We start from the raw sequence: 57,553 nt of genomic DNA, 5'->3' as shown, positions 1-57,553 counted from the left end.
GGGAAGTCGATCGTGTCGCCGAACCCGGGCGTCTGGAACAGGTCACGGGTGTAGGCCCAGAGCACCGGCAGCTCGGTCAGCTTCTGCCGGTTGCACTTGAAGTGGCCGTGGTAGACGGCGTCGAACCGGACGAGCGTGGTGAACAGCCTCACGTCGGCTTCGGTGATCGTGTCGCCGACCAGGTAGCGCTGGTCCGCGAGCCGCTCGGACAGCCAGTCCAGGCGCGAGAACAGCTTGGTGTACGAGTGCTCGTACGCCTCCTGGGACCGGGCGAACCCGCACTGGTACACCGCGTTGTTGACGTCGGTGAAGACCTTCTGCGCGACGTCGTCGATCTCGTCGCGCAGCTTGTCGGGGTACAGCTCGGGTGCGCCGTCGCGGTGGTACGCGGTCCACTCGGTGGACATGTCCAGCGTCATCTGCGCGAAGTCGTTGGTGACGACCTGGCCGCTCGGGACGTCGACGAACGCCGGCACCGTGATGCCGCGCGGGTACTCCGGGTCGCGCTTGAAGAACGCCTCCTGCAGCCGCTCGATGCCGAGCACCGGGTCCCGGCCGTCCGGGTCGAGGTCGAAGCTCCAGCTCCGCTCGTCGTGCACCGGCCCGGCGATGCCCATCGACAGCACCGGCTCCAGGCCCAGCAGGCGACGCACGATCACCGCGCGGTTGGCCCACGGGCAGGCGCGGGCGACGACCAGCCGGTAGCGGCCGGGCTCGACCGGCCAGCCGTCGCGGCCGTCGGCGGTGATGCGGTCGGGGAGGTAGTTCAGGTCGCGCTTGTACTCGCCCTTGTCGCTCATCGAGTCCTCAGCAGTCGTCGGTCGGGGGAGCGGTGTCCATCGCCGCGGCCAGCCGGGCCAGTACGGGCCCGGCCGTGCGGATGTCTTCGCTGCTCAGGTGATCGAACACCGAAGCACGCACGCGGCCGAGGTGACCCGGGTAGGCCGTCTCCAGTTTGGCCAGTCCGGCCGCGGTCAGCACGGCGTTGGACGCGCGGCCGTCCTCGGCGCACTTGCGCTTTTCGACGAGCCCGCGGCGGGTGAGGTCGTCGACCACCCGGCTGATCCGGCTGAGCGACAACGCGGTCGTCGCCGCCAGCGCCGAGATGCGAAGCAGGTGGTCCGGGGCCTCGGACAGCGCGACGAGCACGCCGTAGTCGCTGACGGTGAGCCCGGTCTCGGGGAGGAACTGGTCGTCGAGCGCGCGCGGCAGCACCGTCGTGATGCGGATCAGCGAGCGCCAGAAGGCGGCTTCCTCCTCGTCGAGCACGGCCAAGTCATCACCCATACCGGGAGTATATCGAATGCTTGCTTGCGCAACCAGCCAAATCGAGTACTCTCTTGTTGAGCCCTCAACCACTGGGGGGCGCCACCACGAGGAGAGAAGAAGAGCATGACCAGCGCGACCACCTACCCCCAGCTGACCGGTGAGTACACCCTGGACGCCGCCCACTCGCGGATCGGGTTCGTCGCCCGGCACGCCATGGTGACCAAGGTCCGCGGGAGCTTCAACGAGTTCACCGGCACCGCGACGATCGACGGGGATGCCCCGGAGAAGTCCTCGGTCCAGGTGACGATCCAGGCCCACAGCATCGACACCCGCAACGCCGACCGTGACGGTCACCTGAAGAGCAACGACTTCCTGTCGATGGACGAGTACCCGCAGATCACCTTCACCTCGACCGAGGTCAAGCAGACCGGCGACACCTCCTTCGACGTGACCGGCGACCTGACGATCAAGGACGTCACCCGTTCGGTGACCATCCCGTTCGAGTTCGAGGGCTCCGCCAAGGACCCGTTCGGCAACGACCGGATCGGCTTCGAAGGCTCGACCACGGTCAGCCGCAAGGACTACGGCATCACCTGGAACGCCGCCCTCGAGACCGGCGGTGTCCTGGTGAGCGACAAGGTCACCCTCGAGTTCGAGATCTCCGCGATCAAGAACGCCTGACTCCGGGAGCGGGAGCCGGGGTCAGCTCCGGTTCCCGCTCGCCCGCAGGTTTTCGATCCCGACGTCGAGCGCCGCTTCCAGGTGGTCGATGCCGCCGGTCGACAGCATCACCACCACGCCGCCCTGCAGTCCCGCCAGCAGGGCGGCCGCCGCGCGTCCGGAGTTCAGGCGCGGGCTCACCTCGCCCGCGTCCTGCATCCGGCGGATGCCCGCTTCGAGCTCGTTCTGCCAGGCACGCAGCAGCTCGCTCACCACGGCCTGCGCCCCCGGCGTCGCGCGGCCGAGCTGGGAGATCAGCACGTTGAGCGGGCAGAGCTGACCCCGCTCGCGGTAGTGCGAGACCACCGTGTCGCGCCAGCGCTTCCACGCCGCCCACGACGCCAGCTCGCCGAGCTGCGGCTGCTGGGCCGTCATCACCTGGGCCGCCTCGAACTGCGCCACCGCCAGCAGGAGCTCCTCCTTGCCGTCGGGGAAGTAGTGGAAGAGCTGGCTCTTGCTGGTGCCGGTCCGCGCCCGGACGTCGTCGAGCGTCGTGACGGCGACGCCGCGCTCCCGGATCTCCGCCGCGGCGCCTTCGATGATCCGCTGCCGCGTCGCGGCGCCCTTCGGGGTCAGCTTTGGACTCACAGGTCCAGTTTAATCAGGTGTCGCGAAACGGTGCGAGACGGGACAATCCCGGCATGTCCACCGTTACGCCGTTCGCGGTCCTGGCGCTGATCGGCGCCGTCTCCGGCGCGGTCACGGCGTGGCTGGTCCTCCGCCGGAGCCCGCCCGTGCAGGTGCTCACCCCGGCGGCGCCGCCGGAGCTGATGGAACCCGAGGTCACGGCTCAGCTGCTCGCCGACGAGCACACCGCCCGGCTGGCCGCGCTGGACCGCCTCGCCGAGCTGGCCGACACCGATCCCGCGCGACGGCAGGACTGCGTCGACGAGATCGTCGAGCAGTTCCGCTACCGGTGGCACGACCAGCCGGCGTGGCAGGCGGAGCTCTGGCGGCTCCTGCTCCCGCACCTGCGGCGGGACTCGCCACGCTTCTGGCCCGGGATGTACCTGCGTGCCGGACACGTCGTGCTCCACGACCTGGACCTGCGCGGCTGCGAGGTCCTCGACGTCGCGTTCCGCAGCGTGCGCTTCGTCGGCGACGCCCACTTCGAAGGGGTGGTCTTCACCGGTCTCGCGTGCTTCGAAGAGGCGTGTTTCGCGCGCCACGCCTGCTTCGGTGGAGCGCGGTTCGGCGTGGGCGCGGACTTCGAGAACGCGACCTTCACCGGGAGCGCGGATTTCGCGCAGGCGACCGCGGGTCGCGCGATGTGGTTCGACGAAGCCCGGTTCTCGGCCCGCACCGACTTCTCGGAGGTCGTGTTCGCCGACGACGTCTCGTTCGCGGGCGCCGGTTTCGCGGGCCGCACCACGTTCCGCGGCGCGCGCTTCGCGACCGACGCCTTCTTCGGCGGTGCCCGGTTCGGCGGGCACGCCGACTTCACGGGAGCGACGGCCGAGCGGTTCCGGTTCCCCCGGGCGCGCGCCCGCGCGGACGTCCACGCGGTCCGGCACTGGCCGCCGGGCTGGACGGCCGGGCCGCCCCAGCCGCTCAAGCCGGGACACTGGGCCGAGCTGCGGACCGGCGTGGCCTCCGATGGCCAGCCCAGTGGTCTTGAATGAGTCATTCAGGTCTTCGGAGGTCCTGAATGACTCATTCAAGACCTTTCGGCGGGCGGGCGGATCGGCACCTGGGCGCCGTCCCGCAGGAACACCGGGATGCGGTCCGCCGGTGCGGCCGCCTCGATCGTGACCCCGCCTTCGTGGCGCGAGCCGGTCACCGCGTCCGTCCACTCGGCCCCCGCAGGGAGGTACACAGCCCGGGAGGTGGCCCCCGGCGAGAGCACCGGCGCGACGAGGACGTCCGGGCCGAGCAGGAACTGGTCGGAGACGTCCCAGGAAGGAGCGTCCGCGGGGAAGTCGACGAACAGCGGCCGCATCGGGGGGATGCCCTGCTCGTGCGCCACCCGCATCTGGGTCATCAGGTACGGCCGCAGCCGTTCCCGCAGCCGCAGCGACTCGGTGATCGCGGCGTACGCCGGATCGCCGAAGGACCAGACTTCGTTGGGCCCGCCGGTCATCTCCGGGCCGAACGGCGGCCGCGGGTCGCGGAATCCGTGCAGGCGGAACAGCGGGCAGAACACCCCGTACTGGAACCAGCGGACCATCAGCTCGCGGTACTCGGGTGACGACGGGTCGCCGCCGTGGAAGCCACCGATGTCCGTCGTCCACCAGGGGATCCCGGCCAGGGCCACGTTCAGCCCCGCCCGGACCTGCACCCGCAGCGACGCCCACGTCGCCGGGACGTCACCCGACCACAGCGCCGCCCCGAACCGCTGGCTGCCCGCCCACGCCGAGCGGGACAGGAGCACGACCTCGTCGCCGCCCTCGCGGCGGATGCCGTCGTGGAACGCCTGCGCGTTCGCCTGCGGGTAGAGGTTGAACACCTCCGCGCCCGGGCCGGCGTGGAAGCCGAGGTTGTGCGGGTGGCCCGGCTGGATCTCGGGCTCGTCGCCGTCCAGCCACCACGCGCGCACGCCCAGGTCGTAGTAGTTCTCCTTGACCTTCGACCAGACGAACCGCCGCGCCGCCGGGTTGGTCGCGTCGTAGAACGCCACCGGCATCTCGGTGCCGAACCCCTTGTCCTTCCACGGCGCGTGCGCCGGGACCCCGCTCTCGGCGGCGACCAGCAGCCCCTGTTCGTGCAGCTCCCGGTAGTTCGACGACAGCGGGCTCACCGACGGCCACACCGACACCATCAGCTTGACGCCCAGCTCGTCGAGCTCCCGCACCAGCCCCGCCGGCTCGGGCCACTCGGCCGGGTCGAACTTCCAGTCGCCGAGGTGCGTCCAGTGGAAAAAGTCCGCCACGATCACCGACAGCGGCAACCCGCGCGCGTGGTACTCGCGCGCCACGGACAGGAGCTCCTCCTGGGTGCGGTAGCGCAGCTTCGACTGCCAGAAGCCGGCCGCCCACTCCGGCAGCATCGGCGCGTACCCGGTCGCGTCGGCGTAGTGGCCGAGGATCTCCCGGGGGCCGTCGCCGGTGGTGACCCAGTAGTCGAGCTGGCGGGCGTCGTCGGCGACCCAGCGGGTGCCGTTGGCGGCCAGCTCCACCCGGCCGACCGCCGGGCTGTTCCACAGGAACCCGTAGCCGCGGCTGGACAGCAGGAACGGCACCGTCACCTCGGCGTTGCGCTGCACCAGGTCCAGCACGAGGCCCTTCTGGTCGAGCCGGCCGTGCGTGTGCTGCCCGAGTCCGTAGATCCGCTCGTCGTCGTAGGCGGTGAACCGCTGCTCGAGGCGGCCGTACCCGTTGCGTGAGGGCATGAACAGCCGCGCGCCGGGCCACCAGAAGTGCGCACGCTGCTCGGAAAGCAGCTCCTCCCCGGTGCCGGTCCGGACGAACCGCAGCTGCGCGTCGATCCCGGTGTCGGTGTCGGCGATCTCGACGATCGCGGTCAGCTGGCCGTTGACGACCTTGCCGAACCGCCCGTCCGTTTCCGCGGTGGCGGCCGACGGCTTCGCGGGCAGCAGCGCCCCCGGGACGTCGTCGAGGATGCGGTGCCGGCCCGCGCGCACGCGCAGGCTGCCGTCGCCCCACGGTTCGACGCGCAGGACCTCGTGCCGCACGGTGACTTCGAGCGAGCGGCCGTCTTCGGACGTGATCACGCGGTCTCCTTAGTCTTTGACGGCGCCGCTGGTCAGCCCGGCGACGACGTACCGCTGGGCGACGACGAGCAGGACGGCCGCGGGGACCGCGGCGAGGACGGCGGTGGCCATGATCCCGTTCCAGTCGGCGGACTGGTTGCCGACGAACCGGTAGATGCCCACCGTGATGGGCTCGAACGACTGCCCGGTGGTGAGGGTGACGGCGAAGAGGAAGTCGGCCCAGGCGAACAGGAACGAGAACAGCCCGGCCGTGACGAGCGCGTTGCGGCTGACCGGGAGGATGATCGAGCGGAACGTCCGCCAGTAGCCGGCGCCGTCCACTCTCGACGCTTCGGTGAGTTCTTTCGGCACCGAAATCATGAACGCCCGCAGCAGGAGCACGGCGAACGGGATGGTCGCGGTCGAGTCCGCCAGCACCAGCCCGAGGTAGTTGTCGATCAGGCCGAGGTTGCTGAACACCGTGTAGAGCGCGTTGGCCATCACGATGCCCGGGATCATCTGCACGATGAGCAGCACGAACACCAGGACCGGCCCGCCGCGGACCTTCAGCTGGGCCAGCGCGTACGACGCGGGCGCGGCGATCGCGAGCGACACGAGCACCGTGCCGAGCGCGACGACGACGCTGGAAAGCAGGTGCGGCCCTTGGGAGGACAACGCCTTGCGATAACCGTCCAGGGTGCCGTCGACGGGGAAGAATGCCGGGTCCGGGCGCAGCAGCGCGCCGCTGGGCTGCAGGGAGGCGTTGACCATCCAGTACAGCGGGAACAGCAGGATCGCGACGATCAGGACGCCGAACACCGTCCGGGCCTTCACGCCGCCGCCTCGGCCAAGGTCGCCTTCGCCGAGCGCAGGTACAGCAAGCCGAACACCGTCGCCACCAGGATGAGGACGTTCCCGACCGCGGCGCCCTGCCCGAACGCGAAGTCCTGGAAGGACAGCCGGTAGGACCACGTCGTGAGCGTCTGCGTCGCGTTGGCCGGCCCGCCGCCGGTGACGACCATGATCACGTCGAACACCTTGATCGTGTAGACCAGCCCGAGCATGAGCACGATCCCGGTGACCGGCCGCAGCAGCGGCCAGGTGACGTGCCGGAACCGCTGCCACGCGCCCGCGCCGTCGAGCGACGCGGCCTCGTAGAGGGACGCGGGGATCGCGCGCAGGCCGCCGTGCAGGATCACCAGGTTGAACGGGATGCCGATCCAGATGTTCGTGAGGATCACCGCGGGCAGCGCCCAGCCGGTGCTGCTCAGCCAGGGCACCGCGTCGAGGCCGACGAACCGCAGGGCGGCGTTCAGCACGCCGTGGTCCTGGTCGAACATCCACCGCCAGACCGCCCCGCTGACCACCAGCGGCAGCAGCCAGGGCAGCAGGAGCAGCGACCGCAGCAGCGCGCTGCCGAGGAAGCGGCCGCTGAAGAAGACCGCGAGCGCGAGGCCGATGCCGAACTGGAAGACGAGCGACCCGGCGGTGAACAGCACCGTGTTGACGACCGCCGTGGAGAAGAGCGGGTTGCCGAACACGGCGGCGTAATTGGCGAAGCCGACAAAGGGCGCTTCGCCGGTGTAGAACGACTTCACTGTGTAGTCCTGGGCGCTCATCACGACGTTCGCGGCGAGTGGGTAGCCGAAGAACACGACGAGGTAGGCCAGGGCCGGCAGCAGGAACATCCACGCGGCGAACCGGTTGTCCCGCCGGGGTTTCCGGCCGGCGCGGGGTGGTGCCGCGACGGCCGGAGCCACCAAGGTCACGAACCGCTCGCTTGTTGTGCGGCCTTCAGCGCCTGGTCGGCCGGCTGCTTCCCGGTCAGCGCCGCCTGGATCGCGTCGGCCAGCGCCTGGGAAACCTTCGGGTACTTCTCGCCGAGCTCGGCGGTGCGGGAGCGGGCGGAACCGACCTCGTCGACGAACGCCTGCATCGCCGGTTGCTGCGCGCCGAACTTGGTCGCGGCGGCCGTCTTCGACGGGATGTAGGCGTGCGCCTTGCTCCACTCGAGCATCGTCGGCTCCGAGAGGATGCAGGAGAGCACCTTCCCGGCCGCCTGCTGCGTGGGCCCGCTGGTGACCGGCACGGTGCCGACCTCGCCGCCGAGCGCGACCACCGGCTTCGCGCCCACCTGCGGCACCGGGATCGGCACCACGCCGTAGTGCAGGGACTTCTGCTCGTCGAGCCGGGCCAGGTTCCACGAGCCGTTGACCATCATCGCCGCGTTGCCCGCGACGAACTGGTCGGCGACATCGTTCTGGTTCCAGGTCACCACGGACTTCGACGCCGAGCCGGAGTTCACGAGGTCCGTGACGAATTGAAGCGCTTTCACGGACTGCGCGGAGTCCAGCTGGGACAGTTCGGCGCCGTTGCTCCAGAAGAACGGGAGGAACTGCCAGGTGCCCTCTTCGGACGGGATCGCGGAGAACGCGAGGCCGTACTTGCCGTCCTTGGTGAGCTTCGTCGCGGCGGCCTTCAGCTCGTCCCAGGTCTTGGGCGGTGCCACGCCGGCCGCGGTGAGAAGGTCCTTGTTGTAGATGAGCGCGAGGCCGTTGACGCCAGGGGCGACGCCGTACAGCTTGTCCTGGTAGGTCCCGGCCTTGACGATGCTCGGGTAGTAGCCGTCGGTGGTGATGCCGTAGCCGTCCAGCGGGGTCAGCGCGCCGGTCGCGGCGACCTGCTGCAGCGTCGGGTTGTCGGTGAAGAGCAGGTCCGGCAGCGTCTTCGAGCTCGCGCCCTGCAGGACCTTCGGCAGCATCTGGGCGGTCGGCACGGTCTGGCGCTGGATCTTGATCCCGGTCTGCGCGGCGCAGGCGTCGAGGATCTTCTGCCACGCCGCGGTTCCCTGCTCGTCGGCGTAGTAGTCGAGCTCGGTGATCGACGTGGCGGCCGGGGCGTTCGCATCGCCCGAGGCCTGCGGAGCGGGGCTGGGGCTGCACGCGGTGAGCAGCGCGGCGCTCGCGGCCAGGATCAGGGCGCGACGGGGTAGGGACATGGTGATCCTCCTTCGACGCTGGAGCAGAACCGGTTCAGGTGCGGGGCGCGGCGGTGCTGTCGCGCCGGGTGAGGCGGGGTCCGAGGAGCCGGACCTCGGGGGTGGTGTGGCCGGCGAGCCGGCGCATGGTCATCTCGACGGCCTGGGCCCCGACCTCCTCGGCCGGGATGGCGACGGTGGTCAGCCGGACCGGGTGCTGCTCGGCCATGCTGTCCGGGCAGACGGCGACGACGGAGATGTCCTCGGGCACCCGCAGGCCGCGGTGGCGCAGGTCCGAAAGCAGCCCGGGGAGCACGGCCTCGTTGTGCACGACCAGGCCGGTCAGGTCCGGATCGGCGGTGAGCAGGTCGTCGAGGCAGGCGCTCACCGCTTCGTAGGAGTGGGCGCACGGCCGGTTCGTCGCCCGGATGTCGTGGCTCTTCGCGGCGTCGTCGAACCCGCGCAGGAACCGCGTCGCGTAGCTCGTGCCGCGCCGGTAGACGGCGGGGGAGGGGCCGATCAGCGCGACCGAGCGGTGGCCGAGGTCGGCCAGGTGCGCGACGCACGCCGAACCGGCGGCGGTGAAGTCCAGGTCCACGCAGCTCAGCCCGGCCGGGTGGTCGGGCACGCCGATGAGCACCACCGGCAGGTCGAGCGCGATGAGCATCGGCACCCGCGGATCGGCGGCTTCGACGTCCATCACCATCAGCGCGTCGGCGATCGCCGACGACGCCACCCGCTGCAGCGCGGCGGGGCCTTCGTCCTTGGTGAGCAGCAGCAGATCGTGGTCGTGCGCGCGGGCCGCGGTGACCGCCGAGGCGACGAACTCCATCACCACCGCGACGTTGAGGTCCGTGCGCAGCGGCACGACCAGGGCGAGCACGTTCGTCTTGCTGCTGGCGAGCGCCCGGGCCCCGGCGTGCGGGTGGTAGCCGAGCTTGCGGATACTTTCCTCGACCAGCCGCCGGGTCTTCGGCGAGATCGAGCGCTTGCCGCTGATCACGTACGACACCGTGCTGGGTGCCACGCCCGCCGCCGTCGCGACGTCGTTGATCGTGACCACGGGCGGCCTCCTGGGGACGTGACGGGGTGCGCCGCTGTCGAAGCGCATCGACAATGGCACGAAGGTAGGGGACACCCGCGCGAAACACAAGCAGGATTTGCCGTCGGAAGATATTCGATTCGCATTCGACGATCACCACTCGCGTCGAAACTGTCGAACGCGCCTGATAGGAGAACTTTGCCCAGCTCAGAGGTCAGTTTTCGGAGCCGGCCGGAGTTCCTGGGTGCGCTCCCAGAAAGTCTTGACCTCGTGCTCACACGACTGTAATAGTCGTCACCATCCTCACCTTCGACGCGAATGTTCCGCGCCGCACTGTCGAAACGATTCGACGAATCCGGGAGGCCGTTCGTGCGCCAGTCCCCGCTCCGCCGTGCCCTTGTCCCGGTGGTCGCCGCCACCCTGCTGCTGGCCCCCGCGCCGGCCCTCGCAGCACCCCCGATGCCGTTCCGCGACCCGGCGCTGCCGCTCGCGACGAGGATCGACGACCTGCTGTCCCGGCTGACGGCCGACGAGAAGATCTCGCTGCTGCACCAGTACGAGCCGGCCATCCCACGCCTGGGCATCGGCGTCTTCAAGACCGGCACCGAGGCACTCCACGGCGTCGCCTGGTCGACCGACTACGACAACAACGGCGCCGTCGTCAAAGCCGACGGCACGGTGTTCCCGCAGGCCATCGGCCTGGCGTCGACGTGGGACCCGGCACTGGTCAAGCAGGTCGGCACGGCCGTCGGGCAGGAGGCGCGCGGCTTCAACGCGCGCAACCCGACGCTGTGGGGCCTCAACCTGTGGGCGCCGGTGGTCAACCTGCTGCGCGACCCGCGGTGGGGCCGCAACGAAGAGGGCTACTCCGAGGACCCGTACCTCACCGGTGAGCTCGCGACGGCGTACGGCCGCGGCATCCAGGGCGACGACCCGCGCTACCTGCAGGCCGCGCCGACGTTGAAGCACTACCTCGCCTACAACAACGAGGTCAGCCGCGACACCAGCAACTCCTCCGTGCCGCCGAAGATCCTGCACGACTACGACGAACAGGCGTTCAAGATCCCGCTGCAGGCAGGCGCGGCCAACGGCGTCATGCCGTCGTACAACCTGGTCAACGGGCGGCCGAACACGGTGAGCCCCGACCTCGGCGGCCTGCTGCGGAAGTGGGCGCCCCAGGACATCGCCGTCGTCAGCGACGCCGGCGCCCCGTCCAACCTCGTCAACTCGGAGAAGTACTACGCCACCAAGGCGGAAGCGGACGCGGCGGCCATCAAGGCCGGGCTCGACAGCTTCACCGACAACGACACCAACGGCTCGATCACCGTCGAGGCCGTCAAGGAAGCGCTGACGCGCGGGCTGCTGACCATGGCCGACGTCGAAAAGGCCGACCGGCACCTGCTGTCGCTGCGCTTCCGGCTCGGCGAGTTCGACCCGCCGGGCCGCAACCCGTACGCGAAGATCACCCCGGCCGTGATCGACTCGCCGGAGCACCGCGCCCTCGCGCGCAAGGTGGCCGACGAGCAGGTCGTCCTGCTGCGCAACAACGCGAACGCGCTTCCGCTCGACGCGACGAAGAAGAAGGTGGCCGTCGTCGGTCCGCTGTCCGACACGCTGTACGAAGACTGGTACAGCGGCGCGATGCAGTACCGTGTCACGCCGAAGCAGGGCATCGCGGAACGGCTCGGGACCGCGGTGTCCTCGTCCGAAGGCGTCGACCGGATCGCGCTCAAGGACCTCGCCACCGGTCGCTACCTGACCGCGCCTTCCTCGCCGGGCAAGGTGACCGCGGGTGGGACCGTCGCGGGCACGGCGGAGTCCTTCGACGTCTTCGACTGGGGCGCGGACAAGAACACCCTGCGCGCGGCGGCGAACGGCAAGTACCTGAGCTACTCCGGCGGCGCGCTGGTCAACGACGTCGACCAGCCGACCGGGTGGTTCGTCCAGCAGCAGCTCAAGCTCGACCCGCAGCCCGACGGCAGCTACGTGCTCGAGTACGCGGGCAACGAGGTCACCGAGCCGTGGTTCGGCCCGAACCGCTACGCCGTCGTCGGTGCCGACGGAGTCCTCACGATCTCCGCGCCCGACGCGGCGCACGCGACGAAGTTCGGCCGTGAGGTGCTCACGAGCGGCGTCTCCTCGGCGGTCGACGCGGCGCGAGGTGCCGACACCGCGGTGGTCGTGGTCGGCAGCATGCCGTTCATCAACGGCCGCGAGGCGAACGACCGGACGAGCACTTCGCTGGCTCCGGCGCAGCGGGCGTTGATCGAAGCGGTTTCGAAAGTCAATCCGCACACCGTCGTGGTGGTGGAGAACAGCTACCCGACGACCGGCTGGGACACGCTGTCCGTGCCGGGGATCGTGTGGACGAGCCACGCCGGGCAGGAGACCGGGCACGCGGTCGCCGATGTCCTGTTCGGCGACCACGACCCGACCGGGCGGCTTACGCAGACCTGGTACGCGTCCGACGCCGGGCTGCCGAGCATTCTCGACTACGACATCGAGAAGACCGGGATGACGTACCAGTACTACCGCGGGAAGCCGTTGTACCCGTTCGGTTACGGGCTCGGCTACACGAATTTCCGGTACGGCGCGGTGCATGCTTCGCGGGTCGGCGGTTCCGTGCAGGTCAGTGTGGACGTGACGAACACGGGTGCTCGCTCCGGGACGGACGTCGTCCAGCTGTACTCGAAGGAGTCCGATGTGCAGCGGTTGCGGGACTTCTCCCGGGTGACGCTCGCACCGCACGAAACGCGCTCCGTGCGGTTCTCCGTGCCGGTGGCGGACTTGGCGTCGTGGAACGCCTCGCTGGGACGGTCTGTGGTGGCTGCCGGGATGCACGACTTCTCGGTGGGCCGCAACGCCGCCGACCTCTCGGCGGCGCAGCCGGTGTTCGTGCCGGGGGAGCGGATCCCGCCGCGCGACCTGAGCCGGACCACGCAGGCGCAGAACTTCGACGACTACGCCGGGACGACGCTGACGGACACGTCGAAGACGTCGGGCACCTCGGTCGCTGCTGTGGCCGGGAGCTGGCTGGCGTATCGCGACGTCGCCCTTTCCGGCGCGGCCCGGTTCACGGCGTCGGTGTCCACAGTGGAGTCAGCACGCGTCACGGTCCGGTTGGACTCGCCGACCGGCCGGGTCCTGGGCACGGCTTCGGTGTCGTCGACCGGCGACCGATACGCGTACACGACGGTGACGGCGGCCCTGGCGAAGGCGACCGGCCGCCACGACGTGTACCTGACCTTCGACGGGCCGGTGAACCTGGCGACGTTCTCCCTGCGCTGAGCGGTTTGCCGCGGCTGGTCGTGAGTGAGAAACAGTGTTAGAACACTGTTTCTCACTCACGACCGCGGTCAGGGTTTCCGGCCCACCCCGGCGTACGGCAGCGTGTTGATCGCCGGGTCGTCGGACATGTCGCCGACCCCCTCCGGCTTCCACATCGCGCAGCCGACCACGCCCGGCTCGACCATCTCGAAGCCGTCGAAGAAGGCGAGCACCTCGTCGTGCGTGCGGGGGACCGGCTGGTTCTGCTGGTCCTGGTTGCTCTTGTACACCTCGACCGCCTCGTCAAGCCGCTCGGACTCGGAGTCCGCCGCGACGTGCGTGACCGCCAGCATGCTGCCCGGGGCCAGGCGGTCGCGGTAGCGAGCCAGGATGCCGGCCGGGTCCCACGAGTCCGGCACGAAGTGCAGCAGCAGCAACATGAACACGCCGACCGGCTGGTCCAGGTCCAGCAGCTTTCCCGCGCCGTCGAAGATGTCGTTGACGTCGCGCAGGTCGGCCTGCAGCACCAGGCAGTTTTCGTTGTCCTGCAACAGCAGCTCGCTGTGCGCCACCGCCACCGATTCGCGGTCGACGTACACCACGCGGCACGACGGGTCGGCCTGCTGGACGATCTCGTGCAGGTTCCCCACGGTCGGGATGCCGGCGCCGATGTCGAGGAACTGCCGGACGCCGGAGTCGACCATGAACTTCGCCGCGCGGCGCAGGAACGCGCGGTTGAGGCGGGCGGCGTCGCGCACGCCCGGCATGATCTGGAGGATCTGCTCGCCGAGCGCCCGGTCGGCGGCGAAGTTGTGGTCGCCGTCGAGCCAGAAGTCGTACACCCGCGCCGGGTTCGGCACCGTGGTGTCGATCTCCGGCGGTACCCAGCTCAGCTCCCCGGTCACGGGACCTCCCACCCTCGCGGACTCCTGGAGTGGCGGAGTGTAGCCCTCTCACCCGTTCGTGTGGACCGACACTCGACGCGCCCGCCGCCCCGCTAGGGTGTTTCGGTGGCGAGGAGACGAGACATGACGGACGCACGTCCCGTTCCCGGCCGCTGGCCCGTGCTCGGGCACACGGTGTCCCTCCTGCGCGACCCGCTGAAGCTCTTCACTTCCCTTCCGTCGCACGGAGATGTCGTCGAACTCCGCCTCGGCCCGCTGCCGGTGCACGTGGTCACGACCCCGGAACTGTCCTGGCAGGTGCTCGCCACCGACGCCGACAAGTTCGACAAGGGCCTCGTCTTCGACAAGATGCGCCCGCTCTTCGGCGACGGTCTGGCCACCTCGAACGGCGAGCTCAACCGCCGCCAGCGCCGCCTCGTCATGCCCGCCTTCGGTCGCACGCGGATCGCGGGCTACGCCGAGACCACGATGACGAAACTGGCCGACGAGCTGGCGAGCTCGTGGCAGCCCGGCGAAGTCGTCGAGTTCGACCGGCGGATACAGGACCTCGTGCTGACCATCGCGGGACAGACGCTCTTCTCCACCGCGCTCGGCGACGATGCACTGGCGGAAATCCAGCGCTCGATCCCGGTCATGCTGAAATACGTACTGATCCGAGCATTTTCTCCGAAATTCGTGGAAAAGCTGCCCATCCCGCCGAACCGGAAGTTCGACGCCGCGGCCGCGCGGCTGCGGGAAGTCATCGGCGAAACCGTGGTCGCCGCCCGGGAACAGGGAGCCGACCACGGCGACCTGCTGTCGATGCTGCTGCTGGCCCGCGACGAGGACACCGGCGAGGGCATGTCCGACCGGCAGGTGCACGACGAGGTCATCACGATCCTCACCACCGGCGCCGAGACCACCGCGGTCGCGCTGGCCTGGTTCTTCCACGAGCTCGGACAGCACCCGGACGTCGAAAAACGGTTCCACGCGGAGGTCGACGACGTCCTCGGCGGCCGGCCCGCGCGGTTCGAGGACCTGCCGGACCTGGTGTACACGCACCAGATCGTCAACGAGATCGTCCGCCGCACCCCGCCGCTGATCCTCATGCGCCGCGCTCGCGAGGACGTCGAGCTGGGCGGCATCACCATCCGGGCGGGCACCGAGGTCGCGGTCAGCCAGCACACCCTGCACCGGGACCCGCGCTGGTTCCCCGATCCCGAACGCTTCGACCCGGACCGCTGGACGCCCGGCCACACCGCGGAACTGCCGAAGGGCGCGTACATCCCGTTCGGCGCCGGCGCGCGGTTGTGCCCGGGGCACGTCTTCGCACCGACGGAGATCGGCATCATCGCCGCCACGATCGGTGCGCGCTGGCGGCTGGTTCCCGTGCCGGGCAAGAAGGTCCGCGCGCAGCTCAAGGCCACCATGCAGCCGAACCGGCTGCCGATGACCGTGGTCCCGCGCGGGACCTGACGGTACCCGTTCGGCTACCGGGTGTAGTGTTCCCGAGTTCGTTCACCTGTCCGAGTCCGGAGGGCTGTGTCCGATGAAAGGCATGACCGCGTGAAGCTGCCCGTCAAGGTGACGTCAGCCTTGTTCGCCTGCGGTGTCCTGCTCGCCTCGTTGACCGCCGCGATGCCCGCCGAGGCCGCCGCGATCTCCTGCACCGACACGGATCTGCCGGTCAGCGGCCCGGGTCTGCCGCCGCTGGTGCCGGGCGCGCCCGGCACCATGCACGGCCGGCTGTGCCTGCCCGCCGGCGAGGCGCCGGACACCGTCCAGCTGCTCGTGCACGGCGGGACGTACAACAGCGCGTACTGGGACCTGCCGTACCAGCCCGAGCGCTACTCCTACCAGCGCGACATGGCCGCGCACGGCTACGCGACCTTCGCCGCGGACCAGCTCGGCGCCGGGCGCAGCAGCCGCCCGCTGAGCCTGCCGCTGTCGGTCTGGGCGGCGGCCGAGTCGACGCACGAGGTGGTCGGCCACCTGCGGGCCGGGCACGTCGGCGGCGTGCGGTTCGCGAAGGTCGTCATCGTCGGGCACTCGGTCGGGTCCGGGGTCGTCGCCGTGGAGGCGTCGACCTACCACGACGTCGACGGTGTGGTCCTCACCGGCATCACGCACCTGCCCGCGCTGCCGGTGCTGGCGCTCGGCGCGGCGCTCGGTCTGCAGCCCGCGCTGCTCGACGGGCAGCTCGGCCGGCTGGGCAGTGACCCGCTCTACTTCACCACGCGACCGGGCGCGCGGACCGGGTTGTTCTACGCCGCGGGCGATTCCGACCCCGCTGTGGTCGCCGCCGACGACGCGACCAAGGACCAGGTTTCGGTGCCCGGCATGGGCACGGTCGCGTTGTTCGGGATCATGTTGCCGGCGACGAAGGGAATTACCGTACCGGTTTTCCAGGTGGTGGGAGAAAAGGACGTTCTTTTCTGCGGCCTGCTCGCGCTGCGTGACTGTTCGAACGCGGGTGTGCTGCGAGCGCAGGAAGCGCCGTATTACGCCGACCCGTCGAAACTGTCGATGTACGTCCTCCCGGGTGCCGGTCATTCCGTTGCGTTGCACGAAAACGCGGCGAACTACCGTGACGCCACCCGGTCGTGGCTGCGGGATCGCCTGGCGATCGCTCCGCAGGGTTATCACTCGATTGGATGAATACTGTTTCGTGCGCCGGACGCAATTTCGCGCCAAGATATATCGGCTACCCGACCGGAGTGTGACTGGACCCAGGACAGGCTGAGGTGACTGCTCCCCATCCCCGCGGTGACGACCCGCGGAAGAAGCCGTCCGCCGAACGTGCGGCGAGACGGCTCGGCACTCTGGCGCGCAAGTGGGGCTACCTGATCAGCACGACCGCGTACCTGCCGCACACGCCCGAGGAGATCGAGCGCGAGCTGGCGGTGCTCGTCGGCCGGTTGTTCGAAGCGATCGCGAGCGATCCGCCGGAGCTCGAGGAAGCCGCGGCCGCGGGCGCGCGGCTCGTCGAGCTGCGCTGCGTCGGCGCGGACAGCCTGCGCCGCAGCCTGGAGGTGCTGGGCAAGGCCCTGCTGCGTGAGCCGGAGCTGCGCCGGGTCGACGGGCTGGCCGAGCGGGTCGTGCTGGTGCTCGGCGCGCTCAGCTCGGGCTACGGCGAGATGTTGCGCGAAGACATCCAGAAGCGTCAGGAAGGCCTGAGCCGGGCGTTGCTCAAGGTGGAGCAGGAAACCCGGCAGAAGCAGGTCATCACGCGCGCGCAGTTCGAAGAAGTGTTCGCCGGCTCGGCCAGCGGCGTCGCGCTCACCGAGCTGAACGGCCGCGTGCTGCGCGCCAACGCGGCGCTCGCCAAGACGCTCAACCGCACGCCGGCCGAGATCGCCGCGATGACCTTGTTCGACCTGGTTCACCCGGAGGAGGTCGAGGAGCTGCGGGAGGCTTACGCCGAGCTGGTGGCCGGCCGGCTGCACCGGCTGCGCGTCGGACGCCGCCTGGTCGGCAAGGACGGCGAGCCGATGTGGGCCACGTTCGCCGCGTCGGTGATCCGCGACGCGGTCGGCGCGCCCCGGCAGCTGATCACGATCGTCGACGACGACACCGAGGTGTCGCTGCTGCAGCGGCGGCTGTCCCACCAGGCCCTGCACGACGTGCTCACCGCGCTGCCGAACCGGCAGTTCTTCAGCACCCGCCTGGAGAACCTGCTGCGCGACGCCGACGCGTCGCGGGGCGTCACGCTCTTCCACCTCGACCTCGACGGCTTCTCGCAGATCACCGGCGGCCTCGGCCAGGACCTCGGCGACCGCGTGCTGCGCGGGGTCGCCGGGAAGCTGAAGGCGGTGTTCGAAGGCGAGAAGGCCCTCGTCGCGCGTCTCGGCGGTGACGAGTTCGGCGTGCTGGTGCAGAACACCGCGGACACGCCGGGTGTCCTGACGCTCGTCCGCCGGATCACCCACGAGCTGGCCGAGCCGGACTACGTGGACGGGACCCACGGCGTCGCGGTGTCGGCCAGCATCGGCGTCGTCCACCGGCCGCCGCGCGACATCACGCCGGCCGAGCTGCTGCGCGCATCGGACCTGACGCTGCGCCGCGTGCAGCGGGCCGGGAACCAGTGGGGCCTGTTCGACCGCGAGCTGGACCGCCGCGACCGCCACGACTTCGGGCTCGCCGCGGCGATGGCGGGTGCCTGGGAGAACGGCGAGATCGAGGTCGGCTACCGGCCGCTGGTGGCGGCGGCGGACGGCTCGGTGCAGGGCATCGAGGCGCGGCTGCGCTGGAACCACCCCACCGAAGGCCTGCTGCCACACGAAACGTGCGTGCGGCTGGCGGGGGAGACGGGCCTGGCGCTGCCGCTGGGCACGTGGCTCCTGCACACGGCGGTCGAGCAGGTCGCGGCGGCCGGCGTCGCCATGCCGCTGACCGTCGAGCTGACGGCGCACCAGGCCGCCGACCCGGAGCTGGTCGGCGAGATCCGCGGTGTGCTGGAGTCGACCGGCCTGTCGCCCGGCAACCTGCGGCCCGGCTTCCCGTCGCCGGCGCTGCTCGCGGACTCCGGCGACGCGGCCGACAACCTCAAGGTGCTGGCGGAAATCGGCGTGGACGCGGAGATCCACGGCTTCGGCGACGTCACGTGCCTCACCGAGTTCCCGGTGCGCGCGGTCCGCGTGGCGGCCCGGCTCGTGGAGCGCCGGGAGCACCCGCTGGTGGACCGATCGCTGACGGCGCTGGTCGAAGCGGCCCACCTGGCCGGCGCGGAGGTCGGCGTGACCGGGATCGAGCGCGCGGACCAGCGCGACTGGTGGCGAGACCGGGGCGCGGACCGGCTTTCGGGGCCGTTTTTCACGGAGGTTCCGGGCGGCTTGCCGTTCTGCTGAGCCGGCCGGTGCCTGTCTCGAGGCGCGGACAGCTCGTCGGTGTCGGGCGCACCCGACGCCACATCGGGTGCGCGAACGTCCGGATTCCGGACCGAACCGCCCGCTATACGGGCAGTAAGGTCATCCTGCTCCGATATTTACGCCGAATGGCGCAACACAACTAGACCATCCGGTCCTGTCGCGCGAAGTGACCTCCTCATTACCCTCCAGTAGATCAGTGGTGCCGATCACAGTCGCCGGAGGAGGCCCCATGGCGTCGCGCGTCCGAGGACCCGGCTCCGAAGATCGGCGCGAACTGCGGCTCAGGCACATCGCCGGCTGCCTCTCCTGCACCCTCAAGTGCGGGTACTGCGGCCTGCCCGTCCGGCTCACCGGGCGGGGCGACCACCCCGGCTACGGCGTGGTCGAAGAAGTCACCGGGGAACTGGTGCTGCTGCACCGGTTCTGCCGCGGCGCGCTCGGCCGCTGCGGTACGCGGGGGTGCGTGCTGCGGCGCGCCCACCTCGGCCGCGCGACCGAGCAGTACGAAACCGGCCGCCGCCGTCCCGGGCGCTACCAGCGCCTCGGCGTCCGGCGGTCGCCCGACCTCGATCTGTACCGGAAACACTGGCGGGTCGCGAAGATGCGGTACGCGTGCAAGGCGTGCCGCTACTACACCGGCTCGCACTGAGCCGTTCCTCGAAGTACGTCCGGAGGACTCGTGCTCGTTCGTCTCATCCTCGGTCTGCTCATGACGGTCGTCGGCCTCGCCGTCGCCGGCAAGCGGGTGGCCTTCCTGTACCGGCTGATCAAGGCCGGCCAGCCCGACACCAAGCGGTCGGACGACCTGGGCGCCCGCGTCTTCGCGCAGGTGCGCGAGGTGTTCGGCCAGCGCAAGCTCCTGAAGTGGTCCGTGCCCGGCCTGGCGCACTTCTTCACCTTCTGGGGCTTCGTGATCCTCGCGTCGGTGTACCTCGAGGCGTACGGCGCGCTCTTCGACGAGCGGTTCGCGATCCCGTGGATCGGCCACTGGGCGGTGCTCGGCTTCCTGCAGGACTTCATCGCCGTCATGGTGGCCGTCTCGCTGGGCGTTTTCACGGTGATCCGGATCCGGAACGCCCCCGAGCGCAAGGACCGCGCGTCGCGCTTCTACGGCTCGCACACCGGCGGCGCGTGGCTGATCCTCTTCATGATCTTCAACGTCGTCTGGACGATGTTCTTCTTCCGCGGCGCGTCGTCGGCGTCCGGCAACTTCCCGTACGACAACGGCGCGTACGTCTCGCTCGGCGTCGGGAACCTCCTGGAGCCGCTCGGGCACTCGACGACCGAGGTGCTCGAGACGGTCGGCCTGATGCTGCACATCGGCGTCATGCTGGTGTTCCTGTCGATCGTGCTCTACTCCAAGCACCTGCACATCTTCGTGGCGCCGATCAACGTCTCGGCGAAGCGGCTGCCGGACGGCCTCGGCCCGCTGCTGCCGATGGAGTCCGGCGGCAAGCCGATCGACTTCGAGGACCCGGGAGAGGACGACACGTTCGGCCGCGGCAAGATCGGCGACTTCACGTGGAAGGGCATGCTCGACTTCGCCACGTGCACCGAGTGCGGCCGCTGCCAGTCGCAGTGCCCGGCGTGGAACACCGGGAAGCCGTTGTCGCCCAAGCTCGTCATCATGAACCTGCGCGACAACCTGTTCGAGGAGGCGCCCTACATCCTCGCGGGCACCGACCACGAGGAGGCGCGCCCGCTGGTCGGCCCGGAGGCCGACGGCGGCGTCATCGACCCGGACGTCCTCTGGTCCTGCACCACCTGCGGCGCGTGCGTCGAGCAGTGCCCGGTGGACATCGAGCACGTCGACCACATCGTCGACATGCGCCGCTACCAGGTGATGATCGAGTCGGCGTTCCCGACCGAGCTGGGCGGGCTGTTCAAGAACCTGGAGACCAAGGGCAACCCCTGGGGCCAGAACAACTCCGAGCGCCTCGCCTGGACGAAGGACCTGGACTTCGACGTCCCGGTGTTCGACGGCGAGCTCGCGGAGGACGTCGAATACGTCTACTGGGTCGGCTGCGCGGGCGCGTTCGACGACCAGGCGCGCAAGACGGTCCGCGCCACGGCCGAATTGCTGCACATCGCGGGCGTGAAGTACGTGGTGCTCGGCAAGGAGGAGTCGTGCACGGGCGACCCGGCGCGGCGCGCGGGCAACGAGTTCCTCTTCCAGATGATGGCCCAGCAGACGGCGGAGACGCTCAACGCGGTGTTCGAGGGCCGCGAGCCGAAGCTGCGCAAGATCGTCACGACCTGCCCGCACTGCCTCAACACGCTGGGCCGCGAGTACCCGGACCTGGACGGGCACTACGAGGTCGTCCACCACACGCAGCTGCTCAACCGCCTGGTGCGCGGCGGTCAGCTGACGCCGGTGAAGGCGGTCGAGGACGGTCCGAAGGTGACCTACCACGACCCGTGCTACCTCGGGCGCCACAACAAGGTCTACACCCCGCCCCGCGAACTGGTGGGTGCGACGGGCGCGACCTTGGAGGAGATGCCCCGCCACGCGGACCGGGCGCTGTGCTGCGGCGCGGGAGGCGCCCGCATGTGGATGGAGGAGCAGATCGGCAAGCGCATCAACCTCGAGCGCGTGGACGAGGCGATCGCGACCGACGCGGAGACGATCGTGACCGGCTGCCCGTTCTGCCGGGTGATGCTGACCGACGGGCTGGTGCAGCGGCAGAGTGAGCAGAAGGCGGAGAACGTCGATGTGCGGGACGTAGCTCAGCTGCTGCTGGAGCGGGTGAAGGCTCCGGAGGCGGCGCCCAAGCCTTGAGCGGCTAGGACTGGTCGACGGCTTTGATCGTCGCGCAGAACCCTTCGATGGCGAGGAGGTCGTCTTCCGGGACCTCCTCGCCGGAGAAGTGCATCAGGTCGTTGCGGATGTTCTTCGCCTTCGTGAGGAGGTCGAGGAACGTCTCGTGGTCGAGCGGCCAGTTCAGCAGCTCGAACCGCTCCGGGGGCTCGAGCATGCGGACGTAGCTGCCGAAAGTCGGGTTGCTCGCCCACTTCGGCGTCGCCTTCTCGATCACTTCCTCGGGCAGGCAGGGTCGGGTGTGCCGGCGAATCCGCAGTTCCGCCTCCTCCAGCAGGGAAAACGGCCGCGCGAGCGTGCCGAACTGACGGGCGAGGTCGTTGGCCGTCACGATGCCGATGAGCTTCCGGCGATCCTCTCCCCGGACGAAGACGTACCCGCGTCGGTAGATCTCGTCGATCTGCGCGAAGAGCTCGTCGTCGAAGTCGATGACCCGGACCTGGGTGGTGGCGTCCCGCAGGGTCGGCTCGGGGTTCGTCAGGCGCGCCTTGCCGATCGACTCCCAGCTGACCGCACCGACCGGGAACCCGTCCTCGTCGGTGACCGCCAGCTGGGAGTAGTTCTTGGCCAGCATGAGCGTCACCGCGGTGGCGAGCGGCTTCCCGGCCGTGACGGCCTCGATGGTGGGGTCGTCCGGCAGGACCGCGCGCACCATCCACTTGGCCGGGAGGTCGTCCAGCGCCTCGACCTCGGCGGGATCCAGCTCCGAGCCCGCCGTGCCCGGCTCGTCGGCGAGCGGGACCAGCTCGACGACCGCGTCCATCCGGGCCGAGGTGAACGGTGGCTTGGTCGTGACTCCGTGCTCGGCCAGCTCCGACTGAACGGTCACCAGCGAGGTCGCGGTCCGCCGCCGGTAAGCCCACAGGGACAGCAGGTTCCGGACGGTCAGCTTCACCGGCGCCGCACCGGTTTCGACGGCTTCCCACAGGTCGGCCCGGGTCGCGTCGGGATCGAGGTTCGCCGAAGCGTGCCGCCAGCCCGGGTCCGGCCGCCCGGCCGCGATGTCGCCGATCCGCCGGGCGGCCTCGTGCCGGCTCAGCCGGCAGACCGTGAGCAGGGAACCGAGACTGCCGCGCAGGTCGGGGCCGAACTCACCGGGGTCGATGCCGGTCCGGAGCCACCGGACGGGCCGGGCGTGCCGGCAGTCCGGGGTCGCGTCGGGGCGGTAGTGGTACGACCCGGTGACCTCGCCGATGGCGAACTGCCGCACGTTCTTGAGCGGCATGACCACGAGGTCGCCCTCGCTCATCTCCCGGTAGAAGCGCCACAGCTGCCCGGCCCAGTTCCCGATCACGGAGGCGGACCGCTGCGGGTAGTGCTCCCGGAGCCCCGTCTTGAGTGCTTCCTTGTCGTCGAACCGGCCGAGCGCGGGAACGCCGCCCCAGCCGACGATCGCGAGACCTTCGGCGAGGGCTTCCTGGTCGCGCTCGCCTTGCCTGCCGGCGCGGACTTGCCAAGCTGACTTCATCGTTCTCCCGGTTCCCTGGGGCACCGAACTGGCCCACGCACCCCAGTCGGTCGAGGGACGGTGATCGTCGCCCGAACCCGGCCGGTTCACCCGTTCGCCGCGCATCTTCACGCCGCGGTGTGACTCTGTCCGGAGTCGGACGTGGGGAGGGGCGATGGGACACCGAGCGACGATCGAGACCCTGGAAGGAGCCGTAGCGCGGCTGGACGTGCGGCGAGGCTCGTGGCTGGTCGGCCGCGTGCCCGAGGCGGACCTCAAGCTCCACTCCGACCGGGTGAGCCCGCGCCACGCCTGGCTCCGGCGCGACGCACGCGGCACCTGGGTGTCCGACGCCGGCTCGCGCGCCGGCACGCTCGTCAACGGCGAGGCTCTGGCGCCGCGACAGGCGCGGCTGCTGCACGACGGTGACCGCGTGTCCTTCGGGCCCATCACCGCCGTCTACACGGACGTCGGCGCGGCCGGTGACGATCGGCCGGTGTTCGCCGTGGTTCCCGCTGAGCGGACCGGCACGTCCGCGCTGGTGCTCGGCCCGGTCCTGTTCGTGACCGGGTTCGCGCTCGGGGCGGTGCGGGTGCTCCGGCACTTCGACATCGGGCCGGAGCTCGGTGTCGCGCTGCTGGTCGTCGGCCTGTGCGTGACGGTGCTCGGACTCGTGCTGGCACGCCGGCGAAAGGCGCGCCCGCGCCGTCCGTCGGCCATCCGAGGTAAAGGCGGCACCGCCGAACGGTGAAAACCGCCGCCCTGGGGATGCTTCCCCGGGGCGGTTTTCGTTGCGCCGTCCGGGTGGCCGTGCGGTGAATCCCGCGTGGCCACCGGTGAAAAACGTTCCGGACACCCTCCTATTCGGACGACTTCCCCCGCAGGTCGCGGCGAGGCCGGTGACCGTCCGGCTACTCCGCGTCAGACTCCCCGGTGGGTTTACAACGTTCCGGCAACCGCCTTGACAGGGCCTGTGGTACGTACCACTCTAACCCCAACATTGGTCTACACCATTTGGGGAGTCCGGCCGCTTCCGGCCGGGCATCGAAAGGACGGCATCGAGTGAAACGCTGGCTCAAGCTGGCGGCGGGCGCCGCCGCACTCACCCTCGCGACCGCGGGCTGCGCGGGTTCCAGCGGCACGGACACCGCCGCTTCGTCGAGCGGTGCTCCCGCGCAGATCACCGGCGACGTCACGGTCTGGCTGATGACCGGGTCCGCGCCGAGCACCCTGACCGACGCGCTCAACAAGGAGTTCGAGGCCGCGCACCCCGGCGTCAAGGTCAAGTACGAAATCCAGCAGTGGGACGGCATCCAGCAGAAGCTGACCACCGCGCTGGCCGGCGGCACCCCGCCTGACGTCATCGAGATCGGCAACACGCAGACCGCCGCGTTCGCCGCGCAGGAGGGCGTGCTGACCGACCTGTCCGGTGACAAGGACAGCTTCAACGGCGCGCAGTGGCTGAAGGGTCTCGCGGACTCCGGCACCTACGAGGGCAAGACCTACGGCGTCCCGTTCTACGCGGCCAACCGTGAGGTCATCTACCGCAAGGACATGTTCGAGCAGGCGGGCATCACCAAGGCGCCGACGTCGAACGACGAGTGGATCGACGCGATCACCAAGCTGAAGACGAAGTTCGGGTCCGACCCCGACTTCCAGCCCTTGTACATGCCGGGCCAGAACTGGTACGCGCTGCTGTCGTTTATCTGGGACAACGGCGGGGACATCGCCCAGCCCGACGGCAAGAAGTTCAAGGCGACGCTGGACAGCGCCGGCGCGAAGGCGGGCCTGGACTTCTACAAGAAGCTCGTCGACACCTCCGGCACCAAGGCGCCGAAGGACGCCGACGAGGCCAAGCCGCAGCAGGCGACCGTCTACGGCGGCGGCAAGGTGGCCATGATGATCGGTCTCCCGTGGGAGCTGCCGACGGCCGCCAAGACGGACCCGAGCCTGACCGCCAAGACCGGCGCGTTCGCGATTCCGAGCAAGACCGCCGGCCAGAGCGCCCCGGTCTTCCTGGGCGGCTCGAACCTGGCGATTCCGGCCAACAGCAAGAACGCGGCCGCCGCCAAGGAGTACATCAAGCTGCTCTCCAGCCCGAAGTACCAGAGCCAGCTCGCCGCCGCCGGCGTCGTGCCCGGCACGTCGACCGACCTCACCGGCCTGGACAAGGACCCGCTGGGCAGCGTGATGGCGAAGGCCTCCACCAACGGCAAGGCCGTGCCGGCCAGCCCGCAGTGGGGTGACGTGGAGTCCGGCCAGAACCCGGTCAAGGACATGCTGACCGCGTACCTGACCGGCAAGAAGACGCTCGACCAGGCGACCGCCGACGCCAACGCAGCGCTGAACAAGCTCATCGGCGGATGACAGCGACCGCCAATGTGACGATGCCGGCGGGGGCGACCCCGCCGGCATCGCCGCGCGACACGCGGGCCAAGAAGCGCAGGCGGGGTCGGTTCGGCGACCGGGTGCTCCCGTACCTGCTGCTGCTTCCCGCGCTCGCCGCGATCCTGGTCCTGCTCGCCTGGCCGCTGGTCCAGGTGCTCGCGATCAGCTTCCGCAAGCTCGACATCGGCCAGCTGGTCTCCGGCAAGACCGTCTGGATCGGGTTCGACAACTACACGAACACGCTCTCGGATCCGGAGTTCTGGACGGTCACCTTCCGGACCCTGGTCTTCACCGCCGCCATCGTGGCCGCCACCATCCTCGGCGGCCTGCTGCTGGCGGTGCTCATGCGCCACCTAGGCCCGGTCGTGCGGGTCATCGTGCAGGTCACGCTGGTGCTGGCCTGGGCGACGCCGGTGATCGCTACGACCACCGTGTTCCAGTGGATCTTCGACGAGCAGTACGGGATCCTCAACAAGACCCTCGACCGGCTCGGCTTCCACGGCTTCATCGGCTTCTCGTGGTTCTCGAGTGGTGCGAGCACGCTGTCGGTGATCGGGCTGCTCATCGTGTGGCAGGCCGTGCCGTTCGTGACGTTCTCGCTGTACGCGGGCATCATCGGCGTCTCGCGCGAGCAGTACGAGGCCGCCGGCATCGACGGCGCCAGCGCGTGGCAGACGTTCCGCGCGGTCACCTGGCCCGCGATCAAGCCGATCACCACCATGGTCACCTTCCTGTCCGTGCTGTGGGACTTCAACGCGTTCGCCCAGATCTGGGCGATCCGCGAAGGCGGCCCCGACGGCGGAAGCACCACCCTGGCCGTCGTGCTCTACCTCAAGGGCATCGCGGGCAACCACTTCGGCGCGGCGGCCGCGATCGCGACGCTGATGCTGATCGTGCTCGCGCTCATCACGGGCCGGTACATCCAGCTGCTCACCCGGACCCGGGAAGGTGATCTGTCGTGAAGAAGTCGCTCTCGCAGCGGATCGTGCTCTCGGTGGTCGGCGTGCTCGTGGCACTGGCGATCGTCTTCCCGACGTACTGGATGTTCGTCACGTCGCTGCGGACGCCCGGCGAGATCCTGTCGCCGAAGTACGACCTGATCCCGACGTCCTTCTCGTTCGGCAACTTCGCCACGGCGCTGGGCAAGGACAACTTCCCGACCTACCTGATGAACAGCCTGATCGTCACGGTCGGCTCGGTGCTGTGCGCGCTGGTCGCGGGCACCCTGGCGGCGATCCCGCTGTCGCGGCTGCGCTTCACCGGCCGCAAGGGCTTCCTCGTGCTGGTCATGGTGGCGCAGCTGGCGCCGGTGTCGGCGCTGTTCATCCCGCTGTTCCTGCTCATGCGGGACGCCGGGCTGCTCAACACGCTGCCGTCGCTGCTGCTGATCTACTTCGCCACCACGCTGCCGTTCACGGTCTGGATGCTCTACGGCTTCGTCAACGGGATCCCGTACGAGCTGGAAGAAGCCGCGATGATCGACGGCTGCAGCCAGACCGGCGCGTTCCGCCGGGTGACGCTGCCGCTGCTCGGGCCCGGGCTGGTCACCACCTCGGTGTTCAGCTTCATCACCGCGTGGAACGAGTACCTGTTCGCCCTGGTGTTCATCCGGGACAAGCCGAAGGAGACGCTGCCGGTGTGGCTGGCGTCCTTCCGCACGGCGTTCGCCACCGACTGGGGCGGCGTCATGGCCGCGTCGGTCATCTACGCGATCCCGGCGCTGGTGTTCTTCCTGCTCGTGCAACGCAAGCTCGTGTCCGGCGCGACCGCCGGCGCCGTGAAGGGGTAGCGGTTGACCACACCGGAGAAGCTCGCCGAGGCCGTCCTCCTGCCCGGGTTCGCCGGGACCACCGCGCCGGACTGGCTGCGCCGCCGGATCGCCGGCGGCCTGGGCGGGGTGGTGCTGTTCGGCCGCAACGTCGTCGACGACGAGCAGGTCGCCGCGCTCACCGCGCAGCTGCGGGGCGAGCGGGACGGCGTCGTGGTCGGCATCGACGAAGAAGGTGGCGACGTCACCCGCCTCGACGTCAACACCGGGTCGTTCGTGCCGGGCCCGCTGGCCCTCGGCGCGGCCGACGACCCGGAGCTGACCACGGCGGTCGCCGCCGCGCTCGGCGAACGGCTGGCTGCCTGCGGCGTGACGCTGAACCTCGCGCCGTGCGCGGACCTGACCCTGGCGGCCGAGGACCCGATCATCGGCGTCCGGGCGTTCGGGTCCGACCCGGCGAAGGCGTCGCCGCACGTCGCGGCCTACGTGACCGGCCTGCAGAAGTACGGCGTCGCGGCGTGCGCGAAGCACTTCCCGGGCCACGGCGCGGCGACCGAGGACTCGCACGTCGCGCTGCCGGTGCTGCCGCGCACGGTCGAAGAGCTGCGGGAGATCGAGCTGGTCCCGTTCACCGCGGCGATCCGGGCCGGGGTGCGCTCGGTGATGACGGGCCACCTCGTCGTGCGGGCCTGGGGCGACGAGCCGGCCACGCTCAACCGCGTGGCGCTCACCGACGTCCTGCGCGGCGAACTCGGCTTCACCGGCGCGGTGATCACCGACGCCCTGGAGATGGGTGCGGTTTCGGGCGCGTACGGCAAGCACGACGGCCTCGGCCGCTCGGCCGTGCGGGCTCTGGCCGCGGGCGCGGACGCGCTCTGCCTCGGCGGCGCGGCGTTCGAGGCCGAGCACCTGGACGCGTGCGTCGCGGCGATCGTGGCCGCGGTCGCGGCGGGGGAGCTGCCCCTGGAACGGCTCGAGGAGGCGGCGTCACGGACGGCGGCGCTGGGCACCGACCCGGCGCCGGCGACGGTCGGCCCGGTCGACCGGCGGCTCGGCCTCGAAGCGGCTCGCAAGGCACTCCGCGTCCGGGGTGACGTGCGGCTGGACGGGCCGCCGCTCGTGGTCGACGTCCAGACCGAGCCGACCATCGCGGCGGGCCCAATGCCGTGGGGCCTCGGCGCGCACCTGGCCGAGCTGGTGCCGGGGACGCGGACGCTCACGGCGACGCCGGACGACGCCGACGTGATCCTCGAAGCGGCCCGGGACTTCCGGAGCGTCGTCGTGGTCACCCGGGAGGCGCACCGGCACCCGCGGGTACGTGAGCTGCTGGCCACTTTGTCCACTGTGGACTTCATCCGGGTGGAGACCGGCGTGCCGGGACCCGCGGACGGTGACGGCCCGCGGATCGACACGTTCAGCGGCTCCTACGTCAGCCTGCGCGCGGCGGCCGAGTACCTGGCCTGAGTTCTTCCTGGTGAAGCCCCGCCGGTGTTTCCGGCGGGGCTTCGTCCTTTTTGCCGTATCTCCAGCCGCCGGTTCCGGTTTTGTACGGGGCTTGTATCGCCGGCCGTCACTCTGTCGGCACACCAGCAAACGGAGGACGGACAAATGAGAATTCGGATCGGGAAGCGGGCGGCCGGCGTGGTCGGCATCGCCGCGGCGATCGTGCTCGTCGGCGCCACCCCGGCCCTGGCGGCCACGGGCACCGTGCACACCGACTCGGGCGCGCCGCTGACCGTGCGCTCGGCCCCGAGCACCGGCGGGGGCTCGGCCGGCACGGTCGCCGACGGCACCGCCGTGGACATCGACTGCCAGACCACCGGCGAGACGGTCACCGGCAAGTACGGCACCAGCAACATCTGGGACCACGTGCCGGGCGGCTACATCACCGACACCTACGTCTACACCGGCTCCGACGGCCGGATCGCGCCGGACTGCACGGACGTGCCGACCCCGCCCGCCGCGACCTGCTCGACCTCCGGGCTGGGCGACGCGAACACCTGCGCCCAGGCGGTCACGAAGGCGAAGTCGCGGATCCACACGAACAACGACCCCGCCTACGACGGGTGGTGCGACCGCATCAACGCGCAGAACTACGGCTTCAGCGCGAGCGGCTCGACCACCGCCTACGTGCACTGGACGCAGATCCCCAGCGCGTACAAGCACGCGAACAGCACCGACGTCCCGGCGGGCGGCCTGGCGTTCTTCTCCAACGGCGGCTCGGGCCACACGATGATCTCCATCGGCGGCGGCAAGTTCCTGTCGAACGACATCAACGGCGCGGGCACGTACACCGAGACGACGATCGCGCAGATCAAGAGCAAGTGGGGCCAGACCTACCTCGGCTGGTCTCAGCCGTGGTTCAAGGTGAACCACTGACGCGGTGACCGGGTGCGGGTCTCGCCGGCCCTGGGGGCGGCGAGACCCGCGCAGCGTGGGGAAAGATCCCCGGCCACCATCCCCGGCCGGGGCGAGCCGTGAAGGGCACATTCAGGGACTTCAAGTCTCTCGATGTGCCCTTCACGGCTTTCTTGCACTGCTGCCGCGTCAGCCTTCGCGCTTCACGTGGTGGAGCACGAAGATCCCGCCCACCGCCGGCCGATCGGACCGCTCGTGGTCGGTCGCCACGTACTCGTCCAGCACCGCGAGGATCCGGCGGTCCAGCTCCTCGATCTCGTCGGGGGAGAGGTGCAGGAGGAACTTCTCGTGCACCGCCACCGACTCGGGCCCCGCCGCCCGGACCTCCTCCTGGAAGATCTCGATCGGCGCGAACCGCGTCTCGGCGTCGGCGTCGGCCAGGGGGCCGTCGAGCCACCACGTCTCGTTGTTCGACTTGTACGGCTTCTCCAGCGCGCCGCTCGACCCCGTGCGGACCGGGGCCGGTTCCAGCAGACCCGCCGACACCAGCTGGCGCACGTGGTGCAGGACCGTGCCGGGGTCGCGGTCGAGGCGGTCGGCCAGTTGCTTGTTCGTCAGCTCCTCGACCAGGCACATCCGCATGATGCGCAGCCGCAGCGGGTGGCCGAGGGCCTTGGCCTCCGCCGGCGTCGCCGGGCGCCGGCGGCGGGGTTCCGTCATGAGCGGAGCGTAGTCCATCGATGGAATCGAGTCACATCGATGGAGAAAAGCCCATCGATGTGCAACCCTCCATCCATGAACCCCGTGTTCTGGCGGCTGTGGTCCGCGGCCGGCCTGTCCAGCCTCGCCGACGGCGTCCTCAAGGTCGCGTTGCCGCTGGTCGCGGTCGGCTACACCCGCGAACCGGCGCTCATCGCCGGGCTCGCCTTCGCCTTCAGCGTTCCGTGGCTGCTGCTCGCGCTGCCCGCCGGCGCGCTGGTCGACCGGCTCGACCGCCGCCGCGCGATGTTCGCGGCCAACCTCGTGCGGGGTGGGCTGCTCGCCGGCGTCACGCTGCTGACCGTCTTCGGCGGGGGATCTATCTGGGCGCTGTACGTCGTGGCCGTGGGCGTCGGGTGCGCCGAGACGGTCTACGACACCGCGGCGCAGTCGATCGTCCCGCAGGTCGTCGAGCGCGCGCAGCTGGCCCGCGCCAACGGCCGGATGTTCGCCGCCGAGCAGACGGCCAACGAGTTCGCCGGCCCGCCGCTGGCCGGATTGCTGGCCGCGGCCGGCGTCATCGCCGCGCTCGTCACGCCGGTGGCGCTGTGGGCCGTCGCCGTCGCGGCCCTGCTGCTCGTGCGCGGCGAGTACCGGGTCCCGCGCGAAAAGCACACCACCCTGCGCGCGGACATCGCCGAAGGGCTGCGTTTCCTCGCTCACCACAGGGTGTTGCGGACGTTCTCGGTCATGACCGGCACGTTCAACTTCGCCACCGGCGCGACCTTCGCCGTCCTTGTCCTCTACGCGGTGGGCCCGGGCTCGGCGATGGGCCTGACCGCGCCGGCCTTCGGGCTGCTGATGGCCACCAGCGCGGCCGGTGGCCTGGCCGGGTCGCTGCTCGCCGAAGCGGTGGAACGCCGGCTGGGCCGCGTCCGCGCGCTGTGGGTGTCCTGGCCGGTCGGGGGTGTCGGCGTCGGTGCGCTCGCCCTGACGGCGAACCCGTACGTGGCCGGGGCGGCCTTCTTCGTCGGCGGCGTGGGCATCCTGGTGTCGAACGTGGTGATGGTGTCGCTGCGCCAGCAGCTCACGCCCGACCGCCTGCTCGGGCGGCTCAACAGCAGCCACCGGCTCGTCGCGTGGGGCACGAAGTCGCTCGGCGCCCTGGCCGGCGGGGCGATCGCCCAGGCCTTCGGGCTGCGGGCGGTGTTCGTGGTGATGGCCGTGCTGGCCTTCGCCGTCGTGGCCGGGCTCCGCGTGGTGACCGAGGAAGCGCTCGATCAGGGCAAGTGGGTCTCCGCATAGGCGGCCCAGACCTTCTTCGGCACGCACATCCGCCACGCGTCCAGGACGAGTTCGCGCATTTCGTCGGCGTCGATCGCCGCGAGGCGGCAGCGCACCCACTGGTAGCGCAGGTCCGCCGGCTCCGGCATCAGGAACTTCTCCGGTTCGCCTGTCACGAGCGCTTCCCGCTGGTCACGGGGATACCCGAACCCCAGCTCGGTCTCGTCCCGCGACAGGGCGGCGAACACGATCTGCCCGACCCGGAACTTGGCCCGGTCACGCACGTACGCCTCGTAGGCGCGGGGGAGTGTCAGGGCGAACGCGCGGACTTCGTCACCGGTGACCATGCCGGTCATTCAACCGCAGAAACCGGCGGCGCAGGGGTGCGCCGCCGGTTTCCGCGGGAAAGTCAGGCCCGGCAGGTCTTGCCGCGGTTCACGCAGTTGACCAGCCCGTTCATGATCCGCTGCGACATCACGTTCGCGAAGTCGTCGTGGTCGGAGCCCGGGTTGTGCTTCTCCTGCGGGAAAGCGTCCACTTTGTACTGCTTCTTGACCTGGATGTCGTGCGGGATGTCGTAGGTCAGTGTGATCTGCAGCTGCGGGACGGCCTTGAACCCCTTGGCACACCGGCCGGACTGGTCCGGGAACACGATGTGCGTGCGGTGGTTCGTGCTGTCGGTGTTCTTCCCGTCCCAGCAGCTCGGGAACGTGTGGATCCGCTTGACCTTGCTGTTCTGCGGGCAGATCGGGTACTTGTCCGTGACGCGGTTCTCGAACCCGCTGCACGTCCAGCTCGCGCGGGCATTGGCCGGCCCGTTGGTCGAGACCTTCGCGTCGCCGTAGAGCACGCGCAGGAACTTCGGCATCGCCACGACCTTGCCCACCGGGCTGCCGCGGAAGGTGATCTGCACCTTCTGCGGGCGCAGGATCTTGCCGTCGTTGCCGGGCAGCTCGTTGTTCTCGTCCTGCCCGGGCAGCGCGCCGCCCGCGGTGCTGCTCGGCGGCGGGGTGGGCGTCCCGGTGTCCTTGCCCGGCTTCGGCGCGCACGGCGCGAGCCCGCCGAGGTCCTTCGGCTTCGGCGCGAAGCGGGCGATGATGGTGGCGATCCGCTCGAGGATCGCGGCGCGCCGGTCCTTCAGCGGGTTCAGGATCGCGTTCTGCACGAAGTTCGCGCCGCCCTGGCCCTGCGTCTGCGCGACGCGCTGATTGGCCTCGTCGGTCTGCGTGTCGAGCTGGTCGAGGTTGCTGTCGACCTCGGCCATGGCCTGGTCGGGGACGTCGGTGAGCTTGCTCGCGACGTCGGGGCACGCGACCTGGACGGTCTTGGCCTCCTGGTCGGCCTGCGCGCGGTCGCCGTCCGGCGCCTTCGCGGGCTCGTTCTTCTCTTCCTCGCCGGTGTCGATGCGGACGACGGGCCAGAAGTAGGCCGACTTGTCGCCGTTGCGGCACGTGGTGCCGGCCTTGGCGAGGCTCTTGTTGTTCGAGTCGGCGTTCGTCGAGAGGTTGCCGACATAGTCGTGCAGGTGCTGGGCGCCGTTGCGGACGCCGGGCTGCGCGATGAAGTTGTCGGGGTTGAAGTGGCCGTTCTCGTTGCGGCCGCAGTCGACGGTGAACGTGCCGGTCGACGCGCCGTAGACCGGCCGCGGGTCGAACTGGTTCGGCTGCACCTTGAGGATGTCGACGAAGAAGGCGGGGTTGGCCTCGTCGGCGCTCGCTTCACCGGTGTTGCCGGTGGTCGTCGCGACGACGATGCCGCCCACCGCGATCGCGAGAGCCAGGCCGCCGGTCGCGATCTTCGTTCTGCGGGAAATGCGATGGCGCCCTTGGGTGCTGGACATGGGTGGATCCTCCGGGGTGTCGGGCTGGCGGGAGTGCGCGACACTGGCGGTTACGAGCCCAGGCTCGTGCTCACCAGGCTTGTGTCTTTTCAAGCGGCGTCGGCGGGACGGGACGATTCCCAGGCCGGCCACCGACCCGACATCGGTGGGTGCGCGGCCACCTGCCCGTGGCCACGCCGTCAACCGGCTGGTTATCGTTCCGTGATGGAAGCTACACCGGGGTTTGACACCGGGCAAGAAGGAATTCGCGGCAATTACGAACCGTCAGGCCGGGGTTCCGTTTCCGTAGTCACGGGCGACCCGCGAAATGGGGTCGGGAATCGACGAAGAATGGCGTACGCGAAAAACGCGGGCGCGACGGCCCGCAACTGGATCACGCTGGGTTGCCGCGCGTGTCCCTCTCCGGCGTACTCGGGTGTGCGGTCATCCTGGGCCGCTGACCGGGGCGTTGTCCAGCTTCGGCGGGTGTGGCGAAAAACTTTGAACCGATCCGAACCCGCATCCGTATCCCTGAGTGAGACCCGCCGAATGCCCGCTGGCCGAATGCCGCCCGGCGCGGCAGAATCCGTGCCCATGGCACGGTAGGAGAACCCAGTTCGGCCCGGACATCACATTCCTGGGCGTCGAGCGGTGCGATTGGGCGGATGCCGCCACTTATCGCGACGCCGACGTCGTCATTCTCGGCGCTCCGTTCGACGGCGGGACCTCGCGGTCTACGACGCCGGTGACGTCGAGAGGTACTCGGGCGACGCCGAGCGCTCGGTGCGCTCCCTGCAGGAGGCCGTGCACGCGGTCACCGCGAACATCGCGTTCGGCTCGCTGGTCGGGCACGGCCGGCCGATGCGCCGCCTCATCGAGTCCGGCGCCGTCCGCGGCGACCGGTTCCTGCAGATCGGCTTGGGCGGGTACTGGCCGGAACCGGCGACGCTGGACTGGATGGCGGAGCAGCGGATGCGGTCCTACGAGACGACCGAAGTCGTCGCGCGCGGCATCGACGAATGCCTCACCGAGGCGTTCGGAATCGCGATGGACGAGTGCGACGGCGTGTTCCTGTCGGTGGACATCGACGTCTGCGACCCGGGCACGGGCACCCCGGAACCGGGCGGTTTGACGGCACGATGTGGGATCCGACGTTGCCCCTGCTCGCCGACCGCCCCGACCGCCGCCCCGAAACGCCATGAACGACTCTTTCCTGTCGTCCGACGCGATGAACGAGTCGTTCATGACGTCGGGTCAGCGCAGCGCCGCCGGGACCGCGGGAATCGCCGCCAAGGCCGAGCCCAAGCGGTGGCCCACCGCGAGTCCGACCTGGTCGCGCAGTTCGGCCAGCTTCTCCACGTCGATGCCCGTCGCGATGCCTTCGCGGTGGAAGAAGTCGACCAGGTCGTCCGTCGCGACGTTCCCGGACGCGCCCGGGGCGAACGGGCAGCCGCCGATACCGCCCAGCGCCGCGTCGAACCGGCGGATGCCGAGGCCGAGCCCTTCCCACGCGTTCGCCGCCGCCAGCCCGTAGGTGTTGTGCAGGTGCAGGCCGAGCGGGACGTCCGGCAGTTCGTCGCGGACCGCCGCCACGACCGTGCGCAGCTGGCTCGGCCGCGCCGCGCCGATCGTGTCGGCGAGGTGGACCACGCGCGCACCCAGCCGGCCCAGCCGCGCGGCCACGTCGGCGGTGCGGTCCGGGTCGGTGTCGCCGTCGAACGGGCACACGAACGCCGTCGCCACCGAAGCTTCGATGGCCACGCCTGCCGCCGTGAGCAGCGAAGCGCACCCGGCCAGCCGGTCGAGCGCCGCGGCCGTCGGCACGCCCGCGTTGGCGACGCTGTGCCCGTCGCTGGCCGACACGACCAGCCGCACCGACTTCGCGCCGGCGTCGATCGCCTGCCGCGCCCCGCGCTCGGTGAACACCAGCGTGTGCAGGGCCGCCGGGACGTCCGGCAGCAGCGTCCGCAGCACGTCGCCGGTGTCGGCCATCTGCGGCACCCGGCGCGCGGAGACGAACGACCCGACCTCCAGGGACCGCACGCCCGCGTCGATCAGGCCGCGGGCGAGCCGGACCTTTTCGTGGGTCGGCACGGTGACGGCCTCGTCCTGCAGGCCGTCGCGCAGCACGACTTCGGTGAGGAGGACTTCGGTCATGGTCAGATCACTCCGTTCTCGCGCAGGCGGGCGACCGCGTCGCCGGTGACACCGAGCTCGGCGAGCACGGCCTCCGTGTGTTCGCCCAGTTCGGGCCCCAGCGCGCGGGTGCGGCCGGGGCGCTCGGTCAGCGTGGGCACGATGCCGGGGAAGGTGACTTCGGTGTCGTGGCCGCGCACCCGGTGCCGCTCGTGCATGCCGCGCGCCTCGAAGTGCGGGTCCTTGGCGATGTCGGCGGCGGTGAGGATCGGTCCACACGGGACGGATGCGCCGCGCAGCGCGGCTTCGGCGGCTTCCTGGCTCAGCGTCGCCGTCCACGCGCCGATCGCGTCGTCGAGCAGTCCGGCGTGCTCGACCCGGCCGGCGTTGTCCGCGAGCCGCGGGTCGCCGGCGAGGTCGGCGCGGCCGATGGCGTGCATGAGCCGCCGGAAGATCGCGTCGCCGTTGCCGCTGACCACGATGTACTTGCCGTCGGCGCAGCGGTAGGTGTTGGACGGCGCCACCCCGGGCAGCGCGGAGCCGGCGGGGCCTCGCACGACGCCGAACGCGTCGAAGTCCGGCATCAGCGACTCCATCAGCGAATAGACGGCTTCGTACAGCGCGACGTCGACGACTTCGCCCGGCGTGGCGCCCGGCTCGCGGTCGCGCCGGAGCAGGCCCATCAGCGCGCCGATCACCGCGTAGAGCCCCGCGACGGAATCGGCGAGGCTGACCCCGACCCGCGTGGGCGGCCGGTCGGGGTAGCCGGTGAGCGCGCGCAGGCCCCCGATCGCCTCGGCGACGCCGCCGAAGCCGGGCCGGTCGCGGTAGGGGCCGGTCTGGCCGTACCCGGAGACGCGGACGACGACCAGCCGCGGGTTGAGCGCGCGCAGGTCGTCCGGACCCAGGCCCCAGCGTTCGAGGGTGCCGGGGCGGAAGTTCTCCAGGAGGACGTCGCTGCGGGCGGCGAGCGCGCGGACGAGCTCCTGGCCTTCGGCGTGGCGCAGGTCGACGGTCATCGAGCGCTTGTTGCGGCCGAGCGTGCGGAAGAGCAGGGACGTGTCGCCGGCGTGCAGCCGCCAGCGCCGCAGCTCGTCCCCGGTGCCCGGGCGTTCGACCTTGACGACGTCGGCGCCGAAGTCGGCCAGGAGCCGGCCGGCGGTCGGCGCGGCGATGAAGTTCCCCAGTTCGACCACCCGGATACCCGCCAGGGGTCCGGTTTGCTGACTCATGCCCGACTCCAAACCACGATGTGAGTTGTAAACCCAGAATACGGGCGAGTGTCGCGGAGTCAATAGCGTGGAGCGTGGATAGACTGTGCGGCACACCACGGGCACGGGGCGGGGCGATGGCAGAGGAAGAACGCAGCGGCACGACGCCGGTGCTCGTACTGCGCAAGTTCAAGCAGATCCTCGAGTCGTTCACGATCGACGACCCCGAACTGACGCTGCAGCAGATCACCCGCTCGACCGGGCTGCCGGCGAGCACCTGCCAGCGGCTCGTGCACAACCTGGTGCGCGAAGGCTTCCTCGACCGCTACGACGACACCTACCGAGTCGGGCTCGGCCTGGTCCGCTGGGCGGCGCCGGGCACGTTCGGCCTCGACCTGGTCCGGCTGACCCGGCCGGTGCTGCAGCAGCTGCGCGACGAAACGGGCGAGACGGCCTGCCTGTACGTCCGCGACGGCGCGTACCGCACGGTGATCTCGCTGGCCGAGTCGCGCCACCCGGTGGTCCGGTTGTTCGTGGTCGGCATGGTGATGCCGCTGCACGCCGGCTCGGCCGGGAAGGTGTTCCTGGCCTGGGACAAGCTGGCGATCAAAGACGCGATCGGCCACGGCCTGGCCCGGTTCACCCCGCGGACGGTGGTCGACCTCGACCTGCTGTCGGAACAGCTCGGGCAGATCCGCGACACGGGTTACGCGGTCAGCTTCGAGGAACGCGACCTCGGCGCCGCGTCGCTCAGTGCCCCGGTGTTCGGCCTGAACGGCGAGGTCAGCGCGGCGATCGGAATCGGCGCCCCGACCCAGCGCATGACGCCGGCGGACGTGCCGCGGCTGGCGCCGGTCGTGGTCGAAGCCGGCCGGCGCGCGTCGGAGCGGCTCGGGTACCGGCCGGGCGTGGAGCGGGTCGCCGCGCTCTGAGTCGGGCGGCGTCGCGAGATGCCCGATTCGTGCCGGACAGTGTCCTGTTGCCCGGTAACCAAGTCTGCTTCCTGCTCGACTGTCCTTGACTCTGCGCGGCTGCCGTCACATTATGGGTCGGCCAACCACATAGTGGAGAAGTCAAAGGAGACGACGGATGGCGAACATCCCCGACGCCGCCGTGCCGGACACCGGCACGATCGCGGGCCGGCTCGACCGGCTGCCCATCACCCGCACGCACCGCCGGGCCACCGTCGCCGTCGGGCTCGGCCTGTTCTTCGACTTCTACGAGGTCTTCCTGACCGGCGTGCTCAGCTCGGTGCTCGTCGAGGAGTTCTCCCTCACGAAGGCGGAGCTGCCGCCGCTGCTGGCGTCGACGTTCGTCGGCATGTTCTTCGGAGCGCTGCTGCTGGGCCGGCTCGCCGACCGGTTCGGCCGCCGCGGCGCGTTCCTGCTGAACCTCGGGCTCTACTCGCTCTTCTCGCTGCTCGGCGCGTTCAGCGGCGGCGCGCTGATGCTGCTGGTGACGCGGTTCTTCGCGGGCATCGGCCTGGGCGCGGAGCCACCGCTGGCCGACACCTACCTCACCGACCTGCTCCCGGCCCGCAAGCGCGGCCGGTTCATCGCCTGGGCGTACACGCTCGCCTTCTGCGGCTTCCCGGTCGTCGGCTTCCTCGCCCGCGGCCTGACCGAGCACGAGATCCTCGGCATCGCCGGCTGGCGCTGGCTGTTCGTGCTCGGCGCGCTCGGTGCGGGCGCGGTGTTCCTGCTGCGGCGCGGCCTGCCCGAGTCGCCGCGGTGGCTGGAGTCCGTCGGCCGCACCGAGGAGGCCGAGCACCTCGTGGCCGGGCTCGAGGCCGAGGCGCGCGGCGGCGTCAACGAGAACCCCGCCCCGCCGCGTGGCACCACCCGCAAGCGCGCCGCGGCGCCGGTGCGCGAGCTGTTCGGGCCCGCGCTGCGCCGCCGGACCTGGATGATGGTGGTGTTCCAGATCCTGCAGACCCTCGGCTACTACGGCTTCGGCACGCTTGTGCCGCTGGTGCTGGCGGCCAAGGGGTACGCGCTTTCGCAGTCGCTGCTGTTCGCCGCGCTGACCTACATCGGCTACCCGGTCGGCTCGGCGTTGTCGCTGCCGCTCGTGGAACGGGTGGAGCGGAAGTACCTGGTGGTCGGCTCGGTGCTGGCGATGGCGGTGTTCGGCATCGCGTTCGGCTACTCGGGTTCGATGGGGCTGATCCTCGTGTTCGGCTTCCTCTACACCGCGGCCAGCAACGTGTTCTCGAACGCCTACCACATCTACCAGGCCGAAATCTTCCCGACGGCGCTGCGCTCGACGGCGTCGAGCGGCACCTACTCGCTTTCGCGGCTGGCGAGCGGCGCGATGCCGTTCGTGCTGGTGCCGCTGCTGAACTCGCACGGCCCGACGACGCTGTTCCTGGTCGTGGCCGGGGCTTTGGTGGTGGTCGCGGTGGACATCGCGGTGCTCGGTCCGCGCACGACCGGCCGCCGGCTGGAGAGCGTCAACGACGAGGTCGCGCAGCCGCTTCGATGACGGCGGCCGCCTCGTCGACCGGCAGCCGGGCGGTGTCGACGACGAGGCGGTCGCGGGTCCACGGCTCGTACTCGCGGCCGGCGATCTCCGCCCAGCTGGGCGGGACGTGCCCCGGGATGCCGGTGTCGCGGGTTTCCGCGCGGCGCCGGTGTTCGGCGGGGTCGGAGCAGACGACCTCGGTCTCGAGCACGCGCGCGCCGTGGGCGAGACCGGTGTCCCGCCAGGCATCACGGGTGACGGCCAGCGGGTTGACGCATTCGGCGATGATGCTGACGCCGGTGCGCAGCAGATCGGCGGCGACCTCCCGCGCGACGACGTAGCCGACCGGCCCGAGCGGCCGGGTGAGGGAGGTGCTGCGGACGATGGCCTGTTCGACGGTGTCGACCCGCAGGAAGGAGAAACCGGTGCGGCGGGCCAGTTCCGCGGCGACGGTGGTCTTCCCGGTGGCGGGCAGCCCGCCGACGACGATCAGCAGCGGAGACACAGGAGGATGATCGCACGCCGCGCGGTGGGGAGGCCGGTGTGAGGTGCGTGGGGCGGCGCGGAGGTTGGTGGGTGGCGCTGGTTGTGGCCGGCGGGGGGCTGTCGCGTGGTGGGTGGCGCTGGTTGTGGCCGGTGCGGGCTGTCGCGTGGTGGGGCGCGGCCGGTTGCAACTGGCGCCGACCCGGGTCGTCCAAGCCGGGCACGCCGCATCGGAGGAGGCCAAGTCCCTCGATGCGGCTGCCCCGCCGTCAGGATGCTTCGCGCTTCTGCGCCAGCAACCCGCGCCGCAACGTCGTCAACGCTCGGTGCTGGGCGACCCGGACCGCGCCGGCACTCGCGAGCCCGACCGCCGCCGCCGTCTCCTCCGCGCTGAGCCCCAAGATGATGCGCAGCACCAAAATCTCCCGCTGCCGCGGCGGAAGCTTGTCGAGCAGTCCCGCCGACCAGTCCAGGCCCGCGGCGCGCTCGACCTCTTCGCCCGTCGGGTCGCCGCCCGTCCACCGATCGTCCGGGGGATCGGCCACCGGGCTCGTGCGGTCGCGGGCCCGGCGGCGGTGGAAGTCGGCCACCTTGTGCGCCGCGATGCCGAACACGAACGCCAGGAAACCGTCGACCTTGTAGCGGTACCCCGGCAGCGCGCCGACGACCGCCAGGAGCACCTCTTGCGCGCAGTCCTCGGCGTCCGACGACCCGTCCTGCCACGTGCCGAGCCGGCCGAGGCAGTAGCGGAACACCATCGGCCGCAGCGCTCGCAAGACACCCGCGATCGCGGCGCGGTTGCCGGTCATCGCGGACCGGACCAGCTCCGGATCGAGGGAGAAGGTCGCCGTGGGTGCGGGTTCGCCCGCGGCGGACTGCGGCGGCATCGAGTCTCACCTCTCCTCGGCAACGGACGGTCACGACGCTAAGTCACCCCGCGTGGCCGCCGCACCGGCCGGGCGGCCGCCGCGGCCCGGGTCTTCCGGCCCTGGCGCGGGACTTCCCGATGTGCCCGCCGGGCCGCCGGCGCGGGGCCGGGCCGAACGGCCCTACCGGCGGCCTCGGCCCACCGATCACGCTGGAGACCGGGAATTTTTCACGGGGAGAAACACAGGGACGCGATGGTGGACGACGTGGGCTTCGGGCTGCTGCTCGACCGGCAGCAGTGCCTGGCCCTGCTCGGGACGGCGAGCCTGGGCCGGGTGATCTTCACCCACCGGGCCATGCCGGCCGTCCGGCCGGTGCGCTTCACCGTCGTCGACGACGCCGTCGTGTTCGCCGTCCCGACCAGCAGTCCCCTCTACGCGGGCGCGCGCGACGCCGTCGTGGCGTTCGAAGCCGACGACTTCACCGCCGACTTCGGCGCCGGCTGGTACGTCAGCCTCCTGGGGCGCGCCACCGAGTCGCCGGCCGGCGACGCCGGGATCGCCTGCCTGTGCCCGTGCCCGGCGCTGGCCGGCCGCCGGTTCCTGCGGATCCCGGTCGAAGCCATCACCGGTCACCGCATCGCCTGCCACGCCGAGTAACAAAGCGACTCCGCCGATCGACCCACCGGATGGACGAATCGGATTGGGCCGACACGGGCAGTCGCCTGTGGGACCCTTGACGGCCCGGGGACACCCCCGGGATCGGGCTCATGTGGGGTCGGCGGGACGTGGCGGACGAAATCGGCGTGCCGGCGATCCTGGCCGCGGTGGCCGGGATCGCGCGGGAGCTGGAAGTGCCGGCGGTGCTGGACGCCGCGGTGACCGCGGTGTGCGAACTGGTCGGCGCCCGGCACGGCCGCGTCGAAGTGACCGGTCCTGAGGGCGCCGTCGCCGAATACGGCCGGGCCGGCGGCAACGGAGTGGTCGAGCTGCCGGTGCGGGTCGGGCCGAAGACGCTCGGCCGGTTCGCGGTCGAGCCGGCCGCCGGCCGCGAGTTCGGCCGCCGGGAGCGGGAAGTGGTGGGCGCGCTCGTCGCCGCGACCGCGATGGCCGTCGACAAGGCCGTGCTGGTCGACCAGATGCGCCGCCGCGAACGCTGGCTCGAAGCGTCCTACGACGTCACGCGCGCGCTGCTCGCCGCGCAGGACCTGAGGGCCACGCTCCGGCTGATCGCCGAACGCGCGCGCGTCGTCGCGGGCGGCACCGCCGGGGCGATCGCGTTGCCGGACGGGCCGGGACGGCTGGTGTTCGACGTCGTCGAGCCGCCGGGGGAGGACGCCGACCGGCTCACCGGGCTGACCGTGCCGACCGAAGGGACGGCCACCGGGGTCGCGTTCACCACCCGCCGCCCGGTCGTCGTGCGCGACTACGGCGACCGCGTGCAGGAGGAGCAGCGCGACCGCGCCGGGCCGATGCCGGCGATGATCAAGGACCTGGACTCGGCGATCTCGGTGCCGCTGCTGGTCGGCGACGAGACGCTGGGCGTGCTGGTCGTCGCGAAGTTCCGGGACAAGACGCCGTTCACCCCGACCGAGGTCCAGCTGGCCGAGACCTTCGCCGGGCACGCCGCGCTCGCCGTCGAGTTCTCCCGGGCGCAGGAGGTGCGCCAGCAGCTGGCGGTGTTCGAGGACCGCGACCGGATCGCCCGCGACCTGCACGACCTGGTCATCCAGCGGCTGTTCGCGACCGGGCTCGGGCTCGAGGGGGTCAGCCGGCTGATCAGGGATCCGGCCGTCGGCTCGCGCGTGGCCGGGTTCGCCCAGGACCTCGACGGCACGATCCGCGAAATCCGCAACAGCATCTTCTCGTTGCAGGCGCCCGCGCAGGCGCAGGGGAGCCTCCGCGCCGAGCTGCTGCGGGTGGCCGTCGACGCGCGGGACACGCTGGGCTTCGAGCCGCGCGTCGGCTTCGACGGGCCGCTCGACGCCGCGGTGCCGGACGCCGTCCGGTCCGACCTCATCGCGTCGCTGCGCGAGGCGCTGACGAACGTGGCGCGCCACGCCGGGGCGACGTGGTCGTCGGTCGAGGTCACCGTGGACGGGGCCGGCCGGCGGCTGACCCTGGTGGTGCGAGACGACGGGACCGGGCCGCCGCCGGAATCCGACCGGCGCAGCGGGCTCGCCAACCTGGCCGCCCGGGCGGCACGGTGGGGCGGCGACTGCGAGCTGGTGGCCGCCGAAGCCGGCGGCTCCCGGCTGGAATGGACCGCGGAACTGCCGGCACGGCCCGGCGAGCAGGGGAGTGGACGATGACGATCTCGGTGTTCCTGCTGGACGACCACGAGCTGGTCCGCACCGGCCTGAAGACCGTCTTCGAGTCCGAAGAGGACATCGAGGTGGTCGGCGAGGCGGGGACCGCGGCCGAGGCACTGGTCCGGATCCCGCAGTCCCGCCCGGACGTGGCGATCCTCGACGTCCGGCTGCCCGACGGCCAGGGCGTCGAGGTGTGCCGCGAAATCCGCTCGACGGTCGAGCCGGCGCCGGCCTGCCTGATGCTGACGTCCTATTCGGACGACGACGCGCTCTTCGGCGCGATCATGGCGGGCGCGGCCGGGTACATGCTGAAGCAGGTCTCCGGGCGGTCGCTGGTCGACGCCGTCCGCACGGTCGCCGTCGGCGGCTCGCTGCTGGACGCCACCCTGACCGCGTCGGTGATGAACAAGCTGCGCGGCGAGGACGTGGCGACCCCGGACCCGCGGTACGAGCAGCTCAGCCCGCAGGAGCGGCGGGTGCTGGACCTGGTCGCCGAAGGCCTGACCAACCGGCAGATCGCCGAGCGGCTGTTCCTGGCCGAAAAGACGGTGAAGAACTACGTGTCGTCGGTGCTGCACAAGCTCGGGGTCGAGCGGCGCACCTCGGCCGCGGTGTACGTGTCGCAACGACGCGCCGACGGTAGCCGTTCGAGCTGATCACGCGCCCACTCGGCGCAAACCGGTGGAGCATCCGACGTATCTGACCGTCGATGCGATACACCTGTCGGGTGACGCACGAGTTGTCGTGCGCGGCGGAGGGGACGGCATGTCGGGGTTGTCGAGCGGGGACTATGTCACGCAGCAGATCAAGGCGCTGGCCAGAGCCGTGCGCCGGGAAGGCGCCGGCGGCGTGGGCACGCGCAGCTTCCAGCTGGCGGAGCACCTGGCGGCGGAGGGAGGCGTTCACCGCGGCGACATCCTGACGGCGACGGCGACGCTCCTGGCGATGACGGCGTGGTGCGACGGCGAGGCCGAGGCGGCCTGCCGGTTCGCGGAGCTGGCTGGTGAGCACGACGAGGATTCGCGCGAGCTGGTGACGCACCTGCTGCGGCTGGAAGCCGGTGCGGATCAAGGGTGGCTGCCGCAGGAGCAGGTGGAGGCGCTGCTGGAGTACGCGCGCCGGGCCCGCCGGGACGATCTGGAGCTGCGGGTGCGCGCGATCGCCGGGTCGCGCGGCGGCCGGCACCGACGGGACAACTAGCGTCGCGCGTCCGAGGTTCGTCGACAGCGCTGCGGCGAGCGCGAACGTCTTGAATGAGTCATTCAGGTCTTCGGAGGTCTTGAATGACTCATTCAAGACCTTTGAACCGGGTTGCCGAGCCTGGCGCAGGCAGCCTTTGTGGAGCTGTCGTGGGTGGCGGGCCGGGATCGGCCCACCACCCACGACCGGTTAGCCGGCGCGGCTAGCTCGGGAGGGGCCGGGCGGGGTCGGCCAGTTCTTCCGGGTCCACCGTCCGTCCACTGCGGATCAGCTCGCGGACCGCGTCGAGGCCTTCGTCCCACTGGTTGACGTGCAGCCCGGCGACGACCCGGCCGCCCGCCAGCCAGAACGCGTGGAACGCCTCGTCGGTCCCGCGCTTCACCACGCGGTCGTACCCGCCCGGCGGGAACCAGCCCGTGAACTCCATGCCCACGTCGTACTGGTCCGAGAAGAAGTACGGCAGGTCGTCGTGGACCACCTCGCGGCCGAGCATCGACCGCGCCGCCGCCGGGCCGCCGTTCGTCGCCGCGGCCCAGTGCTCGACGCGGATGCGGCGGTCGTAGCCCGGGTGCCACGCGCTCGCGACGTCGCCCGCCGCGAAGATGTCCGGGTCCTCGGTGCGCAGGGCCGCGTCCACGCAGACGCCGTCGTCGACGGCCAGGCCCGCGTCGGAGGCCAGCTGCGTCTCCGGCCGTGCGCCGATCCCGACGATCACCACGTCGGCCGGGATGTCGCCCGCGTCCGTCCACACCGCACTGACTGCGCCGTCGCCGGCGAAACCCTGCACGCCGGTGCCGAGCCGCAGGTCGACGCCGTGGCGGCGGTGCAGGTCCGCGAAGTACTCGCCGAGCTCCGGCCCGAGCGTCGCGTGCAGCGGGGACGGGCCGGGTTCGACGATCGTCACCTCGCAGCCGTAGGTCCGTGCCGCCGCCGCGGTTTCCAGGCCGATCCAGCCCGCGCCGGCCACGACGACCCGCCCGCCCGCGGCCAGCGCGTCGCGCAGCCGGTCCGCGTGCGCGAGCCGGCGCAAGTAGTGGACGCCCTTCAGGTCGTTGCCGGGCACCCGCAGCCGCCGCGGCGACGCCCCGGTCGCCAGCAGCAGCTTCGTGTAGCCGAGGCGTTCGCCGCCCGCCAGCTCGATCTCGTGGGCGGCGCGGTCCAGCGCGGTGACGCGCCGGCCGGTCAGCACCTCGATCTTCTGCTCGGCGTACCACTTCTCGTCGTGGACGAAGACCGACGCCCGATCGTCCTGGCCGAGCAGGTAGCCCTTCGACAGCGGCGGCCGCTCGTAGGGCAGGTCCGGCTCCGCGCCGACGAGGACGACGCGGCCGGTGAACCCCTCCGCACGCAGCGTCTCCGCGGCCTTCGCGCCGGTCAGCCCGGCGCCGACGATGACGTGGCTGTCCATCACGCGGTCACCCCGGAGAGCGCGAAGAACTCCTGCCGCGTCTTGGGTTCCTCGCGCAACAGGCCGTGCAGGGACGACGTCACGGTGAGCGCGCCGGTCGCCCGCACCCCGCGCAGCGACATGCACAGGTGCTCGGCTTCGATCACGACGCCGACGCCCTTCGGGGCCAGGTGCTCCTGCAGCCAGTCCGCGACCTGCTTGGTCAGCCGTTCCTGCACCTGCAGGTCGCGCGCGAACATCTCGACGACGCGGGCGAGCTTCGACAGGCCGAGGATCCGCTCGCCGGGGAGGTAGCCCACGTGCGCGACGCCGCGGAAGGGGAGCAGGTGGTGCTCGCACAGCGACTGCACCGGGATGCTCTTCGCCAGCACGAGCTCGTCGTAGCCCTCGTCGTTCGGGAACGTCGTCAGCTGGAAGTCGCGCGGGCGCAGCATCTCCGCGTAGGCGTTCGCCACCCGCCGCGGCGTGTCGCCCAGGTGCTCGGACGACGGGTCCTTCCCCAGCGCGCGCAGCAGGTCGGCGACCGCGCGTTCCGCCGCGCGCAGGTCCATGGTGTCGCGGTCGTGGACGACACCCAGGTGCCGCAGCGGCACCGGTTCGCGGACGGGATCGACGGTCACGGAAGCCTCCTTCTAAAACCAAGTCGAGTCGACGCTAGAAGGCCGCCGGGGTTTTCGTCAACGATTATTTGTTTTAGAGTGCCGAGATGCACAAGTCCCAGGCCGGCGCGCTGGCCGCGGTCGCGGCGCTCGACGAGCCGACGCGCCGGCGGCTCTACGAGTACGTCGTCCGGCGCCCGGAGCCGGTGAGCCGCGACGACGTCGCCACGGCCCTGAACGTGGCCCGGGCGACCGTCGCCTTCCACCTGGACCGCCTGGTGGAGGAGCAGCTCCTGGCGGTCGAGTACGAACGCCGCAGCGGCCGCACGGGGCCGGGCGCGGGCCGCCCGGCCAAGCTCTACCGCCGGTCCGACCGGCAGGTGAGCGTCTCGGTGCCCGAGCGGCACTACGAGCTGGCGGGGGAGCTGCTCGCGTCGGCGATCGAGGAAGCCGACGCGACCGGCGGCTCGGCGCGCGACATCCTGGGCCGGCGCGCCCGCGACCACGGGGCCGAGCTGGCCGCCGGTGCCCCGGACGTCGTCGCCACGCTCGAGGAGCACGGGTTCGAGCCGCGCGTCGAGGGCGACGGGGTGCTGCTGGGCAACTGCCCGTTCCAGCGGCTGGCCCGGACGCACACGCGGCTGGTCTGCGAGATGAACCTCGGGCTGGTCGAAGGCATGCTCGCCGGCGCGGGCGACGGCCGCCTGCGCGCCCGCCTGGATCCGCAGCCCGGCTTCTGCTGCGTGCGCCTCGCGCCGGCCTGAGGTCAGTCGCGCCGGGCCAGGTGCGCGGCGAGCGCGTCGTGGTAGGCGAACAACGCGGGGACGCCGCCGCTGTGCAGCACGACCACGCGGTGCCCGGCGGTCCAGCGCCCGGCCGCGTGGTGGGAGAGGAACCCGGCGAAGGTCTTGCCGCTGTAGACCGGATCCAGCAGGACGCCTTCGGTGCGGGCCAGCAGCAGGATCGCGTCGAGGCACTCCTCGGTCGGGTCGCCGTACTCGCGCCCGACGAACTCGTCGTGCAGTTCGACCTCCGGCGGCTCGCCGCCGAGCCCGAGCAGCGTGGTCAGCTCGGCCCACCAGTGGCGGTACTCGGCGTGGCAGCCGGCGCGGTCCTGGTTGACGCTGATGCCGATGATCGGGCAGCCGAAACCCTGGTCCCGCAAGGCGAGCGTCAGCGCGGTGAAGATCCCGCCGGTGCCGAACGGCAGGTAGACGGCGTCCGGCCGGTCGCCGGTTTCCCGCAGCTGCGCGGCGAGCTCCAGCCCGGCGCGCACGTAGCCCAGGCAGCTGTGCGGCGTGGTGCCGCTGATCGGCACCGCGTGCGGCCGGCGTCCCGCCGCGCGCAGCTCGTCGCACACCGCGCGGACGTGCTCGTCGAGGCCCCAGTGGTCCTCGACGTCGACCACCCGGACGTCGGCGCCGAGCAGCCGCACGGTCAGCAGGTTGCCCTGGAACTCGTCGTAGGCGTCCCGGCTGAGCACGACGGTGCAGTCCATCCCGAGCCGGCGCGCGGCCGCGGTGGTGAGCCGGGCGTGGTTGCTCTGCATCGACCCGCACGTGACGACGACGTCCGCGGCCGCCCGGCGGGCCCGCGCCAGTTCGTATTCGAGCTTGCGGGGTTTGTCGCCGCCGAGCGCGAGCCCGGTGAGGTCGTCGCGCTTGAGGAGGACCCGGGGGCCGAGCCGGTCGCTGAGCCGGGTGAGGACGTCGAGCGGGGTGGGCGTGAGAGCGAGGCGTTCGCGGGGGAACCGCTCGAGCCGGGCGGCCAGGTCCATGGGTTTTCCCTTCTAGCGCGGGAGGAACGGGAGGACGAAGAGGAAGGCGCCGAAGCCGACGAGGGCCACCGAGGCGACGCGGTGGAGGTGGCGCCCGCGCAGTCGCCGCGCCAGGCGCGTGCCGAGCAGGGTGCCGGCGCCGGCCAGGACGCCCAGGACGCTGCCGAGTCCGAAGTGGACGGATCCTTGTGCCGCGTAGCCGAGCGTCGCGAAGCCCACGAGCGGGAGCTGGATCAGCTGCCCGGCCGCGATCGTCGTCAACGCCGGCACGCCGAGCGCCAGCAGCACCGGGACGAGCAGCACCGGCCCGCCCGTGCCGGTCAGCGCCGAGCCGAACCCGACGGCCGCGCCGACCGCCACGGCGGCGGGCGCGGGCAGTTCGCGCGCTTCGCGAGGCCGTGCCCAGAGGTTGAAGGCGCCGGAGCCGGCGGTCACGGTGGCCAGGAACAGCCAGAGCACAGTCGCCGGGATGACGCCGTTCACCAGGGCGCCCGCTGCCGCCGCCGGTGCCGCGCCGAGGGTGAGCCAGCCGCCGAAGCGCCACGGCATGGCCTGTTGGCGCGCGTAGGCGGTGGTGCCGACGATGCCGGTGAACAGGAAGCACCAGCTGCTGGTGCCCGCCGCGGCGTGGATGTCGAGCCCGGCGAGCCAGGTCAGCGCGGGCGGCAGGAGGACACCGCCGATGCCGATCGCGCCGATGAAGACGCCGACCGGCACCGCCAGCAGCAGGACGGCTAACACGAGCCGAAGTGCTCGCGAAGCCGGTGCAGCCGCCGAAGCTGCGATGGCGGCAGGCCGGGGCAGCCGGCGGCATTGTCCACAGCGGACAGCAGGTGCCGCCGGGAGACGGCGGCCGCGGCCGGGCCGTTCCCGCGGGCGAGCGCGCCGACGATCTCGCGGTGGTCGTCGGTCCACCGGCTCGCGGTGCCCGATGCCCACGCCGTCGCCTGCGTCTCGCGCCAGACCGGCCCGGACGCTCGTTCGAGCAGTGTGGACACCTGCTCGCGCAGGTCCGGGTTCCGGCAGACGCCGGCGATCGCGGCGTGCAGCCGGTGGTCGGTGTCGGCCGGGATCGCGTCGCCACCCGTGACGAGAGCCATCCCGGCGACGGCTTCGTGCGCTTGGTCGAGCGCCACCGGATCCGGGTCGGCGGCGGCGAGGGCCAGGACGGCCGGTTCGAGGACCAGCCGGGCTTCCAGGAGGTCGACGACCTCTTCGAAGGACCGCGCGGCGCGGACGTGCCGGGCCGCGCCGGGAACCGGCGAGCCGCCGAGCACGACGGTGCCGCGCCGGCGCCGCGGCTCGACGTACCCGGCGAACTGGAGTGCGCTCAAGGCTTCGCGCACCGAAGGCCGGCTGACCTCGAACTCGCGGGCGAGTTCCAGCTCGGTGGGCAGGATGGTCCCGGCGGGCCAGCGCCCGTCGTCGACCCGGGACCGCATCTCGACGGCGATCCGCAGCCCCGCGGAAGTTCCGGTCTCCACGGCCCCGACGTTAGCACGATATGTCAGACATATCAGCTCCCGATGTCGGACAAGTGGTCGCCGCTGTTGGCCGGTTGCCAGCGCCCCAATGCCACATTGGGTGCGTCGGACGCACCCCATGTGGCGTTCGGTGCGTGGGACGCACCCAACGCCACATTGGGGCGCTGACCGGGTGCCAGTAAGCGGGAGCCGGACTCGGGGTCAGCGGGACGGGACCTCGCCCAGCCGGCCGGCCACCGCGGTCGTGATCGCGCTCGCGCCGATCTCCGTTCCCGGCTTGATCCACGCCTCGTCCGGCTCCGCGCCCGCGATCGAGCGCTCGCCGATGAACTGGCCCGTGACCGGGTCGATGATCAGCTGCCGGATCTCGTGGCGGTCGTCGAGACCGAGGGCGACACCGGTGCGGCCGTCGAGGTTCGTCTCCGCCGCCAGCACCGTCATGCCCGGGATCTTCGCCAGCGCCCGGTACCACTGCGCGCGCAGCTCGGCCGGCATCATGCCGGCCCGGAGGATCTCGGTGCCGAAGTGGAACATCACCGACGGCGTCGAGCCGCGGCCCTTGGTCAGGCTCTGCAGCTTCGCGTACAGCCCCGCCGCGTCGTGCGGCAGCGTCGCGTAGAACGCGGGGCTGTCCCAGTCCGCCGGGTCGTCGCACTTCTTCGCCGGCTTCGACTTCGGGAAGAAGTCGCCGCACCGGCCCTGCCACTGACCCTGGTCGGTGTCGGTGATCTCCGGCTCGGGCGACTGGGACTGCGGCTGCGAACCGCCGAGGAACTTCCCGGTGTTCAGGATCTTGCGGTTCTCCTGCCAGACGTCGTGCGTGTCGGCCGGGATCCAGCGGTCGACCTGCTGCTCCCACAGGTAGCTGTACCCGGTCGCGTCGCCGGTCTGGACGCCGCGCCCGACCCACGTGTGCTCGCCGACGTACCGGAACTGCCCGGCACCGACGGGCTGGTCGACCGCGCCGACGCTGAGGTCGGCCGCCCGGTTCAGCACCTGCACCGCCGACATCAGCTTGATGTCCGGCCAGTTCGCGGTCGGGTTTGCACTCGGCGCCGAAGGCGAGGCCGCCGGCCCCCCAGTGGTCACGGCGGTGGGCCCGGACGACCCCGTCTGGACGACGACGACCGTCACCGCGACCACCCCGGCCACGGCGGCGGCGACCGGCAGGGCGAACCGGCGGGTCCGCCGGGGCCGCAACGGGACGACGTTCGATCCGGCGTCCAGCTCGGCCAGCAGCTTCGCGCGCGCCGCGGAGAGGTCGGCGGATGCCGTGCGGGCGTCGCGGTGGAGCAGCTCGAGGGTTTCGTCGAGCTCACGCATGGGGGTTCTCCTCGGTGGGGACGAGCAGGGCCTGGAGGCGGTGGCGGACGCGGTGCAGGCGCGAGCGGACCGTGCTGGCGGGCACGCCGAGCGCCTCGGCGACTTCGGCCGGTTCGAGCCCGGCCCAGGAGGTGAGCAGCAGGACGTCACGGTCCTGTTCGGACAGCGCGGCGAGCTCGCCGGCGAGGACGCGCAGGCGCGCGGCCGCGTCGACCCGGCCGGCCACCGCGGCGTCGTGGTTCTCTTCCGGGCGCTCTTCGGCGCCGGCCTTCGCCGTCAGCTGGAACCCGCGGACCTCCTGGCGCACGTGGTTGCGCAGCAGGTTGGTCGCGATCCCGTAGAGCCAGCCGCGGATCGGCGCCTTGCCGGGGTCGTAGCTGGCCCGTCTGCGCAGCGCGACGACGAACGTCTCCGCCACGAGGTCGTCGGCGGCGTGCACGCCCACCCGGCCCGCGAGGTACCCGCGCAGGGGATGGGCGTACTCGTCGAAGAGCCGCGAGAAGACCTCTTTCGGATCCTTCGCGGCGAGGTCGGGCCGGTCGAGCCGTTCCACGATTCTGGTCACGCTACTGGTTGTCGCGACCCGCCGCTCGCGTCCCCGATCGCCCGCCCGGATGAGACGCAGGCCACATTCGCGCCCTTTTCGGCGAACAACTTCGGGGGGTGCGGACAAGAGCCGGTATGCACAGGGGAAACGCGATGCTGCTGGCCGGGACGTGCGCCGGCGCGGTGGTGGCGATGCTCGTCGTGGCTTCGGCCGTCCGGCCGCCGGGCCCCGCCGCGGCGGCCGGGCCGTCGCTCGCGACCGCACCGTCGTACACGACGAGCGTCGCCACGACGGCCACTTCGGCGCCGCCGGCGACGTCCGCGAAGGCGTCGACGAAGCCGGTGCCGGAGGGCGCCGAACTCGCGGCGCTCGTGCCCGGGAAGGTCAGCGTGCTGGTCCGCGACCGCAAGTCGGCCCGCGACGTCGTCTCCTACCGCCCCGACGCGACGTACACCTCCGCGTCGCTGGTCAAGCTGCTCATCGCGCTTGAAGCGCTGAAGCAGGGCGAACCCGCCTCCGAGGTCGCGGAGATGCTCTCGCGCAGCGACGACGACGTCGCGAGCCGGCTGTGGATGCGGCTCGGCGGGCCCGCCATCGTGACGTCGTGGGCGAAGCGGATCGGCATGACCTCGACCCGGCCGCCCGCCGACGCCGCGCATTGGGGCAGCACCCTCGTCACCGCGACCGACCTGGCGCGGCTCTACGCGTACCTGATGGACGGAGCCCCCGAAGGGAGCCGGCAGGTCATCCTGCGCGCGCTCGACGGCGCCACCGAACACGGCGCGGACGGCTTCGACCAGTTCTTCGGCATCCCGGGCGCGGTCACCGCCGCCGACTGGGCGGTGAAGCAGGGCTGGTCCTGCTGCGACCCGGGCCGCAACCTGCACACCAGCGGGCTCGTCGGCGGGCGCCGCTACATCGTCGTCGTGCTGAGCGCCCAGCCCGCCGCCACCTCGTGGGCGAAGGCGTCGCAGAACATCACGGCGGTGGTGAAAGCGCTCTCCGGCCCGCTTGGCTGGTCTTGACGCGCCCGGCGTCCGCCGATGACGGCCCTTCGGCGGTACGGTTCCGTGCGTGGGGACACGGCGCGAGGTGGAAGGGGCCAGGGTGGTGGACCGGGCTAAGCCGGGGGAGCAAGCCAGGACGTCGGCCCCGGGGCCGCGGCAGCCCAGCCTGGCCGACGTCGCCGGCATGGCCGGGGTGTCGCACATGACCGTCTCGCGCGTGGTCAACGAGAGCGGGCCGGTGCGCCCGGAAACCCGCGAACGGGTCCTCGCCGCCGTGCACAAGCTCGGGTACCGGCCCAACACCGCCGCGCGGACGCTGGTCACCGGCCGGTCGGGCACGCTCGGCGTGGTCGCGCTGGAGTCCAACCTGTACGGACCGGCGAGCACCCTGTACGGCATCGAAAACGCGGCGCGCGAAGCCGGGTACGGCGTCGCGATCTGCAGCGTCACCCGGCCGGGCCGGACGTCCATCGGGGACGCGGTGGAGAGCCTGCGGCGCCAGGCCGTCGAGGGGATCGTCGTCATCGCCCCGCACGTCACGGCCGGCCGGGCGCTCGCCGCGGTGCCCGGCGACATCCCGGTGGTGGCGGTCGGCGGCGGCGAGTCCGCGCCGGTGCCGGTGATCTCGGTCGACCAGTACGACGGCGCCCGCCGCGCCACCGAGCACCTTCTCGCCCTCGGCCACCGGACGGTCTGGCACGTCGCCGGGCCGGAGGACTGGCTGGAGGCCCGCGACCGCGAACGCGGCTGGCGCGAGACCCTGGAACGGCGCGGCCTGCGGGTGCCGGCGGTCGTGCGTGGCGACTGGAGCCCGCGGTCGGGCTACGAGGCGGGCCGCACGTTGGTCGGCAAGCGCGGGCTGAAGGCGGTGTTTTCGGCCAACGACCAGATGGCGCTGGGCCTGCTGCGCGCGTTCACCGAGGCGGGGATCCGGGTGCCGGAGGACGTCCACGTCGCCGGCTTCGACGACGTCCCGGAGGCGGCCTACTTCAACCCGCCGCTGACGACGGTCCGCCAGGACTTCATCGAGGTCGGCCGGAAGACGTTCGGGCTCCTGGAAGACCGGATGGCGGGCGGCGACGTCGGGGCGCGGCACCTCGTGCCCGCGGAGCTGATCGTGCGGGAGAGCACCGGTCCGCGCTGAGCGTCTTGAATGAGTCATTCAGGACCTCCGAGGACCTGAATGACTCATTCAAGACATTTGGCCGGGTAAGCCCAGCCGCTGTTAGCGCTAACACTACGTCGGCACTGATCCATCCCAGTGTTGGGTCTTGACGACTTCTGTGTGATCGGCAAAGGATCGTGTTCGGTTCTGGTCCCCGCCGCCCGGAGGTCCCCGCATGCGTGCCGTCGTCCGGACTCTGCTCGTCGCCGTGCTCGCCCTGGTCGGGGTGACCGTCCCGCAGGCCACGGCCGCGCCCCCGAAAGCGGCGGCGCACACCGTCACCTACGACGGTTACTCCTTCCTGGTCGACGGCAACCGGACCTACCTGTGGTCGGGGGAGTTCCACTCCTACCGCCTCCCGAGCCCCGACCTCTGGCTCGACATCTTCCAGAAGATGAAGGCGGCCGGCTTCAACTCGACGTCGCTCTACTTCGACTGGGGCTACCACTCGCCGCGCCAGGGTGTCTACGACTTCACCGGCGTCCGCGACCTCGACAAGCTCCTCGACCTGGCACAGCAGGCCGGGCTCTACGTCATCGCGCGGCCCGGGCCCTACATCAACGCCGAGGTCGACGGCGGCGGCTTCCCGACCTGGCTGTCGACCACCCCTGGCCACACACGCAGCGCCGACCCCGTCTACCTGAAGTACTCCGACGAGTGGCAGACGCAGATCGACCGGATCATCGCGCGCCACCAGCTCACCAACGGCACCGGCAGCGTGCTGGCCTACCAGGTCGAGAACGAGTACTACAACGGCAACGCCGACGGCCGCGCCTACATGAAGCACCTCGAGGACAAGGCCCGCGCCGACGGCATCACGGTTCCCTTGGTGGGCAACAACAACGGCACCTTCAACGCCGGTGAGGCCGCGCTCGACGTCGACGCCGCCGATTCCTACCCGCAGGGCTTCGACTGCTCCAACCCCACGCGCTGGAACGGCGTCCCGGACATCAGCTACGACCACGTCCCCGGCAAGCCGCTGATCACCGCCGAGTTCCAGGGCGGCGCCTTCGACCCGTGGGGCGGCCCGGGCTACGAGAAGTGCGCCCAGCTGATCAACGACCAGTTCGCGAACGTGTTCTACAAGCAGAACATCGCCGTCGGCGCCACCGGCCAGAGCTTCTACATGCTGCACGGCGGCACGTCGTGGGGCTGGAGCGCGATCCCGCAGAACTACACGTCCTACGACTACGGCGCCGCGATTACCGAAGGGCGCCAGTTCGACCCCAAGTACAACGAAGACAAGCTGATCGGCTACTTCACGCAGTCCGTCGCCCCGCTGACGAAGACGGACGGGCTCGCGCAAGCACCGCTCACCGATCCGGCCCTCACCGACACCGCCCGGATCAACCCGGACACCCGGACGCAGTTCCACACCCTGCGCCACACCGACTCGACGTCCACCGCGACGAACACCACGAGCCTCGCGCTCGACCTCGCCGCGCACGCGGGCTACACCTACGACGACCGCGCGGGCGAGGTCGGCTACACCGGCACGTGGAGCCACGTCGGGCCGGAGGTGAACTACACCGGCGGCGACTACCAGCACACCGAGTCGTTCTCGGAGGTCACCGGCGACAGCGTGAGCATCCCCTTCACCGGTACCGGGATCCGCTGGGTGACGTCGAAGGACCCGAGCCACGGCATCGCCGACGTCTACCTCGACGACGCGAAGGTCAGCACCGTCGACCTCTACGCGGGCAGCAAGCAGAACCAGGTCACCGGCTACGAGGTGCGCGGCCTGCCCGCGGGCGCGCACACGCTGAAGATCGTCGTCACCGGGCAGAAGAACGCGAGCGCGACCGGCCCGTTCGTCGTGGTGGACGCCGTCGACCTGCTGTCCGGCAGCACCGACTACTACCCGGTCGTCCCGCAGCAGCCCGGCACCGGCATCACGCTGAACGGCCGCCAGTCGAAGATCGTCGTCGCCGGGTACGACCTCGGGCGGACGCGGATGCAGTACTCGACGTCGGAGGTCATGACGAGCGCGGCCATCGGCGGCCGTGACGTCGCGGTCCTCTACGGCGACCAGGGCGGGCCCGGCGAGACCGTCCTGCGGTTCGCGAAGCAGCCGAACGTGCAGGTGCTCGGCGGCAGCGCGACGTCCACTTGGGACGCGGCCCGCGGCGACCTGCGGCTGAACTACACTCATGACGGCTTGACGCGGGTCCTCGTCACCGCCCCCGGCGCGCGGCCGCTGCTCCTGCTGCTCGCGGACAAGGCGACGGCGGCGACGTTCTGGCGCCAGGACACCGCGGCGGGTCCGGTGCTGGTCCGCGGCACGCACCTGGTGCGGACCGCGGCCGACGACCACGGGACCCTCGCCCTGACCGGCGACACCGGCACCGATGGCGCGTTCGAGGTCTTCGGCAGCGAGAAGTCCGTGTCGTGGAACGGATCTCGCGTAGTGGTGAAGCCGACGTCGAGTGGCAGCCTGACCGGCACCGCGCCGACGGCGAAGGCCGTGACGCTGCCCGCGTTGAGCGGCTGGAAGCACCAGCAGGAGTCACCGGAGAGCCAGCCCGCGTTCGACGACTCGGCGTGGCCGGTGGCCGACAAGGACACCAGCAACAGCTCGACGGCGCTCGGCACGAAACCGGTGCTCTTCGCCGACGACTACGGCTTCCACACCGGCAACACCTGGTACCGCGGCCGGTTCACCGGCGACGGGAAGCAGACCGGGATCAGCCTGTCGAGCCAGAGCGGCGGGCCGGCCGGCGCGTTCTCGGCGTGGCTCAACGGCGTCTTCCTCGGCAGCTCGACGGATCCGCAGCACACGTTCGGCTTCCCGGCCGGGGCGCTGCGCCCGGGCGAGAACGAGATCTCCGTGCTGACCGTGAACATGGGCCACGAAGAGGACTACGGGGCGAACAACGGCAACAAGGCCGCGCGCGGGCTCACCTCCGCGCGGCTGACCGGGGCGCCGCTGACGTCGGTGACCTGGCGGCTGCAGGGCGTCCGCGGCGGCGAGACCGGCCTCGACCCGGTCCGCGGCCCGCTCAACACCGGCGGGCTGTACGGCGAGCGCGCGGGCTGGTCGCTGCCCGGCTTCCCCGACGGGCGCTGGACGTCGACGTCGTTGCCGGCCAAGGACACGACACCGGGCGTGTCGTGGTACCGGACGACCGCGGACCTGGATTTGCCGCGCGGTCAGGACACCTCGCTCGGCCTGACGATCACCGACGACCCCGGACGGCAGTACCGGGCGCTGATCTTCGTCAACGGCTGGCAGCTCGGCCAGTACGTCAACTACCTCGGGCCGCAGCACAGCTTCCCGATCCCGAACGGCGTGCTGAACCCCAACGGGCACAACACGATCGCCGTCGCCGTGTGGAACCTCGACGGCAGCACGGGTGGGCTGGGCAAGATCGCGTGGACGAACTACGGCAGCTACCGCTCACCGCTGACGGTGCGCCCGAACCCGTCGCCGGGCTACGACCCTCAGCGGTACGCGATGCCGGCGGCGCCGACCGCGGCGGTGTCGCTGACCGCGCCGGACACGGTGTCGGGCGGGCAGCAGTTCACCGCTTCGGCGACGGTGCGGGTGCCCGCGGGCGCGCCGCCGGCGTTCGACGTGAAGCCGGCGCTGACCGCGCCCGCGGGGTGGACGGTCGGCGCCGCGGCCCCGCCTTCGGTGGCGCGGATCGACGGCGGCCGGTCGGCGACGTTCACCTGGCCGGTCACCGCTCCCTCCACAGTGGACACGTCCGCGCTGAGGGTGGCGGTGGCGTACCGGCAGGCCGGGCGGCCGGGTTCGGTGTCCGGCGAGCGGATCGTCGGTGCAGTGCCCCCGGCGCCACCCGCGGGGGAAGTGGCGGTGAGCTCGTTGCCGTTCCTGACGGCGACCAACGGCTGGGGCCCGGTCGAGCGCGACACGAGCAACGGCGAAGCGAACGCGGGCGACGGCAAGCCGATGACGATCGGCGGGGTGGCGTACGCGAAGGGGCTGGGCGTGCACGCGGCGAGCGACGTCCAGCTGTACCTGGCCGGCGCCTGCACGCGGCTGACGGCTTCGGCCGGTGTCGACGGCGAGACGGGTGGCGGTGGCAGCGTGAGCTTCAGCGTTTCGGTGGACGGTGCGACCCGCGTGACGACGCCGGTGGTGCGGGGTGGCCAGGCGGCGGTCCCGATCGACGTCGACGTCACCGGGGCCCAGGTCCTGGACCTGCTGGTGTCCGACGGCGGTGACGGGAACGGCAACGACCACGCGGACTGGGCACTGCCGACGCTCACCTGCACGGGTCCGTAGGCGGCTCCCGGAGGTCGGGGGTGTGATAAACGGGTTGTAAACAGGATGTGAATCACGAACCCCCCC

At 71.2% G+C, this 57,553-nt stretch carries 49 protein-coding genes and 1 pseudogene (1 of these 50 cut by a window edge); 26 read left to right on the top strand and 24 right to left on the bottom strand.

The genetic code is table 11. The features are described 5' to 3' along the window. Together AB0M59_RS17570 and AB0M59_RS17565 are read right to left on the bottom strand one after the other, a co-directional pair. Positions 1–800, bottom strand: the 5' portion of a protein-coding gene (locus AB0M59_RS17570; protein WP_364615879.1) for a glutathione S-transferase C-terminal domain-containing protein. 184 nt of this gene lie to the left of the window's left edge; the window shows 800 of its 984 coding nt (coding positions 1–800); the start codon lies at positions 798–800; its stop codon lies beyond the left edge, outside the window. 7 nt (positions 801–807) lie between these two features. Then, positions 808–1,287 carry a MarR family winged helix-turn-helix transcriptional regulator gene (locus AB0M59_RS17565; protein ID WP_364615876.1) on the bottom strand — a complete coding sequence of 160 codons (480 nt, stop codon included), beginning with the start codon at positions 1,285–1,287 and terminating at the stop codon, positions 808–810. A gap of 105 nt (positions 1,288–1,392) precedes the next feature. On the opposite strand from AB0M59_RS17565, the gene AB0M59_RS17560 reads away from it, so the two are divergent. Continuing rightward, positions 1,393–1,950, top strand: coding sequence for a YceI family protein (locus AB0M59_RS17560; protein WP_364615873.1), 558 nt, complete (start codon positions 1,393–1,395; stop codon positions 1,948–1,950). Positions 1,951–1,971: 21 nt separating this feature from the next. Here AB0M59_RS17560 and AB0M59_RS17555 read toward each other — a convergent pair whose 3' ends face one another. After that, positions 1,972–2,577 carry a TetR/AcrR family transcriptional regulator gene (locus AB0M59_RS17555; RefSeq protein ID WP_364615870.1) on the bottom strand — a complete coding sequence of 202 codons (606 nt, stop codon included), beginning with the start codon at positions 2,575–2,577 and terminating at the stop codon, positions 1,972–1,974. A gap of 53 nt (positions 2,578–2,630) precedes the next feature. On the opposite strand from AB0M59_RS17555, the gene AB0M59_RS17550 reads away from it, so the two are divergent. After that, on the top strand, positions 2,631–3,611 hold the full coding sequence (locus tag AB0M59_RS17550; RefSeq protein WP_364615867.1) for a pentapeptide repeat-containing protein: 981 nt from the start codon (positions 2,631–2,633) through the stop codon (positions 3,609–3,611). Positions 3,612–3,646: 35 nt separating this feature from the next. Here AB0M59_RS17550 and AB0M59_RS17545 read toward each other — a convergent pair whose 3' ends face one another. From AB0M59_RS17545 to AB0M59_RS17525, 5 genes are read right to left on the bottom strand one after another with little or no spacing between them, the layout of a single operon-like run. After that, a complete protein-coding gene (locus tag AB0M59_RS17545) occupies positions 3,647–5,659 on the bottom strand; it encodes a glycoside hydrolase family 31 protein (protein WP_364615864.1) in 2,013 nt (670 codons plus the stop codon). 9 nt (positions 5,660–5,668) lie between these two features. Beyond that, positions 5,669–6,472, bottom strand: coding sequence for a carbohydrate ABC transporter permease (locus tag AB0M59_RS17540; RefSeq protein WP_364615861.1), 804 nt, complete (start codon positions 6,470–6,472; stop codon positions 5,669–5,671). Beyond that, positions 6,469–7,401, bottom strand: coding sequence for a sugar ABC transporter permease (locus tag AB0M59_RS17535; protein WP_364615967.1), 933 nt, complete (start codon positions 7,399–7,401; stop codon positions 6,469–6,471). Before AB0M59_RS17535 ends, AB0M59_RS17540 begins: the two co-directional genes overlap by 4 nt. Before the next feature lie 2 nt (positions 7,402–7,403). Further along, positions 7,404–8,636, bottom strand: a complete 1,233-nt coding sequence (locus AB0M59_RS17530) for a sugar ABC transporter substrate-binding protein (protein WP_364615858.1) — start codon at positions 8,634–8,636, stop codon at positions 7,404–7,406. Positions 8,637–8,670: 34 nt separating this feature from the next. Beyond that, complete coding sequence (locus AB0M59_RS17525; protein WP_364615855.1) at positions 8,671–9,678, bottom strand: LacI family DNA-binding transcriptional regulator; 1,008 nt, start codon at positions 9,676–9,678, stop codon at positions 8,671–8,673. A 384-nt stretch (positions 9,679–10,062) separates the two neighbouring features. On the opposite strand from AB0M59_RS17525, the gene AB0M59_RS17520 reads away from it, so the two are divergent. Further along, positions 10,063–12,945: a glycoside hydrolase family 3 C-terminal domain-containing protein gene (locus AB0M59_RS17520; protein ID WP_364615852.1), complete on the top strand. Its 2,883-nt coding sequence runs from the start codon at positions 10,063–10,065 to the stop codon at positions 12,943–12,945. Positions 12,946–13,013: 68 nt separating this feature from the next. Here the strand turns inward: AB0M59_RS17520 and AB0M59_RS17515 are convergent, their stop codons facing one another. Further along, positions 13,014–13,829 (bottom strand): SAM-dependent methyltransferase, encoded by an 816-nt coding sequence (locus AB0M59_RS17515; RefSeq protein ID WP_364615849.1) that lies wholly within the window; start codon positions 13,827–13,829, stop codon positions 13,014–13,016. A 123-nt stretch (positions 13,830–13,952) separates the two neighbouring features. Here AB0M59_RS17515 and AB0M59_RS17510 point away from each other — a divergent pair, with 123 nt between their 5' ends. From AB0M59_RS17510 to AB0M59_RS17490, 5 genes are all read left to right on the top strand, one after another. Beyond that, positions 13,953–15,284, top strand: a complete 1,332-nt coding sequence (locus AB0M59_RS17510) for a cytochrome P450 (RefSeq protein WP_364615846.1) — start codon at positions 13,953–13,955, stop codon at positions 15,282–15,284. 90 nt (positions 15,285–15,374) lie between these two features. Beyond that, the gene (locus AB0M59_RS17505; protein ID WP_364615843.1) at positions 15,375–16,466 is read left to right on the top strand and encodes an alpha/beta fold hydrolase; all 1,092 of its coding nucleotides are present in this window, start codon (positions 15,375–15,377) and stop codon (positions 16,464–16,466) included. Between the two features lie 86 nt (positions 16,467–16,552). Further along, positions 16,553–18,655 (top strand): EAL domain-containing protein, encoded by a 2,103-nt coding sequence (locus AB0M59_RS17500; protein WP_364615840.1) that lies wholly within the window; start codon positions 16,553–16,555, stop codon positions 18,653–18,655. Between the two features lie 250 nt (positions 18,656–18,905). Then, positions 18,906–19,325, top strand: a complete 420-nt coding sequence (locus tag AB0M59_RS17495) for a hypothetical protein (protein WP_364615837.1) — start codon at positions 18,906–18,908, stop codon at positions 19,323–19,325. A 30-nt stretch (positions 19,326–19,355) separates the two neighbouring features. Beyond that, complete coding sequence (locus tag AB0M59_RS17490) at positions 19,356–21,455, top strand: (Fe-S)-binding protein (RefSeq protein ID WP_364615834.1); 2,100 nt, start codon at positions 19,356–19,358, stop codon at positions 21,453–21,455. Positions 21,456–21,459: 4 nt separating this feature from the next. Here AB0M59_RS17490 and AB0M59_RS17485 read toward each other — a convergent pair whose 3' ends face one another. Next, a complete protein-coding gene (locus AB0M59_RS17485) occupies positions 21,460–22,962 on the bottom strand; it encodes a CBS domain-containing protein (RefSeq protein WP_364615831.1) in 1,503 nt (500 codons plus the stop codon). Positions 22,963–23,116: 154 nt separating this feature from the next. Between AB0M59_RS17485 and AB0M59_RS17480 the strand changes: the two genes are divergently transcribed. The 6 genes from AB0M59_RS17480 to AB0M59_RS17455 all read left to right on the top strand — a co-directional run bounded on the left by AB0M59_RS17480 (position 23,117) and on the right by AB0M59_RS17455 (position 29,476). Beyond that, positions 23,117–23,692 (top strand): FHA domain-containing protein, encoded by a 576-nt coding sequence (locus AB0M59_RS17480; RefSeq protein WP_364615828.1) that lies wholly within the window; start codon positions 23,117–23,119, stop codon positions 23,690–23,692. Between the two features lie 311 nt (positions 23,693–24,003). Further along, a complete protein-coding gene (locus tag AB0M59_RS17475; RefSeq protein ID WP_364615825.1) occupies positions 24,004–25,308 on the top strand; it encodes a sugar ABC transporter substrate-binding protein in 1,305 nt (434 codons plus the stop codon). Continuing rightward, on the top strand, positions 25,305–26,291 hold the full coding sequence (locus AB0M59_RS17470; RefSeq protein ID WP_364615822.1) for a sugar ABC transporter permease: 987 nt from the start codon (positions 25,305–25,307) through the stop codon (positions 26,289–26,291). The genes AB0M59_RS17475 and AB0M59_RS17470 overlap by 4 nt, the downstream gene beginning before the upstream one ends. Further along, a complete protein-coding gene (locus tag AB0M59_RS17465) occupies positions 26,288–27,118 on the top strand; it encodes a carbohydrate ABC transporter permease (RefSeq protein ID WP_364615819.1) in 831 nt (276 codons plus the stop codon). The genes AB0M59_RS17470 and AB0M59_RS17465 overlap by 4 nt, the downstream gene beginning before the upstream one ends. Before the next feature lie 3 nt (positions 27,119–27,121). Further along, positions 27,122–28,561 (top strand): glycoside hydrolase family 3 N-terminal domain-containing protein, encoded by a 1,440-nt coding sequence (locus AB0M59_RS17460; RefSeq protein WP_364615816.1) that lies wholly within the window; start codon positions 27,122–27,124, stop codon positions 28,559–28,561. A 144-nt stretch (positions 28,562–28,705) separates the two neighbouring features. After that, positions 28,706–29,476: a hypothetical protein gene (locus AB0M59_RS17455; RefSeq protein WP_364615813.1), complete on the top strand. Its 771-nt coding sequence runs from the start codon at positions 28,706–28,708 to the stop codon at positions 29,474–29,476. Between the two features lie 168 nt (positions 29,477–29,644). Here AB0M59_RS17455 and AB0M59_RS17450 read toward each other — a convergent pair whose 3' ends face one another. Next, positions 29,645–30,175 (bottom strand): winged helix-turn-helix domain-containing protein, encoded by a 531-nt coding sequence (locus tag AB0M59_RS17450; RefSeq protein WP_364615810.1) that lies wholly within the window; start codon positions 30,173–30,175, stop codon positions 29,645–29,647. 75 nt (positions 30,176–30,250) lie between these two features. Between AB0M59_RS17450 and AB0M59_RS17445 the strand changes: the two genes are divergently transcribed. Beyond that, a complete protein-coding gene (locus AB0M59_RS17445) occupies positions 30,251–31,459 on the top strand; it encodes an MFS transporter (RefSeq protein ID WP_364615807.1) in 1,209 nt (402 codons plus the stop codon). Here the strand turns inward: AB0M59_RS17445 and AB0M59_RS17440 are convergent. Further along, positions 31,435–31,785, bottom strand: a complete 351-nt coding sequence (locus AB0M59_RS17440; protein ID WP_364615804.1) for an MmcQ/YjbR family DNA-binding protein — start codon at positions 31,783–31,785, stop codon at positions 31,435–31,437. The genes AB0M59_RS17445 and AB0M59_RS17440 overlap by 25 nt on opposite strands. 62 nt (positions 31,786–31,847) lie before the next feature. Beyond that, positions 31,848–33,278, bottom strand: a complete 1,431-nt coding sequence (locus tag AB0M59_RS17435) for a DUF1996 domain-containing protein (RefSeq protein WP_364615801.1) — start codon at positions 33,276–33,278, stop codon at positions 31,848–31,850. Positions 33,279–34,118: 840 nt separating this feature from the next. Here AB0M59_RS17435 and AB0M59_RS17430 point away from each other — a divergent pair. After that, positions 34,119–34,343 (top strand): annotated as a pseudogene (locus AB0M59_RS17430) (arginase family protein); the annotation flags it as partial. 168 nt (positions 34,344–34,511) lie between these two features. Here the strand turns inward: AB0M59_RS17430 and AB0M59_RS17425 are convergent. Continuing rightward, entirely contained in the window at positions 34,512–35,414 is a 903-nt protein-coding gene (locus AB0M59_RS17425; RefSeq protein WP_364615798.1) for a hydroxymethylglutaryl-CoA lyase, read from the bottom strand. A 2-nt stretch (positions 35,415–35,416) separates the two neighbouring features. Continuing rightward, positions 35,417–36,625, bottom strand: a complete 1,209-nt coding sequence (locus tag AB0M59_RS17420; protein WP_364615795.1) for a CaiB/BaiF CoA-transferase family protein — start codon at positions 36,623–36,625, stop codon at positions 35,417–35,419. A 116-nt stretch (positions 36,626–36,741) separates the two neighbouring features. On the opposite strand from AB0M59_RS17420, the gene AB0M59_RS17415 reads away from it, so the two are divergent. After that, positions 36,742–37,536 carry an IclR family transcriptional regulator gene (locus AB0M59_RS17415; RefSeq protein WP_364615792.1) on the top strand — a complete coding sequence of 265 codons (795 nt, stop codon included), beginning with the start codon at positions 36,742–36,744 and terminating at the stop codon, positions 37,534–37,536. 157 nt (positions 37,537–37,693) lie between these two features. Then, entirely contained in the window at positions 37,694–39,088 is a 1,395-nt protein-coding gene (locus AB0M59_RS17410; RefSeq protein ID WP_364615789.1) for an MFS transporter, read from the top strand. Here the strand turns inward: AB0M59_RS17410 and AB0M59_RS17405 are convergent. Both AB0M59_RS17405 and AB0M59_RS17400 read right to left on the bottom strand, forming a co-directional pair. Continuing rightward, positions 39,057–39,572 carry an AAA family ATPase gene (locus tag AB0M59_RS17405; protein ID WP_364615786.1) on the bottom strand — a complete coding sequence of 172 codons (516 nt, stop codon included), beginning with the start codon at positions 39,570–39,572 and terminating at the stop codon, positions 39,057–39,059. The genes AB0M59_RS17410 and AB0M59_RS17405 overlap by 32 nt on opposite strands. A 247-nt stretch (positions 39,573–39,819) precedes the next feature. Continuing rightward, a complete protein-coding gene (locus tag AB0M59_RS17400; protein WP_364615783.1) occupies positions 39,820–40,437 on the bottom strand; it encodes a sigma-70 family RNA polymerase sigma factor in 618 nt (205 codons plus the stop codon). Between the two features lie 234 nt (positions 40,438–40,671). Between AB0M59_RS17400 and AB0M59_RS17395 the strand changes: the two genes are divergently transcribed. The 4 genes from AB0M59_RS17395 (at position 40,672) to AB0M59_RS17380 (ending at position 43,928) form a co-directional block, all read left to right on the top strand. Then, complete coding sequence (locus AB0M59_RS17395) at positions 40,672–41,076, top strand: pyridoxamine 5'-phosphate oxidase family protein (RefSeq protein WP_364615781.1); 405 nt, start codon at positions 40,672–40,674, stop codon at positions 41,074–41,076. A gap of 128 nt (positions 41,077–41,204) precedes the next feature. Continuing rightward, positions 41,205–42,728 carry a GAF domain-containing protein gene (locus AB0M59_RS17390; protein ID WP_364615778.1) on the top strand — a complete coding sequence of 508 codons (1,524 nt, stop codon included), beginning with the start codon at positions 41,205–41,207 and terminating at the stop codon, positions 42,726–42,728. Next, positions 42,725–43,384, top strand: coding sequence for a response regulator transcription factor (locus AB0M59_RS17385; protein ID WP_364615775.1), 660 nt, complete (start codon positions 42,725–42,727; stop codon positions 43,382–43,384). The genes AB0M59_RS17390 and AB0M59_RS17385 overlap by 4 nt, the downstream gene beginning before the upstream one ends. 109 nt (positions 43,385–43,493) lie before the next feature. Further along, positions 43,494–43,928: a hypothetical protein gene (locus AB0M59_RS17380; RefSeq protein WP_364615772.1), complete on the top strand. Its 435-nt coding sequence runs from the start codon at positions 43,494–43,496 to the stop codon at positions 43,926–43,928. Positions 43,929–44,130: 202 nt separating this feature from the next. Here AB0M59_RS17380 and AB0M59_RS17375 read toward each other — a convergent pair whose 3' ends face one another. Both AB0M59_RS17375 and folE read right to left on the bottom strand, forming a co-directional pair. Continuing rightward, complete coding sequence (locus tag AB0M59_RS17375; protein WP_364615769.1) at positions 44,131–45,336, bottom strand: FAD-dependent oxidoreductase; 1,206 nt, start codon at positions 45,334–45,336, stop codon at positions 44,131–44,133. Continuing rightward, positions 45,336–45,956, bottom strand: coding sequence for a GTP cyclohydrolase I FolE (gene folE, locus AB0M59_RS17370; RefSeq protein WP_364615766.1), 621 nt, complete (start codon positions 45,954–45,956; stop codon positions 45,336–45,338). The genes AB0M59_RS17375 and folE overlap by 1 nt, the downstream gene beginning before the upstream one ends. A gap of 86 nt (positions 45,957–46,042) precedes the next feature. On the opposite strand from folE, the gene AB0M59_RS17365 reads away from it, so the two are divergent. Further along, positions 46,043–46,699 (top strand): helix-turn-helix domain-containing protein, encoded by a 657-nt coding sequence (locus AB0M59_RS17365; RefSeq protein WP_364615763.1) that lies wholly within the window; start codon positions 46,043–46,045, stop codon positions 46,697–46,699. A gap of 2 nt (positions 46,700–46,701) precedes the next feature. On the opposite strand, the gene AB0M59_RS17360 is transcribed toward AB0M59_RS17365, so the two are convergent. From AB0M59_RS17360 to AB0M59_RS17340, 5 genes are all read right to left on the bottom strand, one after another. Continuing rightward, entirely contained in the window at positions 46,702–47,712 is a 1,011-nt protein-coding gene (locus AB0M59_RS17360; protein ID WP_364615760.1) for a D-cysteine desulfhydrase family protein, read from the bottom strand. Positions 47,713–47,724: 12 nt separating this feature from the next. Further along, positions 47,725–48,453: a sulfite exporter TauE/SafE family protein gene (locus tag AB0M59_RS17355; RefSeq protein WP_364615757.1), complete on the bottom strand. Its 729-nt coding sequence runs from the start codon at positions 48,451–48,453 to the stop codon at positions 47,725–47,727. Further along, positions 48,447–49,196 carry an FCD domain-containing protein gene (locus AB0M59_RS17350; protein ID WP_364615754.1) on the bottom strand — a complete coding sequence of 250 codons (750 nt, stop codon included), beginning with the start codon at positions 49,194–49,196 and terminating at the stop codon, positions 48,447–48,449. The genes AB0M59_RS17355 and AB0M59_RS17350 overlap by 7 nt, the downstream gene beginning before the upstream one ends. A 201-nt stretch (positions 49,197–49,397) precedes the next feature. Further along, positions 49,398–50,519 carry a CU044_5270 family protein gene (locus AB0M59_RS17345; RefSeq protein WP_364615751.1) on the bottom strand — a complete coding sequence of 374 codons (1,122 nt, stop codon included), beginning with the start codon at positions 50,517–50,519 and terminating at the stop codon, positions 49,398–49,400. Beyond that, complete coding sequence (locus tag AB0M59_RS17340; RefSeq protein ID WP_364615748.1) at positions 50,512–51,084, bottom strand: RNA polymerase sigma factor; 573 nt, start codon at positions 51,082–51,084, stop codon at positions 50,512–50,514. Before AB0M59_RS17340 ends, AB0M59_RS17345 begins: the two co-directional genes overlap by 8 nt. Positions 51,085–51,200: 116 nt before the next feature. Between AB0M59_RS17340 and AB0M59_RS17335 the strand changes: the two genes are divergently transcribed. The 3 genes from AB0M59_RS17335 (at position 51,201) to AB0M59_RS17325 (ending at position 57,487) form a co-directional block, all read left to right on the top strand. Continuing rightward, on the top strand, positions 51,201–52,091 hold the full coding sequence (locus tag AB0M59_RS17335) for a serine hydrolase (RefSeq protein ID WP_364615745.1): 891 nt from the start codon (positions 51,201–51,203) through the stop codon (positions 52,089–52,091). 82 nt (positions 52,092–52,173) lie between these two features. Then, complete coding sequence (locus tag AB0M59_RS17330; protein WP_364615742.1) at positions 52,174–53,217, top strand: LacI family DNA-binding transcriptional regulator; 1,044 nt, start codon at positions 52,174–52,176, stop codon at positions 53,215–53,217. Between the two features lie 196 nt (positions 53,218–53,413). After that, positions 53,414–57,487 carry a beta-galactosidase gene (locus AB0M59_RS17325; RefSeq protein ID WP_364615739.1) on the top strand — a complete coding sequence of 1,358 codons (4,074 nt, stop codon included), beginning with the start codon at positions 53,414–53,416 and terminating at the stop codon, positions 57,485–57,487. Positions 57,488–57,553: the final 66 nt, after the last annotated feature.

Source organism: Amycolatopsis sp. NPDC051371 (assembly GCF_040682155.1).
Lineage (GTDB): Bacteria > Actinomycetota > Actinomycetes > Mycobacteriales > Pseudonocardiaceae > Amycolatopsis.
Note: the sequence above shows the minus strand (reverse complement) of the source record. Positions and strands in the feature narration are given on the sequence as shown.

Coding starts and splice junctions, on each gene's coding strand:
- AB0M59_RS17565 (WP_364615876.1), bottom strand. CDS start 1,287: ATGGGTGATGACTTGGCCGTGCTCGACGAGGAGGAAGCCGCCTTCTGG.
- AB0M59_RS17560 (WP_364615873.1), top strand. CDS start 1,393: ATGACCAGCGCGACCACCTACCCCCAGCTGACCGGTGAGTACACCCTG.
- AB0M59_RS17550 (WP_364615867.1), top strand. CDS start 2,631: ATGTCCACCGTTACGCCGTTCGCGGTCCTGGCGCTGATCGGCGCCGTC.
- AB0M59_RS17530 (WP_364615858.1), bottom strand. CDS start 8,636: ATGTCCCTACCCCGTCGCGCCCTGATCCTGGCCGCGAGCGCCGCGCTG.
- AB0M59_RS17510 (WP_364615846.1), top strand. CDS start 13,953: ATGACGGACGCACGTCCCGTTCCCGGCCGCTGGCCCGTGCTCGGGCAC.
- AB0M59_RS17495 (WP_364615837.1), top strand. CDS start 18,906: ATGGCGTCGCGCGTCCGAGGACCCGGCTCCGAAGATCGGCGCGAACTG.
- AB0M59_RS17485 (WP_364615831.1), bottom strand. CDS start 22,962: ATGAAGTCAGCTTGGCAAGTCCGCGCCGGCAGGCAAGGCGAGCGCGAC.
- AB0M59_RS17480 (WP_364615828.1), top strand. CDS start 23,117: ATGGGACACCGAGCGACGATCGAGACCCTGGAAGGAGCCGTAGCGCGG.
- AB0M59_RS17470 (WP_364615822.1), top strand. CDS start 25,305: ATGACAGCGACCGCCAATGTGACGATGCCGGCGGGGGCGACCCCGCCG.
- AB0M59_RS17455 (WP_364615813.1), top strand. CDS start 28,706: ATGAGAATTCGGATCGGGAAGCGGGCGGCCGGCGTGGTCGGCATCGCC.
- AB0M59_RS17450 (WP_364615810.1), bottom strand. CDS start 30,175: ATGACGGAACCCCGCCGCCGGCGCCCGGCGACGCCGGCGGAGGCCAAG.
- AB0M59_RS17445 (WP_364615807.1), top strand. CDS start 30,251: ATGAACCCCGTGTTCTGGCGGCTGTGGTCCGCGGCCGGCCTGTCCAGC.
- AB0M59_RS17440 (WP_364615804.1), bottom strand. CDS start 31,785: ATGGTCACCGGTGACGAAGTCCGCGCGTTCGCCCTGACACTCCCCCGC.
- AB0M59_RS17435 (WP_364615801.1), bottom strand. CDS start 33,278: ATGTCCAGCACCCAAGGGCGCCATCGCATTTCCCGCAGAACGAAGATC.
- AB0M59_RS17425 (WP_364615798.1), bottom strand. CDS start 35,414: ATGACCGAAGTCCTCCTCACCGAAGTCGTGCTGCGCGACGGCCTGCAG.
- AB0M59_RS17420 (WP_364615795.1), bottom strand. CDS start 36,625: ATGAGTCAGCAAACCGGACCCCTGGCGGGTATCCGGGTGGTCGAACTG.
- AB0M59_RS17415 (WP_364615792.1), top strand. CDS start 36,742: ATGGCAGAGGAAGAACGCAGCGGCACGACGCCGGTGCTCGTACTGCGC.
- AB0M59_RS17410 (WP_364615789.1), top strand. CDS start 37,694: ATGGCGAACATCCCCGACGCCGCCGTGCCGGACACCGGCACGATCGCG.
- AB0M59_RS17400 (WP_364615783.1), bottom strand. CDS start 40,437: ATGCCGCCGCAGTCCGCCGCGGGCGAACCCGCACCCACGGCGACCTTC.
- AB0M59_RS17395 (WP_364615781.1), top strand. CDS start 40,672: ATGGTGGACGACGTGGGCTTCGGGCTGCTGCTCGACCGGCAGCAGTGC.
- AB0M59_RS17385 (WP_364615775.1), top strand. CDS start 42,725: ATGACGATCTCGGTGTTCCTGCTGGACGACCACGAGCTGGTCCGCACC.
- AB0M59_RS17380 (WP_364615772.1), top strand. CDS start 43,494: ATGTCGGGGTTGTCGAGCGGGGACTATGTCACGCAGCAGATCAAGGCG.
- AB0M59_RS17375 (WP_364615769.1), bottom strand. CDS start 45,336: ATGGACAGCCACGTCATCGTCGGCGCCGGGCTGACCGGCGCGAAGGCC.
- AB0M59_RS17365 (WP_364615763.1), top strand. CDS start 46,043: ATGCACAAGTCCCAGGCCGGCGCGCTGGCCGCGGTCGCGGCGCTCGAC.
- AB0M59_RS17360 (WP_364615760.1), bottom strand. CDS start 47,712: ATGGACCTGGCCGCCCGGCTCGAGCGGTTCCCCCGCGAACGCCTCGCT.
- AB0M59_RS17345 (WP_364615751.1), bottom strand. CDS start 50,519: ATGCGTGAGCTCGACGAAACCCTCGAGCTGCTCCACCGCGACGCCCGC.
- AB0M59_RS17335 (WP_364615745.1), top strand. CDS start 51,201: ATGCACAGGGGAAACGCGATGCTGCTGGCCGGGACGTGCGCCGGCGCG.
- AB0M59_RS17325 (WP_364615739.1), top strand. CDS start 53,414: ATGCGTGCCGTCGTCCGGACTCTGCTCGTCGCCGTGCTCGCCCTGGTC.